Below are 54306 nucleotides of genomic sequence, written 5' to 3'. Positions count from 1 at the left end.
TGGCCAGCGGCTTGCGGGAGGCCGGACATCGCGTTGAGCTGGAGGCCTTGGAACCCGGGGCGGTGCGTTTGTCGATCTGTCGCTGTGGCTGAAGCCCTGGTGATGGCCCTTGAGGCCAACTTCTGCCGGGTGCAACTGGATCGGCCTGGCCCTGGAGGGGTGGACCAACTGCTCTGTGTCCGCCGCACGCGGCTGGGCAAGACCGGACAGCAGATCTGCGTTGGAGATCGGGTCGAGGTGGAGGGCATCGATTGGCCGGAAGCCCGGGCGGCGATCGCGGCGGTGGCCCCCCGCAGCAGCCTGCTGGAGCGTCCTGCTGTGGCGAACTGCAGCCGGGTGGTGGTGGCGGCGGCGTTGGCTCAGCCGGAGTTGGATCCATTGCAACTCACCCGTTTTTTGCTGACGGCGGAGCGGACGGGTGTGGCGGTGGAGCTGGTGCTCACCAAGGCGGACCTGCTGAGCGCATTGGAACTAGAGCAGTGGCGTGAACGGCTCACGGCTTGGGGGTATGTCCCCCAGCTGGTCTCCTCCCAGAGTGGGCTTGGTCTGGCTGCGCTGCGGGAGCGTCTGGCGCAACCGGGGGTCTCAGTGCTGTGTGGCCCATCGGGGGTGGGCAAGAGCAGCTTGATCAACGCCCTGTTGCCGCAGCTGCGTTTGCGGGTGAGTGCCGTCTCCGGCCGCCTGCAGCGGGGACGGCACACCACGCGGCATGTGGAACTGTTCCCGGTGGAGCCCGGTGCACTGCTGGCGGATTCACCGGGCTTTAACCGACCGTCCTTGCCGGCGGAGCCCACGGAGCTGGGGAGCCTCTTTCCGGAAATTCGGCAGCGGCTCGAGAGCTCGGCCTGTCAGTTCAAAAATTGCTTGCATCAGGGCGATCCCGGCTGCGCCGTCGGCAGCGATTGGGATCGCCATGGTCTGTATCTCAACTGCCTGGAGTCCGTCCAGCAGCAGGTGGCGCGCCAACCCCGCCCCCGCAGTGGCGGCCTGAAGCAGCGGGGAGGAAAGCAGGAGCCCCTGCTCGATCAGCGCCTGCGTCAGAGCTCAAGGCGCCGCTTGCGGCAGGAGGAGCCCGATGAGGAGGGCTAGGCCTAGCCCATGCCGGGCAGGTTCAGGTTGAGCCCGCCGGTGAGCTCTTCCATCCGCTCTTTCATGGTCCCGGTGGAGTTGTCGTAGGCCGAGCGCAGGGCCTCGAGGGTGGCGTTTTCTGTTGTGGAGGCGCCCTCGGCGAGCAGGGCAGGGTCGAGGCGGACCTTCAGGGGTTGCTGGTTACCCGAGAGCCAAACGCTGGCCCGGCCGCAGCTGCTTTGCCCCTCGATTTCCATCGCATCGAGCTCCTCCTGGAGCTTCGCGGCGTCCTGTTGGATCTGCTGGGCCTTCTTGAAGGCTTCGGTGAGCTGGCCGAAATTGGGGAGACCGAAACCGGCCATGCCTGCACTATTGAAGTGGGCGCAGGCTACGCCGCCAGGGCGAGGTCTTCGAAACGTCCGAGCCGTTTCACCTCGGTGTGGAGGGTGATGCTGTGCTGCTCCATCACCCGCTCTTGGACGAGGGCAATGAGTTGATCGATCTCCCCGGCGCTGGCGCTGCCGGTATTGACGATGAAGTTGGCGTGGATCGGGGAGATCTGGGCGCCCCCCAGGCTGAATCCCTTGAGGCCGAGGGCTTCGATCAGTTGTCCGGCTTTCTGCGGTTCGGGGTTGCGAAAGACGCTGCCGCAGCTGGGTTGCTGGTAGGGCTGACTGCTGGTTCTGCTGTGCAGGTTGATGCTGGTGCGCTGGCTGACGCTGCGGGGATCGTGGCCGGAGGAGAGGCGAAAGCGAGCTGAGAGGACCACCAGGGGTTCTGCTTGAAGGCGGCTATGGCGGTAGTCAAAGTCCAGTGCTGCGGCAGGGATGGTGTGGGTCTGGCTGGGCTGCTCCGGGTCCACCACCGTGACGCTCTCGAGGATGTCGGCGGTGCAGCCCCCTTGGGCGCCTGCATTCATCACCGCCGCGCCCCCCACCGTTCCTGGGATGCCAACGGCCCACTCCAGGCCCGAGAGGCCGGCCCGCGCCGCCCGCCGCGCCAGGGTGGGAATCGGTTCTCCCGCCTGGGCTTCGATCAGGCCGCTGCTGGCCTCCAGGTCAGCCCCTTGGAGGTGGCGGGTGCAGAGGGTGAGTCCCTCCAGTCCTTGATCGCTGACCAGCAGGTTGGAGCCTGCGCCAATGACCCGCTGGATGCAGCCCTGGGATACAGCCCAGCGCAGCAGGGCCAGTAGCTCGTCCGTTGACTCCGGTTCAGCGAAGTAATCCGCTGCTCCCCCCACTTTCCAGGTGGTGTAATCGGCCAGAGCAACCGCCGACCGCAGCCCCAGGGGGAGGGAGAGGGCCATCGCTAGGCCACAAGGGGAAGGACGGCGGCGGGATCGCTGCGGCCTTCCAGGCGACTCCAGAGGCTGTTGACATCACCGGCACCCATGGCCAGCACCAAGTCGCCCGCTTGGCTGGTTTGGCCGATGGCATCCGCCAGGGTCTCCAGGTCATCGAAGGCGCTGACGGGTAGCCCGGGGGCAATCCGCTGGATTTCAGCGGCGAGGGCCGCGCTGGAGATTCCTGGAATCGGCGCTTCGCCAGCCGTATAGAGGGGGGCGATCAGCACCGCATCGGCCTGACTCAGGGCCTGGGCAAAGTCGCTGAGGAACTCCGCCGTCCGGCTGTAGCGGTGCGGCTGAAAGACGACCAGGAGCCGTTGGGGCGCCTCTGGCAAGGGGCTGCGCCCACTGCTGACCATGAGGCGGGCCATCGCCAAGGTGGCCTGCACCTCGCTGGGGTGATGGGCGTAGTCGTCGACCACCTGGCGGCCGCACCAATTACCCCGGTAGTCGAAACGGCGTCCAGGGGCCTGGAGGCCCTCCACGGCCCGTTGCAGCTCGGCAAAGGAGACGCCATGGAGACGGCAGGCGGCCATGGCGGCCGCGGCGTTGCTCAGGTTGTGGAGCCCGGGCAAGGGCAGCCGGAATTGCCCGAGGGCCTCTCCCTGCTCATAGAAGGTGGCCAGGGTGCGGTCGCCATCGAGCTCATCGGCGATAGCCGCGAAGTCAACCCCTTCGCTGCTCTGGATAGACCACCAGTGGTGGGCTTGAAAGTGTTCCCGCAGCACCGGACAGTCGCGGTTGGCCAGTAGCTGTTCGCTGCCTTTGGCGAAGCGCTGCAGGGTTGTGATCAGGGAGGCCAGATCGCTGTAGTGGTCGGTGTGATCCAGCTCGAGGTTGGTGATCACACCAAGCCAGGACTGGAACTTCACCAGGGAGCCATCCGACTCATCCGCTTCCGCCACCAACAAGGGGCCATCGCCATTGCGGCCGTTGCTGGCGAAGGCCGGCACCACCCCACCAATGACGGCCGTGGGGTCGTGGTTGGTGGCGTGCAGCAGGCTGGCCACCAGGGTGCTGGTGGTGGTCTTGCCGTGGCTGCCAGCCACGGAGATCGAGGGCTGGGCGGCAATCAAAGCCGCCAGGACATCTGAGCGGTGCCAGACCTTCAGCCCGGCGCGCTCGGCTTCTAATAATTCGGGGTTGTTCGCCGGCACAGCAGAGCTGACGACGACGGCAGGTGGGCAGGAGGTGCCGCTGCGAATGGCGTCGATGGTGGCGGGGCTTTGCTCGCGAAACACCCGGACACCGCGGCTGCGCAGGTTCTGCAGCACGGCGTTGTCCCTGGGGTCGGAGCCGCTGACGCTGTGGCCGCGGTCCGCCAGGATCCCGGCGATGGCAGACATGCCGATGCCGCCAACTCCAATGAAATGGAGAGGTTGGTGGCGATCAAGCGTCAGGACCAATGGCGTATCCAAGCCTGGCCAGAAATTAAGACCGAACGGGTTGCTTGTCCTCTCCTCAAGCACGATTTGAGTGCTTTTGACAGGTGATGTCCTTTTGTCCCCAGATGGGGAGGGTCAGGCAATTTCGGTATGATCGGCGGCCAAATCCTCCTTGCTAGCGGGTTCGCCCGCAATACGCCATGACCCTGAAGGTTGCGATCAACGGATTCGGCCGCATCGGTCGCAACTTCATGCGTTGCTGGCTGAGCCGCGGAAGCAATACCGGTATCGAGATTGTCGGCATCAACGGCTCCGGTGACACCAACACCAATGCCCACCTGCTGAAGTACGACTCGATGCTTGGCCCTCTGCGTAACGCAGAGGTGACCACCACCGAGAACACGATCGTCATCAACGGCAAGACGATCAAGACCTTCTATGACCGCAACCCCGCCAACCTCCCCTGGAAGGAGTGGGGCGTGGATCTGGTGATCGAATCCACCGGTGTCTTCAACGACGACGTCGGCGCCAGCAAGCACTTCGAAGCTGGTGCCAAGAAGGTGATCCTGACCGCCCCTGGTAAGGGCGACAAGGTCGGCACCTTTGTGGTGGGCGTGAACGCCGATCAGTACCGCCACGAGGATTACGACATCCTCAGCAACGCCAGCTGCACCACCAACTGCATGGCGCCTGTGGTCAAGGTCCTGGATCAGGCCTTCGGCATCGTCAAAGGCACGATGACCACCACCCACAGCTACACCGGTGACCAGCGCATCCTCGATGCCTCCCACCGTGACCTGCGCCGCGCCCGCGCCGCTGCTGTGAACATCGTTCCCACCAGCACCGGTGCAGCCAAGGCCGTGGCTCTGGTCTACCCCGAGGTGAAGGGCAAGCTCAGCGGCATCGCCCTGCGCGTCCCCACCCCCAACGTGTCCGTCGTGGACATGGTGCTCGAGATGAGCCGCGAGACCACCAAAGAGGAGGTCAACGCAGTGCTCAAGGCCGCCTCTGAAAACGGCATGAAGGGCATCATCAAGTACACCGACCTGCCCCTGGTCTCCAGCGACCACGCCGGTACCGACGAGAGCACCATCGTTGACTCCGACCTCACCCTGGTTATGGGCGGCAACATGGTCAAAGTCATCTGCTGGTACGACAACGAGTGGGGCTACAGCCAGCGCGTCGTTGACCTGGCCGAGATCGTTGCCAAGAACTGGAAGTGATCTGAGCGCCCGCTCAACCTCTTTCCATCAGCCGCCCTTCGGGGCGGCTTTTTGATGGTTGTGCGATCAGCTGAAGTGCCGGTAGCCCGGATCGGTCTCCAGAAGGGGCAGCCCGGTCTCGCTCCAGGTCAGGGTTGGGGAGGAGTGCTCCACCAGTTCGCCAATCACCTGGCAGCCCGGTAGTGCAGCGCAGAGCCGCTCAGCCCAGGTCGGCTCCAGGGCGAGGACCAGCTCAAAGTCTTCGCCCCCATTCAGGCACCAGCGCTCTGCATCGGCGAGCGGCGCCATGGCGGGGTCAAGGGGCAGGCCTGTGTGCCGTAGATGTGCCCCACAGCCACTGGCCTTGGCCAGGTTCAGCAGCGCGCGCTGCAGGCCATCGCTGCTGTCGGTGCCAGCGACTCGCCATGGGCTCCCCTGGGGCTGGCTTGCTTCGAGGGCTGGGATGGCATCGAGCCGGGGGAGCGGCCTTTGGTGGGCTCGAATGGCGCGCTCCCGCAGGGCCTCAGGAATCGCTGCACTGCGCTCGCCTTGCAGCAGCGCTAGCCCCAAGCGGCTGAGGCCATGGGGGCCAGTGCTCACGAGCCAGTCGCCCGGTTGGCCGTCGCCGCGGCGGATGGCGCCAGGCCCCAGCTGGCCAATGGCTGTGATGGCGAGGAGGCGCTGGTTGCCGCTGCTGCAGTCGCCCCCGAGCAAGGTGCCGCCAAAACGAGCCAGGGCTTCGGAGAGTCCCTCGTAAACCCCATCGACCCAGCTCCAGGGGGTCGCTCCTGGTGCCACGAGGCCAACTGTGAGGCCGATCACGTCGCTGCAGCCCATGGCAGCGAGGTCGGAGAGGTTGGCCGCTGCCGCCCGCCAGCCCAAGTCCTGGGCCGACATGGTGGCGTCACTGAAGTGGACCGTGTCCACCAGGACGTCGGTGTTGACCACCACGGCTCCCGGCAAGATCGCCGCGTCGTCAGCCAGCTGGCCGGGGGGCGCGTAGGCCGAGAGCCGGTCGATCAGCTCCCATTCGCCGAGCTGATCGAGTCGCATCTAGGCGTGGGCTTTGAGGTTCTCGGCTCCGTCGAGCACCCGGGCGCGGACGATGCCGTCATCGATGCCCAGTTCCTCGAGCACCTCAAACCCATCCACCACGTAACCAAAGGCGCTGTAGCGGCCATCGACGAGGTTCAGGCCTGCGGGGGTCAGCTCGGCCTCGTAGAGGAAGAAGAAGAACTGGGAGGAACCATCGGCAAGGGATTCATCCGAGTGGGCCCAACCCATGGTCCCGAGGGTCGCGAAGGGAAGGACCGGGGTGGCTTCGAAACGGCCCAGGTCTTCAAAGGTGGCGTTGTAGAAGGGCTCGGCTTCACCGGGCACCTTGATCTCCAGCGGCACCTGGCGCTCGCCCTTGGTCTTGGGATCGATGTAGCCGGTCTCAGGACCCTTGGGGTCTCCGGTCTGGAGAACGTAGAAGTCCTCGGCTCGGGTGAAGGGCAGTCCGTCATAGAAGCCTTGCTTCACCAGGTCCACAAAGGCTCCAGCAGTCAGTGGTGCGTTGTAGCCGTCCACCACAGCGGTAAGCATCCCTTTGGTGGTCTCGATCTCAACGGTGGCGCGGCCCAGCAGCCTGGGCAGGGCGTCGAACTCGCTGGGGATTTGGAAGGGGAAGTCACCCACGAGCAGTGCTTCCAGGTCCCCGACGGTGCTGAGGGCAGCGCGCCGGTCGTCGAGGAATCGATCGCGGTCAGAGCTCTCGCTGCTCTCCACGAGGGTCTCCATCTGGCTTTGCAGGGCGGCCATCAAGGTCTTCCCCTCGGCTTGCTTGGCTTCCGGCAGGCTCGCCACGATGGAGTCGGCGCGGGTCTTGAGCAGCGCCTGACTCCGATTGACCGTATTGACCAGGGCGCTCCAGCGCTTGGCTCTGAGGTCGTCGCTGGTGCTCTCCAGCCTGTGCTGCAGCGTCTGCAGATCCGACTGGTCGATCGGCAGAGCGTTACGAAGGATGGCAGCGGGATCCTTTACGGCATTGCCAGGCGGCAGCGCAGCCTGGGCCGGTGGCACCAGCGGGAAGGCAGCGAAAGCAATTGCGATCAGCAGGGCGGGCACCCAGCGATCCAGCCAGCGCTTCAGATCCATGCTGCAGCCTTGTCTCTGCCGGGACTCTGCCACAGCCGTACAATCCCGCCTGAACCGTTATGCCGGAATGATCTCGAGCAACGACTTTCGTACCGGTACGACGATCGAGATCGACGGTCAGGTCTGGCGCGTTGTTGAGTTCCTGCACGTGAAGCCCGGCAAGGGCTCCGCCTTTGTCCGCACGAAGCTCAAGGCCGTGCAGTCCGGCAACGTCGTTGAGAAAACCTTCCGCGCTGGTGAAACCGTTCCCCAGGCGGTTCTCGAGAAGGCTGTGCTTCAGCACACCTACATGGAGGCTGATGACTTTGTCTTCATGGACATGTCCACCTATGAGGAGACCCGTCTGACCGCCAAGCAGATCGGCGATCAGCGCAAGTACCTCAAGGAAGGCATGGAGGTGAATGTCGTCTATTGGAACGGGAAGCCTTTGGAAGTGGAACTCCCGAATTCCGTTGTTCTGGAAATCACCCAAACTGACCCCGGTGTGAAGGGCGATACCGCCACGGGCGGCACAAAACCCGCCATCGTCGAGACCGGCGCTCAGGTGATGGTTCCCTTGTTCCTCTCGATCGGCGAAAAGATCAAGATCGACACCCGCACCGACAGCTACCTGGGCCGCGAGAACTGATCCCATGCAACTTGACCACAACCAGCTGCGTGAGCTGATTGCCCTGCTTGGGGACAGCGACATCCAAGAGCTCAAGCTCGAAGGTGATGACTTCCGCTTGGAATTGCGTCGCAATCTTCCGGGGGTCCAGCCCCAGGTTGTGATGCAAGCTGCCGCTCCGGTTGCGGCTCCCGCTGCAGCAGCACCTGCCGCTGCACCCTCCGCGGCTCCCCCGGCCGCCGCTGCGGCCCGCAGTGATCTGATTGAGATCACCGCTCCGATGGTGGCGACCTTCTACCGCTCCCCTGCTCCCGGCGAGTCGGCATTCGTGGAGCTCGGCGCCAAGATCAATGTCGGCCAGACCGTCTGCATCCTCGAGGCGATGAAGCTCATGAACGAGCTCGAGTCCGAGGTGAGCGGTGAGGTGGTGGAGATCTTGGTCGAGAACGGCACCCCGGTTGAATTTGGCCAGGTGCTGATGCGGGTGAAACCCGCCTAGCCCAATTCCTCAGCGGCCTCCAAGGCCGCCACCATGCTGGCTGCGCGGGCAATGCCAAGGCCGGCGATGTCGAACCCGGTTCCGTGATCCGGTGAGGTCCTCAGAAAGGGCAGGCCCAGGCTGGTGTTGACCGCCTGGTCAAAGGCCAGCAGCTTGACGGGGATCAGGCCCTGATCGTGGTAGAGCGCGAGGAAGCCATCGGGAGCTCGTCCGCCCTGCTGCCAGGCCATGCCCGCGCTCAGCCAGCAGGTGTCAGGCGGAAGTGGCCCCAGCACGGTGACCTCAGGGTGCCGCGCGCTCCACTCCTCAAGCGTGGCCTCAAGCCAGTCCCGCTCCTCTCGTCCAAGACGTCCGGCCTCGCCCGCATGGGGGTTGAGTCCTGCGACGGCCAGGGTCGGCTCGTGGCGAAAGCGACGGCAAAACGCCAGTAAGACGTCGAGCTTGGCCCGCACCCGCTCAGGGTTCAGGGCTTGGGGAACCTGCTGAAGCGGAATGTGGGTGGTGGCGAGCAGGGTGTTGAGCCGCCAGCCGCTCTGGGGGGAGCGGGCGGTGAAGAGCATCGAGGCTTCCTTGGCTCCAGCCAGCTCAGCCAAGCGTTCGGTTTGACCGGGGTAGTCATGGCCCGCTGCATGCCAGTGCTGTTTGGCGATCGGGGCGGTGACAAGGGCTTGGCCGGAGCCCCGTTGCACCAGCTCAACGGCCTGGGTGAGCCAGCGGAAACTGGCTTCACCACTGATGGCGCTGGGGGTCCCTGGTTTGACGGGTTGCTCGAGCGGGCAATCCACCACCTCGAGCTGGGCGGGGTCCGCCAGGGGGGCGTCTGTCTGCCCCTTGAGTTGCGTGTAGGTCTCCTCCAGCCAGCGGCGGCAACCCACCAGCAGCGGCGGTTGGCCAGCGGGGGTCCAGCGGGCCAGGGCTTTGAGCGTGACCTCGCCTCCGATGCCGGCGGGATCGCCAAGGGAGACGATCAAGCGGGGGCGCTTAGCGTTGCTGTCGCTTGGCGGATCACCCATGTTGCGTTGGCTGTTGCTGATCGGGATGGGCTTTGCCCTGGTGAAGGGTGTGCAGAACGGCTGGGTGGAGTTGCACTGGAATCGTCTCTTCCACGATGCCGGGGTGCCGTTCGTTCCGGACCCGGATCAAGGTCCGGCGGGTTCAGGCGCAAACCGCATCTAAGGGTTATTCCATCACTTGGGACGGTTCTGCTCCTCCTCCCAGCTGGCGGCAAATCCTTCCCGATAGCTGGGGTAACGCAGTTGGTAGCCCAGGTCCTGGCACAGCCGCGCATTGCTGACGCGGCGGTTGTCGGCCCAGAAGCTCAGAGCCATCGCACTCATCTCCGCCTGGGCGTCGCGGAAGTTGCGTACGGCTGGCAATTTGCAACCCAGCAGGTGGGCGGCATAGCCGAGCGTTTCACTCGAGGGGCAGGGCAGATCGTCGCTGACGTTGAGCACCGCTGGCCTGGCCTCCGGGGGTAGGCCGCAGCAGTGCAGCAAAACGCCAACGATGTCATCGACATGGATCCGGCAGAACACCTGCTTGGGCTTGTGGATCAAGCGGGCCTGGCCCTGTTGCAGCTGCTGGAAGGGGCAACGACCCGGTCCGTAGATCGCGGGCAGCCGAAAACTCTGTAGGGGGAGAGCGCTGGCCAGCCAGCGTTGCTCGCACTGCAGGCGGGATTGGCTGCGGCGAAGGCCTGGCTCTGTCGGGCTCTGTTCATCGGCCCAGCGTCCTTGGGTGTCGCCGTAGACCCCCGTGGTCGATAGGTAACCCACCCACTGGAGGGGCTGGTGCCGGAGGGACTCCCCCAGAAGGTTGTAGGCGTCGTCCTCGCCGTTCTTGTTGGGTGGCAGGGTGATCAGCACATGGCTGAGGCCTTCAGGAAGCTGCGGGACGGCCCCCTCGCCCGCATTGAAGTGCAGCCACTGCGATCCCTCTTTGATCGAGCGCGAGGTCAGCCAGACCTGGGCCCCGCGCGCTCTGGCTGCATCGGCAAAGCGCTGGCCTGTGTATCCCCCGCCGAGGACCAGCACGCGGGAGGAGGGGTTGACACCACGAGCCGTCATGAGTACACCTGTATTACTCGCCCGCTGATTAATGACTGCATCCTGCTTCCCCGCCCCTCTTGCGTCCTCCTTCGTGGGCCAGGTCCCTGGGCGTGTGCGTCCTCGGCGGCGTTCGCAGGTTGGCGCCCCGCGTCGCCTGATTGGCCTGACGGCTTTGGCGCTGACGCTGTTCTCGGCCCTGCTGCTGGCTCCCGACCAGCCCCAGGCTCAGGCGGAGATTTGCCAGCGCCATAACGGCGCTGCGGCCTGCCGGATCTGGTGACTTAGGCGGCCTGCAGGTACGGCTGCATGGGATTGAAGCCGGAGTCAGGCGCTGCGGGCGCGGGAATGGCGCCTGGGCTCGCCCACTGCAGCAGGCGCAGGGCCAGGCGTAGGTCACCGTCGGTCCAGGCGCGGATGGCCATTGCTCGGCGGGGGTCGTAGAAGCGCTGCTGCCGGTACCACTCGAAAGCGTCAGCGTCGCTCTTGCGGCCATTGCAGGCCAGGCAGGCGGGAACGCAGTTTTCGGTCACGCTTAAGCCGCCGCGACTTTGCGGAAAAACGTGATCAATAGACTCAGAAGGTTTGCCGCAGTAGATGCACGTTTTTCCGGTGTAAGTGTGGAGGGATTGTCTCCACCGGCGGACACGAAGTTTGGGGCACAAGTCTTCAAGGAAAACGGCATCCCTGCTGTGCATCCGAATAATTCGGTTATAGGGATTCTGACCTGAGTGGCTGGGATGTCAATGTGTCGAACGATGCATTTTGCAAGGCTTATTGCAGCTGTTGCGCCCGCCCTGAGCTTCGCTAAATTATGAGTTGCTGCCCCAGCTCAGACGGCCCAGCAACGCACCTCTCGCTGCCTGATGCGATTGGGAGCATCAGGGGCCATCGAGTTGGTTCTGCCCTTTGATGCGGTCACTCAGGCCCAGCTCAGGGCGGTGCGCCCCCGAGGCTTTTGGCGCTCAAAGCAGGCCTGCTGGGAGTTCCCGCTGGAAGCGGCCTTGATCTTGCGTCAGCACTTCGGCAAGCGCTTCGCGATGGAGCCGCCGTTGCCCCAGTGGTGCAGCTGGCTCGAGCAGCCTCTGCCCCCCTTGCCGCCCCATCGCGAGCTGATTGCCAGCGCCGGATTAGCGGAACCCTTGCCGGACGGCCGGGAGCTGTTTGCCCATCAGCGGGCGGCGGTGCGCTGGTTGCTGGCGCGGCGTGGTGCGGTGCTGGCCGATGCCATGGGCCTGGGAAAAACCCTGACGGCGCTTGTGGCCGCGCGCGCGATGGTCCGGGCGGCGGATTGCTGCGTGGTGGTGATCTCTCCCACGGGGCTCCATCGCCATTGGCGTCAGGAGGCGGCGGCTTTGCAACTGCAGATCACCCTGCTCAGTTGGGCGGCGCTCCCGCAGGAGCTGCCGGAGGCCGGCACGGTTCTGATCGCGGATGAGGCCCACTACGCCCAGAACTTGTCTGCTGCGCGTACCCAGGCCTTCCTGCGCCTGGCGCGCCATCCTCGGCTGCGGGTGGCGTGGTTACTCAGCGGCACACCGATGAAAAACGGCCGCCCAGCGCAGCTGTTCCCTTTGCTGGCGGCCATCGGCCACCCCCTGGCGAAGGACCAACGCGCGTTCGAGGAGCGCTACTGCCTTGGCCATTGGCATGAACGCTCGGGCACCCGGCAGTGGAGTGCGACCGGGGCCACCCACCTGCCGGAGCTGCAGCGCCTGGTCAGGCCCCTGCTGCTGCATCGCCGCAAACAGGACTGTCTGGATCTCCCCCCGAAACGCCGGCAGATGCTTCCCGTCAGCCTGTCGGAGGCGGAGGGTCAGGGCTTTCAGCACCGCCTGCAACTGAAGGTGGATGACTATCGCCGCCGCGCCGCTGTGGGTTTGGTGCGCCGCGATGCCGAGGCCTTAGCCGTACTGACCGCCCTGCGTCAGATCGGCTCGGAGTACAAGCTCCCCGCCGCCGCCGCGCTGCTGGCCAGGCTGCAGGCCGAGGGGCAAGCCGTTGTGGTCTTCACAGCCTTTGTGGCGGCGGCCCAGTTGTTGCAGCAGCGACTAGGGGGTGCCCTGCTGACCGGACGCCTGGCCGCCGCAGATCGCCAAGGTGTGGTGGATCGCTTTCAGGCTGGCCACGAGCAGCTGCTGATCAGCACCTTCGGCGTTGGAGGCCTGGGCTTCACCTTGCATCGGGCCAAGCATGTGGTCCTGCTGGAGAGGCCCTGGACCCCCGGCGACGCTGAGCAGGCCGAGGACCGTTGCCACCGCATTGGTATGCAGGGGACCCTGGAGTGCCATTGGCTTCAGCTTGGCGTCGCGGATCAGCTGGTGGACGGGCTGATTGCCGACAAGGCCGAGCGCATTGCCCTGTTGCTCAGTCGCGGCCAGGCTCAGCTGGAGCGTCAGCCGCTACCGCGGATGGTGCAGCAGCTGCTCGATCAGTGGTGAGGCGGATGCAGTTGCGCCGCCGCAAGTCGATCTCGTCGCGCATCAGTGCGTCGACGGGGTGTTTGCCTTCTTTCACCAGGGCCGCGGCTTTGAGGCTGTCGCGGCAGGCCTCCTGTGGCTTGCCCGCCAATTTCAGCAGCAGGGCCCGCTCGTTGCGGGGTTGCGGGTGTTCAGGGAAGGCCTCCACTACGGCATCACAGTGCTTGAGCAAGGCAGGCAACCGATCGAGATTGACGTTGCGCAGGCAGTCGTCAAACTTGGTTTGACTCTGGCCGGGCTCGGGTGGAGCGCTGCAGCTGCTGAGGACGAGCCAGAGTAGACCCGCCCCCAGGGATGGCGGTAGCCAAGCGCGGCCCTGGGTGGTGCGGGGTGCCATCAGCCTCAGTAGGCGTAGCGGTTCGAGCTGCCGCTGGCGCCGGTGCCACTGGTGATGCCGGAGCTGGTGCTGTCGGGGTGGGTGGACTGGTTCTTCTCTTCGTTGGTGTCCACCGCCTTGACGTAGAGATCGCCCAGGTAGCGACCGCAGTCGTTGTATTTGCCGGGATCGGCGACGACGGCTTCGGTGATCATCACCGCGGCGTGTTCAGGCGAGGTCTTGAAGACCGAGGCGCTCTGACGCTTGATGACCGCGTAGGCCGCTTTCCAGCTCACTTCGTGGTTGTTGCCGCTGCTGCGCATGAAGCAATAGATCTGTGCTCCTTTGGCACCGGCTTCATTGCCGGCCAGAGCGGCGGTCGGCAGCGCAGACCAGCCCAGGGCAGCAAGCGGAAGGGCTGCAGCCAGCCGAAGCAGCCGGCCGTTGAGGGACAGGGAAAGACGCATGCCGAAGCAGGGGAATGGGTCCCACCGTATCGATCGTTTCCCCCTGGATCCAGGTGCCGATCAATCAGCTGGCAGGCGGCGGCAGGTCCCCGTGGCCCAGGAGCAGCCTGACCGCCAGCGGCAGCACCAGCAGCACCGTGATCAAGCGGACGGCGTGGAGCGCAGCAACGGCCGCACCGACTCCGAATTCGGCGCCCACCAGACTCATGCCGCTGATTCCCCCTGGTGCGGCTCCCAAGAGGGCGATGAGCGGGTCCATTCCCAGCAGACGGCTGCACCAGAGCCCCACCACCAGGCCGGTCATCACCAGGGTGAGCGTGATCAAGAGGGCCGGCCGCCAGAGCTGCCTGAGCTCGCTGAAGGCCGTCGCTGTTAATCCGGTGCCGATGACGGTTCCGATGCCAATTTCCAGGGCAGTCCGGGTGCCTGCGGGCCAGTTGGCGGCCTCGAGCTTGCCGCTCATGCTCAGCAGTCCCGCTCCCAGCAGCGCGCCAGCGAGGGGTGCGGCGGGGATCCCCGTGCGCAGCGCCAGCAAACCGCCGCCAATGCCCGCCAGGACATAGGCCAGCAGGTGGAGGCTTGATGGCATCGCGGGGCTGCCCTGGAATGCCTTCAGTCTGCTTGGCCGCTTGGGCTTGAGAACTGCCCAGGGCTGTGGTGTTATCGGGCGAGTTGAACCCTGTCCATGGCTGGCGAATCGGTCTCGTTTCGCATCACGCGCACCACAGAGGACCTCGCCCAGACTGTCGCGGCCCTCTCGCAGCGGCTGGTGAAGTTGGAGCAGCGCCTCAATGCGATGGAGCTGCAACTGGAGCAGGTCTCCTTTGTTGAGACGCCTGATCCTGAGGAGCTGAGCCGTCTCGACCATGTGGAGACGCTGTTGGCCGACTGCCGCAGCCTCCTGCAGGACGGCGTGAGCGAGGAGGAGGTCCCTGCGTCGGTGAATCCTCACGAGGATGAATTCATGGCTGCATGACCCCTTGCGCCGGGGGCACAATGGAAAGAAAGCGAACCATGGCCTTCTCCAACAGCCATCGCTCTGTTCCCGTTGCCCCTGCCGCCTCGGGTACACCTGCCTGCGCCAGCCGTTCTTTTGCTGAGGGTGGCCATCAGCTCGAGAAACTCGAGTTCGCCCTCGCCGTTGCCATCACCCGTGGTGATGCTTCAAGAGTGAGGCAACTGCGTGATCAGATCGCAGCACTGGGCGGCAATCGCGAGGAACCGGGCACCTAAAACCACTCGGCCGATCCGTTTCAGTTGTGTCAGGGCAGCCCCACCGTTCGGGGTCGCTTCAACGTGGCGACTAATATTTATTCAGGCAAGATCAAATAAATGCAAGCCAGCCAGCAGGCACCTGTTGCCGAGCGACGAGACGATTTGATGCGTGCAGCTGCCGCTTTTTCGGCTTCGGCTGAGCAGGCCGCGTCCAGCGGTGAAATCGAACAGTCAGCGCGCGATATTCTCCGTTCCCTCGATTGCGAGCGCCGCGCAGGAAGCGTGGGGCCGCAGGTGATGCAGCTGATTAAGCCCAGAAACTAATTCTCAAGCGGATGACCGGGCTCGAACCGGCGACGTTCAGCTTGGGAAGCTGACATTCTACCACTGAATTACATCCGCAATTTGATAGTCAAAAGCCGTGATCAAGGCTTTTCTCTATCCCAATCAACCTAGCAAGGGAGCCCTGCTGAAGGGGCTCCCCTGTGGTCGCCTGCTTCAGCTGGCCAGTGCGGCTGCGCAGGCTGCCACGCCAGAACCAGGGGTCCCCTTGTGCAGTCCGAGTTCCTGCAGGGTGGCTTCAATCGCTGCGACGGCGGTCAGCACATCGCGATCGCAAACGAAGCCCAGGTGTCCGATGCGGAAGACCTGGCCCTTGAGGTGGTCTTGGCCACCGGCCAGAAGGATGTCAAAGCGATCCTTGACCTTCTTGCGAAGGGTCTCGGCATCGATGCCCTCGGGAGCCACGGCGGTGATGGCCGGGCTGCCGCAGCCTTCGGCGGCATAGAGGGGCAGGCCGATGGCCTTCATCCCCGCTTGGGCGGCAGCGCGATGACGAGCATGGCGGGCAAAGATGCCCTCGAGCCCTTCGGCCTGCATCATCTCGAGCGCCGCTTCCAGGGCGAAGTAGAGGTTGATCGCCGGGGTGAAGGGGTTGCTGTTGGCTTGCGCCGATTTCCGGTACTTGCCCAGATCCAGATAGAACTTCGGCAGGTCGGAGCGGCCGTAGGCCTCCCAGGCCTTGTCGCTCATGGCCACGAAGGCCAGACCCGGGGGCATCATGTAGCCCTTCTGGGACCCGGATCCGATGATGTCGATCCCCCAGGCGTCCATGGGCACGTTGCAGGCGCCGAGGCTTGTGACGCAGTCAGCGATCGTCAGCGCTGTGCCATGGGCTTTGACGTGCTTGGCGATGGTCTCGAGGTCATTGATGACCCCGGTGGAGGTTTCCGAGTGGGTCAGGATCACGGCCTTGATCGCCTTGCTGGAGTCGGCCTCCAGGGCGGCACGGAATGCCTCGGGATCTAGCGGGGAGCCCCACTCCGCCTTGATCACCTCCACCTGCAGGCCGTAGGCCTGAGCCACCTTCACCCAGCGCTCGCCAAATTTGCCGTTATCGCCGCAGAGGACCTTGTCCCCTTTGCTCAGCACATTGATGATTCCGGCTTCCATGGCGGCGGTGCCGCTGCCGGTGATCACCAGAACGTCATTGCTGGTTTGATGTAGCCACTTGAGTTGGGCGGTGGTGCGCTCAACGATTTTCTGGAAGTCCGCGCTGCGGTGTCCAATGGGGTGACGCCCCATGGATTGCAGGACGCTTTCCGGCACCGGTGTGGGGCCGGGGATCATCAGAGTCAGCTTGTCCTGCATGGTGGGTGAGCCGGGGCGATCGCTGCCCGTTGGATCAGCAGCGCAATCGACCAACATAAAAAACGGACCTCACCCTTCCCTTGCCCATGGCTGAGTGCGGCTACACCCTGCCGGTCTGGGTTGCGGCTGCAGCGGTCGCGGCGGTTCGAGAGTTGCTTGGCCAGCCTTTTCAAGCGCAGGTTCAGCTCCTGCTGGATCCAGAAGCGGGCCTTGAAGCCACGGTGATTCCGGTCCAGGCCGCCGCACGGTTGGGGCCGGGGCGGGCCTTGGCCACCAGTTGCTGTGACCCCGGAGAGGTGCTGGACCTCACCCGCGGCCTGCAGGTTTGGGTGGAGGCCAGTTGGACGGAGGCTGAGGGGGAACAGCCTTGGCTGGAGTTGCTGGCTGGGGAGGGCGTGGGTGTGCACGCAGCTTCCGGCGAGGCCTGCCTCTCGGCCTATGCCAGGCAATTGCTCGAGAGCAACCTTCGCCCGCTCCTGCCAGATCGCCGGGGTTTGCGGCTGACGCTCACCTTCCCGGAGGGGCGCCAACGGGCGGCGCGCACCAGCAATGCGGCCTTTGGTGTGGTGGATGGTTTGGCCCTGATTGGGACCCAGGCCCTGGTCCAGCGCAGTGCCGCGCCTGATCAACTGGACCAGGCCCGTCAGGAGTTGGCGCGTCGCAGTCAGGAGCCGGGCTGGAGCGGCGATCTGGTGCTCGTCTTGGGGGAAAACGGGCTGGATCTGGCCCCGCAGCATGGGCTGCCCCATGGCCTGTTGCTCAAGGCTGGCAACTGGATTGGGCCATTGCTGGTGGCTGCCGCTGAGGCAGGGGTCAGGCGCCTGCTCTTGTTTGGCTACCAGGGCAAGTTGATCAAGCTGGCGGGGGGCATCTTTCACACCCATCACCATTTGGCCGATGGACGGTTGGAGATCCTGGCGGCCCAGGCGGCCCAGCACGGGTGTTCCCTGGAGCAGATCCGGCTGCTTCTAGAGGCGGCCAGCGTTGATCAGGCCATCGCTGCGTTGGCCGAGCGTGATTCCGCCCTGGCCACTGGCTTGCAGCAGCGCTTGGCCGCCGTGATTGAGCAGCGGGCCGGGGCCTACCTGGCCAAGCACCATGACGCGGCTCCCCAGCTTGGGGCTGTCCTGTTTGATCGCAGCCGCAGCATCTGTGCCTGCGGCCCGGTCGGGGCTGCGCTGCTGGAGGGCTTTCGGGCCTGAGATCTAGGGTGATCTGAATGCCTGGGCCACAGCTGCTGGCCGCTCCATGTCAGACGTGACTCCAACCTCAATCGGTGAAACCAATCGTCATCCGGCGATTGTGATCCTTGATTTTGGTTCTCAATATTCCGAGCTGATCGCCCGTCGGGTCAGGGAAACCGAGGTGTATTCCCTGGTGATGGGGTACTCCACCAGCGCGGCTGAATTGAAGGCCCTGAATCCCAAGGGGATCATCCTGAGTGGCGGTCCCAGCTCGGTGTATGCCGAGCACGCCCCGAAGTGCGATCCAGAGATTTGGGATCTGGGCATTCCGGTTCTGGGGGTTTGCTACGGCATGCAGCTGATGGTGCAGCAGCTGGGCGGCTCTGTGGTGGCTGCCGGCCGCGCCGAGTACGGCAAGGCACCTTTATTTGTCGACGACCCCACCGACCTGCTCACCAACGTCGACGAGGGCTCGACGATGTGGATGAGCCATGGCGACTCCGTCGAGCGCTTGCCCGAAGGCTTCGTCCGTCTGGCCCACACCGAGAACACGCCTGAGGCCGCCGTTGCGGATCACCAGCGGCGTCTCTACGGCGTTCAGTTCCACCCCGAAGTGGTCCATTCCGAATGCGGAATGGCTCTGATTCGCAATTTCGTCTATCACGTTTGCGGCTGCCTGCCGGATTGGACGACGGCTGCCTTCATCGATGAGGCGGTTGCGGATGTGCGCCGTCAGGTTGGCGATAAGCGTGTCTTGCTCGCTCTCTCCGGTGGTGTCGACTCCTCCACCCTCGCCTTCCTCTTGCACAAGGCGATTGGAGATCAATTGACCTGCATGTTCATTGATCAGGGCTTCATGCGTAAAGGGGAGCCTGAATTCCTCATGGACTTCTTTGACAAGAAGTTCCACATCCGGGTCGAATACATCAACGCCCGTGAGCGCTTCATCAACAAACTCGCTGGGGTCACCGATCCCGAGGAGAAGCGCAAGCTGATTGGCACCGAATTCATTCGGGTTTTCGAGGAGGAGAGCAAGCGCCTTGGGCCCTTTGACTACCTCGCCCAGGGAACTCTGTATCCCGATGTGATCGAGAGCGCTGGCACCAACGTCGATCCCAAAACGGGCGAGCGGGTGGCGGTGAAGATCAAGAGCCACCACAACGTGGGTGGCCTGCCCAAGGATCTCCAGTTCAAGTTGGTGGAGCCCCTCCGGCGTCTGTTTAAAGACGAGGTCCGCAAGGTGGGCCGCACCCTGGGACTTCCCGAGGAGATCGTCGGCCGCCACCCCTTCCCCGGTCCTGGCCTGGCGATCCGCATCCTCGGTGAGGTGACGGACGACAAGCTCGACATCCTGCGCGATGCCGATCTGGTGGTGCGCGAAGAGATCAAAAACGCTGGTCTTTATCACGACATCTGGCAGGCCTTTGCGGTGCTGCTGCCGGTGCGCAGTGTTGGCGTGATGGGAGACAAGCGCACCTATGCCTTCCCGGTGGTGCTGCGTTGCGTCTCCTCTGAAGACGGCATGACGGCGGATTGGTCCCGCTTGCCCTATGACCTGCTGGAGAAGATCTCCAATCGGATCGTGAATGAGGTGAAGGGCGTGAACCGGGTGGTGCTCGACATCACCAGTAAGCCCCCCGGTACCATTGAGTGGGAATAATTCCCATCGCCTGAGCCATGGCCTAGGCCGGGTGACTCCGTTACCCTCGGGTCCCCCGGCCTAGGAGCCTTGACTGCCGCCCCACAGCAGGACATCCAGCTGCAGCGCCGCCTTCAGCAGGACAGCATTCAGCTGGCAGGCAAGGTGGTGTATCTGAATCCCTTCCTTTATTGGCGCCGTTTTGACGCCAATACCGATCGCTGGCTGCGGGAACCGGGGCAGCTGGCCGAGGATCAGATCACGACCAACCGGGTGCGCTTCTATCCCGAGTTGGATTGGGAGCTGCTCAACGAGACCGACCGTGCCGTGAAGGACGGGGCTGTAGAGATGTTCCTCAAGAGCCTGGAGCTGATCAGCACCTTTAACCCTGAGCTCACCCCCGGCCAGCTGCTGGAGGTGGAGCGCAAGATGGCCGTCACCAAGAAGAAGGCCTTTGAGCGTTGGGTCTCCAAGTCGCTCAAGCGTCGTCTGCAGCAGGAGGCCAGCGAGCGCCGTCGCTTCGATCGCGAACGCCTGATCCGTGACTGGAGCGAGTGGATGGTGCTGCCGGTGACGCGGCAGGCCCTGCTCCCCCTCTCGGCCTTAATGGTGATCGCGGTGGGTGCGGGCTGGTGGCTTGGCTCCCAGCAGTTCTGCCGTCAGCAGATCGTCCAGCCAGCCATCTCGCGCAGCGCGGGCTAGGCCAGCCAAATCGGGGATCAGGCGCCAGACTGGGCGCACTCAATGCCTCACTTCATGGGTTCCGACCCCCTCGACAGCCTGCGTTTGACCCTGATGCAGGAGGTCCTGCCGGTCGGGATGGCTGCGGTCGAGCGGGCCAAGCGCGGTGGCGCCCGTGATCTGGCTGATGCACTCTCCAAGGGTCCGGAGGGCCTCACGGAGCTCCGGGAGGAAGGGGCAGAGGCGGCCCGTCAGGTTCGTGAGCGTCTCGATCGGATCCAGCCTGGTTTGGGGAATCCGGTGATGAAGGTGCAGGTCACGGACGTGCCGGTGGAGCCGGCCCTGGCGAAGGATGCCGGAGAGGAGGAGTTGCAGCTGGCCCTGGCACGCATCTCCGAGCGGTTGACGTTGCTGGAGCAACGGCTCACGGAAGGGAGCTGAACCATTGGCCATCGCCTCCAACCCTCACCGCAGTGCCGGGCTCCAGCGTCAGCCCGCGATTCTGCTGGGTTTGGTGCTGTTCTTCGCTTCGGCGATGGTCGTGCGTCTGGGTTGGTTGCAGCTGCTCCATGGCAGCGAAAACCGGGAGCGCGCTGACGAGAACCGCATCCGCTTGCTGGCGCGTAACCCCGTCCGTGGGCGGATCTTGGACCGCCATGGACAGGTCCTGGTCTCGAGCCGCCTGATCTACAGCCTGTATCTGCAGCCCAAGGATCTGCCGAAGGGTTCTTGGCCCGCTCTGCGGGAGCGGCTGAGCGCTCTGATGAACATCCCCCAGAAGCAACTGGAGCAGCGCAAGCGTCGCGGTCCCGGCAAGCAGGAATACCGCATTGAGCTCGCCAGTGAACTGACGCCGGAGCAGGTCCTGCGCTTCCGGGAGCAGGCCAGCGACCTGCGGGGAGCCCAGGTGGATCTGGATGTCGTGCGCAGCTACCCCCACGGCTCACTTGGCGCCCACACCTTGGGCTACACCCAGCCCATCACTGAGCAGGAATACAAGGTTCTGGCCAAGCGGGGCTACAAGATCCGCGATCGCATTGGCCGCATTGGTGTGGAGGCCGCCTATGAGCAACACCTGCGGGGCACCTGGGGCGGCCAGATGGTCGAGGTCAACGCCATGGGTGAGATCCAGCGCGTCCTTGGCGATCGCCCCTCCAAGGCCGGCAAGGACTTGGTGGTCACGCTTGATCTCCCGCTCCAGCGGGCGGCTGAGGCGGCCCTGAAGGGCAAGCCCGGCGGCGCCATCGTTGCCCTGAATCCCAGGAGCGGGGCGATCTTGGCCTTGGCCAGTCGCCCCAATTTCGATCCCAACTTCTTCTCCAAGACCGTCACGACCCAGCGGGAGTACGACGCCCTCTTTGCCTCTCCCTCTAAGCCTCTCTTCAGCCGGGCGATGAATGCTTATGACCCTGGCAGCACCTGGAAGCCGGTGACCGCCTTCGCCGGGATGGCCTCGGGCAAGTTTCCGGCGAACACCAAGCTGATGACCCGCGGCTGCATCACCTACGGCGGGCACTGTTTCCCCGACCACAACGGTGCCGGCTTTGGCCTGATCGGCTACGAGGATGCCCTGCGCTTCTCGAGCAACACCTTCTATTACCAAGTCGGTGTTGGGGTGGGCTCGATGCCCCTCTATGACGCCGCGGTGAAGTTGGGATTCACGAAGCCCACGGGCATTGAGATCGGCTACGAGGAAAGCACCGGTCTGGTGGGCAATGAGCAGTGGGCCGCCAAGGGACGCACCTGGGGTAAGCCCGGCACCACCCCTTGGATCCCCGAGGACATGGCGAGCATGTCCATTGGCCAGTCCGTGGTCCAGGTCACCCCTTTGCAGTTGGCTCGGGCCTACGCCGTCTTTGCCAATGGTGGTTATCTGATCACCCCCCACTTGGTTGATCGCGGCTTGGATTGGACCGCTCCGCCTCGCCGCACCAAGGTGGACATCAAGCCCTCGACCCTGGCCACGATCAACCGCGGCTTGCGCAAGGTGGTTCAGGAGGGCACGGGCTATGCCATGAACCAGGCGGCGGAGTTGCCGCCCGTGGCGGGCAAGACCGGAACCGCCGAGGACAGCACAGGTGGCCCTGACCACGCCTGGTTTGCCTGTTTTGCCCCGTATCCCAACGGCGAGATTGTCGTGGTCGCCTTCGCCCAGAACACCCCTGGCGGTGGTTCAGTGCATGCCTTGCCCATGGCCCGCCAGGTGCTGCAGGTCTGGGCCCAGCAACGCAGCCGCTAGGCGAGGCTTGGTGCTGGTGCGTTGAGCACCTGGCGGTAGTAGCCACGCAGCTGCTCGGTGGCACCGGCCCAACCCCAGCGCTCGGCCTCGTCTCGGGCGTTGCGCCGCAGCTGTTCCCGCTGTCCTGGATCTCCGAGGAGCCGTTGGGTGGCGGCGCTCAGGCTTCCGGCGCCGCCATCGGCTCCATCGGGTTCATAGAGGCAGCCATTGACTCCATCGCTGACGATGTCCGGGATCCCGCCGCGGTTCGCTCCGACCACGGGGCAGCCTGCCGCCATTGCTTCGAGCAGCACCAAGCCCAGGGTCTCGGTGCTGCTGGGGAAGAGGAAGGCATCGGCGCTGGCGTAGGCGCTGGCCAGCTCTTCACCGGCGAGATAGCCCACGAAGTGGGTGGCACTGCCGGCGAACAAGGTCTCGAGTTGTTGGCGATAGGGGCCATCTCCCACCAGCGCCAGGCGTGCATCGGGCATCGCGTCGAGGACGGGGCGAATGCGCTCGATCTGCTTTTCGGCCGACAGGCGTCCGATGTAGAGCAGCAGCTTGCCGGTGTCGCTGCGGCCCGCCAGGAGACGATCGCGCATGGCCTGGCTGCGCAGCTCGGGCCGGAAGAGATCGGTGTCGACCCCCCGTTGCCAAAGATCCGTGTGCTGGATGCCCTTCTCACTCAGCTCGGCCACCATCGCGGTGGAGGTGCAGAGGTTCAGCTGAGCCTGGTTGTGGGCCATTTTCAGCAGCTCCCAGAGCACCGGCTCGAGCATGCCCAGGCCGTAGTGCTCCAGGTATTTGGGTAGGTGCGTGTGATAACTCGCCACCAGGGGATACCCCTTGGTCTTGGCGAGCCAGATTCCCCCCAGGCCGAGCACGGCAGGGTTGACGACGTGCACCAGATCAGGGGCAAAGGCCTCAAGCGCGTCGGAGACCGACGGCCTTGGCAACGCCAACTTCAGTTCTGGGTAGAGCGGGAGGGGCATGGCCGGAACCCCCACCACCTGGGCCCCCATGTAGGACTCAGGCGCCCCCTCAGGGCAGAAGATCATGACCTCGTCACCGGCCGCAACAAGGTGCTGCACCGTTTTGGTGAGCCGGGTCACGATCCCATCAACCTTCGGCAGGAAGGTCTCGGTGAAGAGGGCGATTTTCAAGGCAATCAGGTGGCCTTAATGGCTTGCTCCTGGGTCTTGGTCCAGGCAGAAGTGCAGAGGATGCGGTTGCGGTCGCAGCGATCGGCGTAGCGGGTGGCGATCTCCACCACTTCCTTCAGCAGGCCGTCATCCAGGGTGGTGGGGTTGAGGCCCAGCTCGATGAAGCAGCGGTTATCAACGATCAGGTCGTTTTCCACCGCCTCGTTGCGCGGGTTGGGGAGGTTGTTGACCTGGGCTCCGGTGAGGGCGGCGACTTTCTTGGCGAGCTCACCCACCTGATGGCTTTCGGTCATCTGGTTGAAGATCTTCACCCGCTCACCCTTGCTGGGGGGGTTCTCCAGGGCCAGCTGGACGCACTTCACCGAGTCACGGATGTGGATGAAGGCGCGGGTCTGGCCGCCGGTGCCGTGCACGGTTAGGGGATAGCCGATGGCCGCCTGCATCAAGAAGCGGTTGAGCACCGTGCCGTAATCACCGTCGTAGTCGAAGCGGTTGGTCAGGCGCGGGTCGCGGTCGGTTGCTTCGGTGTTGGTGCCCCAGACGATGCCCTGGTGCAGGTCGGTGATGCGGACCTGGTCGTTTTTGTTGTAGTAGAGGAAGAGCAGCTGATCCAGCGTCTTGGTCATGTGATAGACGCTGCCCGGGCTGGCCGGGTGGAGGATTTCCTCCTCGAAGCGGCTGCCATCGGGCTGGGGCACCTCCACCTTCAGGTAGCCCTCGGGGATGGTGGCGCCGCGGTGGGAGCCATAGCCATAGACGCCCATGGTGCCAAGGTGCACCACATGGCAATCGAGGCCGGTCTCAACGATGGCGGCCAGCAAGTTGTGGGTGCCGTTGACGTTGTTGTCAACGGTGTAGCGCTTGGTGGCGCTGCTCTTCATCGAGTAGGGCGCAGCCCGCTGCTCGGCGAAGTGCACCACGGAGTCGGGTCGCTCAGCCAGCAGCAGATCCACCAACCGCTGGTACTCATGGGCGATGTCCATGTGCACGAAGCGCATGGGCTTGCCGCCGATCTCCTCCCAGGCCTTCAGGCGTTCGCCAATGCTGGTGATGGGAGTCAGGGACTCCACTTCCAGGTCAATATCGATCTTGCGGCGGCTCAGGTTGTCGACGATGACCACATCGTGGCCCTGGTCGGCCAGGTTCACGGCACAAGGCCAGCCACAGAAGCCGTCACCGCCGAGAACGAAAACCTTCACCGCTGGACTCCTGCTGAACGAGCATTTGCTCCGTCAGGGCAAGCTACTACAGGGATTCAGCTGATTCCTACCGCAACGGCCATCATCAGGATCACCAACAGAGCGCCGCCGATCAGGAGCACTTTGCTGTTGGCGCCACGGGCCTCACCGGCCTCCATCACCTCCATCCGGGGCTCCCGGGCGAAGGCATTGAGCCTGCCGCCGTCCTCTTCTGTGACCTGCATCGCATGGGCAAGTGGTTGAGGCGACAGTACGGACGAAGTCGGGACTTGACTCGCACCTGTGCGGAAGCTTTATGTGCCGACCCGTCCGCCCGTCGGGGAACTGGGGTTGGCCTCGCCGCGGATGGGCAGACGGCCGGCATGAAAGGCGGTGCGTCCTGCTTCGCAGGCCATGGCCATCGCCCGGGCCATGGCCGCTGGATTCCCGGCTAGGGCGATGGCGCTGTTGATGAGCAGCGCATCGGCTCCCATTTCCATCGCTTGGGCGGCTTCGCTTGGGACCCCCAGGCCGGCATCGACGACGACCGGAACCGAAGCGTTCTCGATGATCAGGGCGATGTTGGCGGCATTGCGGATGCCTTGACCGGAACCAATCGGTGAGCCCAGGGGCATGACCGTCGCGCAGCCGGCCTCCTCCAGCCGTTTGGCCAAGAGGGGATCGGCATTGATATAGGGAAGAACGGTGAAGCCCTCCTTCACCAGCTGTTCCGCGGCCTCCAGGGTCCCGATTGGATCGGGCAGCAGGTGTTTGGAGTCGGGGATCACCTCCAGCTTGACGAAGGTGTTGTCCTCTTGTCCGGCCAACTTCGCGAGTTCTCGCCCCAGTCGGGCCACGCGAATGGCTTCCTCGGCGGTGGCACAGCCGGCGGTGTTGGGGAGCATCCAGATTCGACTCCAATCCACCGCTTCCATCAGGCCCTCATGGCCGGCGGCTTGGGACTGCACCCGTCGCACGGCCACGGTGACGATCTCGCAGGCGCTTGATTCGAGGCTGGCCTGCATGGCCTGCAGGCTGGGGTACTTACCCGTGCCCGTCATCAAACGGCTGCGGAAGCGTCGCCCGCCGATGATCAGGTCGTCAGCGTGCAGCGGCTCTGCAGACACAGGGATGTGATCAGCTGTGTTGAGACCGTACCGCGCAGCCCTGTCGTCCTTAGCGTGGGCCCACTTGATGGCGACACCGTGATCCCTTTGCTGTTGGCTGCAGTCCCGCTGACCACCGAGGCCATTGCTCCCAGTCAGAGCACCCCATACGAGGAAAACTTCGGCATGGCGGCCACCGTCCGCCAATTTGATCCGGTCGCGCGCGCGGCCCAGTTAGTACAGGAGCTGCCTCGGATTTGGTCGGGTAGCTACACGCCTTTTGGCCCCGCTCAAGCGGCCAGCGCACGCTTGACCCTTTCGTCGCTGAGGGCCTTAGGGCAAATGGTGGATGTCCGCGGCGAGATCACCCTTGGCTCCTCCACCATTCCTGTGCAAGGGAACTTGAATGCGGCGTCGGATCAACTGGATTTGCTGCTGCTTGGGGAATACCCCAGCGCAGATCTCCAGGACGGCGGCTCGTTTGCGGGTCTGCAGGGCTTCACCTTGTCCGGATGGTCGGCCCCTCGGCTCACGAACCCGGGCGGACAACTCGTGATGACTCCGGAGACCAGCGCCGCTCCTGCGATTCGCGGCCTGTGGTGATTTAGGCGGCCGTGCGCTCCAGGCGCTTGAGCCGACGCTTCGCTGTTTTGTTGGCGGCGTCGAGCTCGAGCACCTTGGCGTAGGTCTCTTTGGCCTCGTCGCTTTTCTGTTGCTTTTCCAGCGCGAAGGCCAGGTTGTTGAGGGCGACGGGGTAGTCCGACTTGGCCCGCAGGGCTGCGCGGTAGTGCTTGATCGCGCCGCTGTAATTGCTTTGGGCCGCCAGGGCAAAGCCCAGGGCGTTTTCGATCAGGGCCTGTGCCTCGCTGGGTTCGCCGCTGGCTCGCTTGGCGGCAAGCTTCAGGTTTTCCGTGGCTTGCCCGTAGAGGCGTTTGCGCAGCTGGACTGAGGCCAATTCGTAGAGGTCGCCGGCACTCTTGTCGCCGGCCTTGGCCTGGGCTTCGAGGCGTGCCAGGGCGGACTCGTCGCGGCGGACCCGCAGGATCTGCCGTGCGACGAGCACCGCAGCGGTGCCGAGCAACAACAAAAGCCCAATCAGGTAGGCCTGTGGGAGTGAAACATCCATGGACCGACCGGACTGGGCTTAGTTGTGATTGAAGGGGGCGTTCAGCTCTTGGCGGCGCCCACGACAGTGGCGAAGCTGGTGGGATCCAGCACGGCCAGCTGGGCCAGCATCTTGCGGTTCAGCTGTACGTCAGCCTTCTTCAGGCCACCGATCAGACGGCTGTAGCTCAGGCCATTCAGGCGAGCAGCAGCGTTGATACGTGCGATCCAAAGACGACGGAAGTCGCGCTTGCGGCGGCGACGGTCGCGGTAGGCGTTGCAGAGCGCCTTCATCACCCGCTGGTTGGCGGTCCGGAACAGGGTCCCGTTGCCACCACGGAAGCCACGCGCAAGGCGAAGGATCTTGTTGCGGCGTTTACGGGCGACGTTGCCCCTCTTAACGCGGGCCATGAATAGTTCTCAGTGAATGTTGAAACTGCTGTGAGGTGAAGCGATCAGCTGTAAGGGAGCATGGCCTTCACGTTGTCCGCATCACGCTCGTCAACCACGGCCATGGTGCCGAGGAAGCGCTTGCGCTTAGGGCTCTTGTGATCGAGCAGGTGATTGCGGAAAGCGTGCCGGCGCATGAACTTCCCGGTGCCGGTCGCTTTGAACCGCTTGGCGGCTGCTTTGCGGGTCTTTAGCTTCGGCATTGTCTACGCGCTCGTGCACAAACGATGAGAGTAAGACTTCAGAGTGCCTTCCGCCAACTCCCCCTAGGGTTTGGCCTGGATCCAGTCAGGCGATGCAGCGTTCCTTGATGGCGGTCCTCGCCGCGTCCTGTCTCCTGGCGGGCTGCCAAGGAATGGATGCCCAGGCCCAGGCCCTGACCCACCGGCCAGTGCCCGCCCCGCCAAGGGTGGATGGTGCCCAGCCCGTGCTCTGGGTGGCTCTAGCGGACCATCTGGCGGCCGCGCCGCTGCAGCTGGTGGCGGCTGCTTCAGTGGTGAGGTTCAGCGATGCCTCCGGCTTTCAAGCCAGTGGCCAGCGCCTGTCCTTGCGCTGGAGACCCAAGCCGCTGAGCGAGCCGCTCACGATTCGCCGGCGGGTGCTGGGGCCGTTCTCCAGCTTTGAGACCGCTGAGCAGGCCGCCCTGGCTTGGCGTCGTCTCGGAGCAAAGGCTGTGGTCGCCCACCCCGGGGAGTGGGAGGTCTGGGCTGCCCCGGACCAGCCTGTTCCGCCGGCCTACGGCTCCAAGGTTGAAGAGAAGGTTGTCAGTGAGGTCCTGACCCTGCAGCTGGAACGGCCCGATGGCTGGAGGGATCTCCAGGGGCCTGTTCGGATTGAAGCCTCCGGTGGCCTGCGCTGGAAGGGCGGTGTCTTCCAGGGGCCCTTCCGCCTGCAGCCCGACGCCTATGGCAGTTGGACCCTGGTGGAGCAGGTGCCCTTAGAGCGCTATCTCCACGGTGTCGTGCCCCATGAGATCGGTGCTGGAGCGCCGCCTGCGGCTTTGGCTGCCCAGGCGGTGTTGGCGCGCACTTGGGCCCTGGGCAATCAGCATCGTTTTGCCCTGGATGGCTACCACCTTTGCTCGGATACCCAGTGCCAGGTCTATAGCGATCCACGCCTGGCCCGCGCGGGGGTGAAGCAGGCCATTCGATCGACCCAGGGCCAGGTGCTGACCTGGCAAGGGCAACCGATCCATGCCGTCTATCACGCCAGTAACGGAGGAGTCAGTGCCGACGAGGACGAGGCCTGGACCTTGCCCGAACTCGCCTATCTGGAGCCCGCTTTTGATCGGGCCGGAGGCCCTCCCCAGGGATTGGCTTTGCCCCTCACCCAGCGTCAGCAGGTTCGATCGGTCTTGGCGGCGACAGCGGGTGTCTATGGCCAGAACCACCCCTACTTCCGCTGGCAGCGCGTCCTCGGGCAGGACGCCTTTGCCCGTGCCCTGGGTACGGGAGCGGCCGCCGTTGGATCGCCGGTGAAGCCGGTTGTTCTGGAGCGGGGCCCGAGTGGTCGCGTGGTGCGGTTGGCCCTCAGGGGGCCCCTGGGAGAAAAGGTGCTGGTGCGGGATGCCATCCGCCGCACCCTGCGTCGCTTACCCAGCACCCTCTTTGTGATTGAACCCGCCGGGGCAGGTCTTTGGCGCTTCGAGGGAGGTGGTTTTGGCCATGGCGCTGGTTTGTCTCAGGCCGGCGCCATCGATTTGGGAGGACGGGGTTGGAGCGTGAAGCAGATCCTTCGTCACTACTACCCGGGAACGGAGTTGGTTCCTCTGCCATCCATCAAGGCTGCGAAGGGGGGCTCTTAGAGTCCGCACATCCTTGGGATCGCCATGGCCGCTGGGGGCACAGCCACAGGAGCGCGCCGACTGCAGGCCTCCCTCTTTCTCCTCTGCTGTTGCGGTGCGGCAGCGGCTCCCCATCGTCTGCCTGCCTCCCAGGCCCTCTGGCCTGCCACGGCCCTGACGCTGCTGCTGGGTCTGTACGTCCTGCGCGCCGTCTTTCTTCCAGCACTGAGAGGTGCGAAGGCGGAAGGCCCAGCCGTTTTGGAGGCGTTGCCCGCCGTTGATCTGGTGGTGGCAGCCCGCGATGAAGAAGCTGTGATTGGTCGCTTGGTGGAGCGACTGGCCGCTCTGAGTTACCCGGCCGATCGCCTCAAGATCTGGATCGTCGATGACGGCAGCGAAGACCGCACCCCAGAGGTCCTGAGCGAGTACCAGGCCCGTTTCCCTCAGCTCCAGGTCCTGCGCCGTCCCCGCGATGCGGGCGGCGGCAAGTCGGGCGCTCTGAACGCGGTGCTGCCGAACCTCCAGGGGCGTTGGCTCTTGGTCCTGGATGCCGATGCCCAGTTGCAGCCGGATCTGCTGGAGCGTTTGGTTCGCTTTGCCGAGCAGGGCGGTTGGTCCGCCGTGCAGCTGCGGAAGTCCGTGGTCAATCCCGACCTCAATTGGCTGACCCGCGCCCAGGCCATGGAGATGGCCCTCGATGCCGTCATCCAGCAGGGCCGACTGTTCTCCGGCGGTGTTGTTGAGCTTCGGGGCAATGGTCAACTGCTCCAGCGGGAGGCGGTGCTCAGCTGCGAAGGCTTCAACGAAGCCACCGTCACCGATGACCTCGACTTGAGTTTCCGTCTGCTGGTGCAGCAGCAACCGGTTGCCCTGCTCTGGGATCCCCCGGTGCAAGAGGAGGCGGTGACCGCTTGGAGTGCCCTCTGGCGCCAGCGGCAACGTTGGGCCGAGGGGGGACTGCAGCGTTTCTTCGATTACTGGCCTCAGCTGACCGGAAGCGAGGTCTCTGCGGCGCGCAAGCTCGATCTGAGTTGCTTTTTTCTGCTGCAATACGCCCTGCCCGTGATGGCCGCAGCCGATGCCCTCACGGCCCTGATCACGCGCACGCCACCGCTGAGTTGGCCCCTGTCCTTTGTGGCCTTTGGCCTCTCGGGCGGAGCGATTTTGGCGGGCTGCTCCCGCCGCTCCGAAGGACCGGACCTCCCCGCGATGGGCCCGATCAACCTGGCCTGGGGCATTGCCTATCTGGGCCACTGGTTCGTGGTGATTCCCTTCACCACCCTCCGGATGGCGCTGCTACCCAAGCGGCTGGTCTGGGCCAAGACCCTGCATGTAGGGGCTGAGCCTGATCAGGCCGCGGCTTGATCGTCGCTTAGTTCCGGCAGGGGATCCTGCAGGTTCACCACTTCGCCGTTGAAGAATTCGGCTAGCCGCTTGGCCTGGTCATCGATCAGCCCATGGGGTTTCCGTTCAGGCGGCGCTGCTGGTGTTGCTGCCGGTGCTGCTGAAGTGGGTGCCGGAGTCGGAGCCTCAGCAGGCTCTGGAGCCGGAGTCTGGGGTTGGGGAGGGGTAGCAGCGGCTGGAGGGTCCTGCGGAGGCTCCGGTGGTGGCGGTGGTGTCTGCGCTTGAGGCGCGGGCTGTGGCGCAGGCGCGGGAACGGGTGGGGCCGGCGCTACGGGTGCTGCGGGTGCGGCCCCGGCCTCGAGAACCACCTGCCTTGGGCTGCCCAGGGCGGAGGCGACGGCTTTCTCCAGCAGGGGTAGGCGGCTCTGGACCATGGCGGTCCAGTTGCCGGCGACCTGAACGACGGCGCGCTGGCTGTCGAGGCGGGCCAGGGAGGCCTGCTGGGAGAGGAGCATGCGGGTCGAGGGCAGCTCCAGCCCCGCCAGGATCTGCTGCCAGAGGGCGGCCAGATCTGGGGTCTCCGTGCTGGTTGCCGTGACCGGTTCAGGGGCAGGAGCGGCAGCCGGCGGAGCTATGGGCTCAACGACGACGTCTGGGGCAGGCGGTGCGGGAGCCGGGGCTGCTGGTGTGGGGGCTGCCGCCTGCGGGGTCGGGCGGGGGCTGGTCGTGGGGACACTGGTGGCGACGGCGACGGCGGGTTCAGCCAAGAGACCCAGGAGAAGCACCTCAAGCCAGAGCCGGGGCTGCACGCTTTGGCGCAGTTGCTGTTCGCTGCCTTTGAGTTGCGCCTGCCAGCGCAGCAGGGTCGCTTTGCCGATGCTGCGGGCGAGGTCCGGCAGCTCCCCTCGGATTTGCGGAGAGAAGCTCGTGAGCTCCAGGCGATTGGGGGCAACCCCCGCGAGCACTAGATCCCGCAGCAGGCCGGCCATTCCCTGCAGCACGGCACCGGGTTCACGGCCGCGCTCGAGCAGGTTGCGGATCGCTTCGATCACCCCCAGCGGCTCGGCCCCGGCGAGGGCCTGGGCCAGTTGCAGCAGTTCCTGCTCGGGCACGGCCCCCAGCAACTCCCAGACCGCCGTCGGTTCGACCGGCCCGGGTAGCAAGCTCAGCTGATCCAGCAGGCTTTCGGCATCCCGCAGGCCCCCCTGGGCCCGCTGGGCCACCACATGCAGGGCTTCTGGCGTGATTTGGATGTTCTCTTCCTTGGCAATCCAGCCCAGGTGTTGCTCGAGGGCATCGAGGGGAATGCGCCGGTAGTCGAAGCGTTGACAGCGGCTGAGGATCGTGGGGAGGACCCGCTGCGGTTCGGTGGTCGCCAGGACGAAGACCACCCGCGGGGGCGGCTCCTCCAGGGTCTTCAGCAGGGCGTTGAAGGCCGCGGTCGAGAGCATGTGGCACTCGTCGACCACATAGACCTTCCAGCGGGCTTGAACCGGGGCAAATCGAGAGCGTTCAATCAGCTCGCGGATGTTGTCGACACCGGTGTTGGAGGCGGCGTCGATCTCGATGACATCGAGGGCATTGCCGTTGGCAATGGAGGTGCAGAGCTCACAGCTGCCGCAGGGCTCTGGGGTCGGATGATCCGAGCTGAGGCAGTTGAGAGAGCGCGCCAGGATGCGGGCGCTGGAGGTTTTCCCTGTCCCTCGGGGCCCACTGAAGAGGTAAGCCGGCGCAATGCGACCGGAGCGCAGGGCATTGCCCAAGGTCGCGGCGATCGCCTCTTGCCCCACAAGCTGGTCAAACCGCTGCGGGCGGTACTTGTGGTGGAGCGGTTGGTAGGCGGCCGGCATCGCTGGAGGCTACTGGCCCTCGACGCCTCTGTTCGGGTTTGAATCCTGCTCCTGATCTGTCAGGAGGCGCTCGAGCTTGGCTTCCATCTCCTCCACCTCGCTGAGCTGATCCGCCAGGGTCTGAGCAGCCAGGCGCAGTCGCTGGAATTGGGGTTGCTCAGCTCCGGCCCCCCAGCGCTCTTCGGCGCGGGACAGCTCGGACTCCAGTTTGGTTTGCAGCTTCAGCCGCAGGGCATCAAGTTGCTCCAGGCTGCGTCTGATGAGTTCGCGTCCCTTCTCCAGCTGGCTCGCCTCCAGGCGTCGCCCCTGACGCAGGAGCAGCTTGGCGCCGCTCAGGACCGCAGCAGGCATGAACTGGCCCAGGGCGAGGGCCCCCCAGCTGCCGGCCTGGAGGACCTCCTCCACCTGGGCGCTGCGATGGCGTCCGGTTTTGCACCAGTGGGCGAAGTGTTCGCAGTTGTTGAAGAGCAGGTTGTAGTTCTGCTCCCCCAGTCGCCCCATGGCTCGGCGCAGGGTTTGCCCTGCCGGCAAACAGGCCCCCTCGGGGTAGGACACCACCGTTAAGGGTTGGCCGCGGCTGAATGCGTCGAGGGGGCTGCGCAGAATCTCACGCCCCTCGAGGTAGTGGGCGACGCTGCCGTCCCCGAGGTCGATGCCGTGGTGATTGAAGAGGCCGTGCTGCCGCGGCACCTCAAGGTGATCAGCGGCAGCCACGGAGCCCTAGGCCGATTCCTGTTGCGCGGACTCGCTGCCCGGAAGAGGGAGGATCTTGGCCTGGGTGCGTTCCTCCACCAGGGCCCGGGTGACCGTGAAGGCCTTGGTGCTCTTGTCGGACGGCAGTTCGTACATCAGGTCGAGCATCAGTTCCTCGACGATCCCGCGCAACGCCCGGGCGCCGGTCTTGCGGCGGTGGGCCTCGGCGGCGATGGCTTCAACGGCCCCGGGCTCAAACTCCAGCCGCACGTCGTCCATGCTCAGCAGCGTCTGGAACTGCTTCACCAGGGCGTCGCGGGGCTCGGTGAGAATCGCCTCGAGTGCGTGGTTGTCGAGGGGCTCGAGCACTGCGTTCACCGGCATGCGGCCAATGAACTCGGGGATCAGGCCGTACTTGACCAGGTCGTCGGGCTGGAGGTGGCGCAGGACCTGGGCGGCCTGTTGGTCCTTGCTCTGGCGGCCGCGGCGGCCGCCTTCGGGGATGAAGCCGATGGCGTTCCGGCCCATCCGGCGCTGGACCACGTCATCGAGGCCGACGAAGGCACCACCGCAGATGAACAGGATCTGGCTGGTGTCGATCTGAATGCAGTCTTGGTAGGGATGCTTGCGGCCCCCTTGGGGGGGGACGTTGGCCACGGTGCCCTCCAGCAGTTTCAGCAACGCCTGCTGAACGCCCTCCCCGGAGACATCGCGGGTAATCGAAGGGTTCTCGCTCTTGCGGGCGATCTTGTCGATCTCGTCGATGTAGATGATTCCGCGCTGGGCCTGGTCAACGTCCAGGTCAGCTTTCTGCAGCAACCGCAGCAGGATGTTCTCGACGTCCTCCCCGACGTAGCCGGCTTCGGTCAAGGTCGTGGCATCGGCCACGGCGAAGGGCACATCCAGTAACTCGGCCAGGGTCTGCGCCAGCAGGGTTTTGCCGCAGCCCGTGGGGCCGATCAGGAGGATGTTGCTCTTGTGCAGCTTGGTGGCGGTTTCGTTGCTCTCGCCCTTGCCGTCGCCCTGCCAGGCCAAGCGCTTGTAGTGGTTGTAGACCGCAACGGAGAGGACCTTCTTGGCTTCCTCCTGCCCCACGACCTGGGCGTCGAGGTGGGCCTTGATGTCTTGGGGTTTGGGGATTTCGGCCAGCGTCGGAGCAGGCTTACTCGCTTTTTTGGCGGGAGCTTTGCCCTTGGCTTCCTGGGCTTGGCGGCCAGCGCCGGCGCCACCATGGCCCTCAACCAGCTCTTCGTCGAGGATCTCGTTGCAGAGATCGATGCACTCGTCGCAGATGTAGACGCCAGGGCCGGCGATCAGTTTGCGCACCTGGTCTTGCGACTTCCCGCAGAAAGAGCACTTCAGGTGGGCGTCGAACTTGGCCATCGGGCAAGGGCTGTGGCGGCGTTGAGCGGGAGGGCTTCGGGGCGGTGTCCCGAAACTTCAGGATCGGTGTGATCCAGCGCTTCGTCAGCCGTCCTTAAGGATCAAACCGGGGTCGTATCGGTGACGACACGATCGATCAGGCCGTATTGAACCGCTTCTGCCGGGGAAAGGAAGTAGTCGCGGTCGGTGTCTTCAGCGATTTTCTCCAGGGGTTGGCCGGTGTGTTCGGACATCAGGCCGTTGAGGGTCTCCTTCAAATAGAGAATTTCCTTGGCCTGGATTTCGATGTCGACAGCCTGTCCCTGGGCTCCGCCAAGGGGTTGGTGGATCATGATCCGCGCATTCGGGAGCGCCAGGCGCTTGCCCTTGGTGCCGCCGGAGAGCAGAAAAGCTCCCATGGAGGCGGCCAGGCCATAGCAAATGGTGACGACGTCGGGCGCGACCTGCTGCATGGTGTCGTAGATCGCCAGACCCGCTGTCACTGATCCCCCAGGGGAGTTGACGTAGATCTGAATGTCTTTCTCGGGGTCCTCTGCCTCGAGAAACAGAAGCTGGGCAACCATGGCGTCGGCCACCTGGTCATCAATGCCGCTGCCCAGAAAGATGATGCGTTCCCGCAGCAGACGGGAATAGATGTCAAAGGCCCGATCGCCTCGGCCGGATTGCTCAACCACGGTGGGGAGCACACCCGGTGCAGCGGTCGGACCAGTGACGATCGAGGATTGGGGCCCTTGGCCCAGCCAGCGGTTCTGGATTGGGTGAGGAGTGCTGGCGTTGATCACTCGGCCGGACTGGAGTCAGTCCGGCCAATCTATGGGGATCAGGCCTCGGTGGTGGCCGCCTCGGCGTCGTCGGCCTTGGCTTTTTTCTTCGCAGCCGGCTTGGCTTTGGCCTTGGGCTTCTCCTCGGAGGCCTCAGCCGCCTTCTCCGTGACGGTGGAGTTGCTCTCGAGCCAGCCCAGGAGCTTCTCGCGCATCAGATCCTCCTGAACCGCCTGGCGCAGACGGTTGGGATCAATCCGGGAGCTGTCGCTGAAGCCCCGGCTCAGTTCCTTGACCTTGGCGTCGATCTCGCTGGCTTCCAGTTCCAATTTCTCGGCCGCGGCGAGGGCCTTGAGGGCCAGGCTGCGCTTGAGGCGCTCCTCGGCTTCAGGGCGGGAGCTTTCGCGCAGGCTTTGGATCAGCTGAGGGGTGAAGAGCTTTTTGACGTCCATCCCTTGCTGGGCCAGTTGGCCAGCGGTTTGCTCCAGGAGGGTGACGATTTCCTCTTGGACGAGGGTCTCGGGCAGTTCCACCTCCAGTTGCTCCACCAGGGCGGCGAGCAGGGCGTCGTGGCGGTTGGACTGGTGGCGGCGCTCGGCGTCTTCCTTCAGCCGGGTCTCCAGATCGCTGCGCAGTTCGGCCAGGGTTTCTTTGTCGCTGGCCTGCTGGGCGAAGGCGTCATCGAGGGCCGGCAGCTCACGGCTCTTCAGCTCGCTCAGGGTGATGTCGAAGCTGGCTTTGCGGCCGGCTGCATCCTCCTGGGCGTAATCCTCGGGGAACTCGCACTTAATGGTTTTGCTGTCGCCAGCCTTCATGCCGATCACCCCTTCCACGAAGCCGGGGATCATGCGGCCCTCTTCCAGTTCCACCTCCATGGCGTCGCCGCTTCCGCCTTCGATGGCTTCGCCGTTGTCGCTGTAGGTGCCCTTGAAGCTCAGGACCGCCACATCACCGGCGGCCGCGGCGCGGCCTTCGACTGGCACCAGGGTGGCCATCTGACGGCGGGACTGCTCGATCAGCTCATCGACGCGAGCTGGATCGAAGCTCACGGATTCAGCTTCAGCCTTCAGGCCTTTGGTGCTCTTGAGCTTCGGAGTGGGCTCCACATCCATCTCAAGGGTCAAGGTCAGTTCTTGACCGGGCTCAAAGCGCTCGAGCAGGGACTCGAAGCCACCGTCCAGGGCGGGTTGGCCGATGGCGGGGATCTCGGCTTGCTTCAGGGCGTCCTTGAAAACGCTGTCGACCAGAGACTCCAGGGCAGTGGCCCGAATCTGCAGGGGGCCGATTTGCTGCATCAGCACAGCGCGGGGCACCTTGCCCTTGCGGAAGCCGGGGAGTTTCACGCTGCGGCTCAGCTTCTCGACAGCCGCGTTGTGGCTCCCTTGGGTGCGTTCACCAGGAACGGCGATCTCGATGGCCATCCGGCTGCCGGGACGGGCGCTGGTGCTCAGCTTCAGGTCTGCCTGTTTGGCAGTGGCTTTACTGGCGGTGCTAGCGGCAGGGCTCATGGATGTGATCGAGACGGCGGGCCGATGGGTCGGCTGGGGCAGCCCACGATCCTAATTAGTCACCTGTGACGAGCTCCAACAGGGCTGTACGCCCTCGGCCTTGGCCACGTATTGTCTTGAGCAAGAACCAGTGACCTGAAGAGTTTTGTGGCGGTGTCCCTCGGGACTCCGAACAGCTTCTGCAGGTTGTGCATCCGCCTTTACCGGGATGCTCCACCGTTCGTCTTTCTCGGTCTTGGGTTCGTTGATCGCGCTCACCGTTGATTTTTCGCTCCACCTCTTCTCTCCTTCCACCCCCCTCTGCTGATCGACGCTTCTGATTCAGCCTTTCCCCGTTTCAGCCCTTCTCTCTGTTTGACGGATTCCGCCTCCGAGTGAGGCCCTGTTCAGATCCCAAGGCATAGAGCTCTCCATCTTCCTTGCACCTCCGTTGACTTCCACCGACGTCCGTTCGCTACCCAGCCGTCCCCTGCATGTCGCCGTTCTTGGGGCGACGGGTGCCGTCGGCCAAGAGTTGTTGACCCTGCTCCAAGAGCGGGCGTTCCCCGTCGGTCAACTCACCCTGCTGGCCTCGCCGCGTTCGGCCGGACAAACCCTGGAATGGAACGGCCAGGTCCTGACGATTCAGCCCGTGAGTGCTGAGGCCTTCGCGGGCGTTGATGTGGTCCTGGCTTCGGCCGGTGGCTCCGTGTCCAAGCAGTGGGCGCCTGTGGCGGCTGCGGCTGGTGCAGTGGTCATCGACAACTCCAGCGCCTTTCGCATGGATGCTGGCGTTCCTCTGGTGGTGCCAGAGGTGAATCCCCATGAGGCTTTCCGCCATCAAGGGGTGATCGCGAATCCCAACTGCACCACGATTTTGATGACGCTGGCCTTGGCGCCTTTGGCCGCCCGCCGGGCCATGCGCCGTGTTGTGGTCAGCACCTACCAATCCGCCAGTGGTGCAGGAGCCCGTGCCATGGAGGAGCTCAGTGAGCTCAGTCGCACTGTCCTCGACGGTGGCACGCCCATGAGCAGTGTTCTGCCCTACTCCCTGGCGTTCAATCTCTTCCTGCACAACTCTCCTCTTCAGGACAACGGCTACTGCGAAGAGGAGCTCAAGATGGTCAATGAAACCCGCAAGATCATGGGTCTGCCGGATCTGCGTATTTCGGCCACCTGCGTTCGCGTTCCGGTTCTGCGGGCCCACTCCGAGGCGATCAACATCGAGTTCTGCGAGCCCTTCCCCGTCGAGGAGGCGCGGACGTTGCTCAAGGACGCCCCCGGCGTTGAGTTGATTGAAGACTTCAGCTCGAATCGCTTCCCCATGCCCACGGACGTCACCGGGCGTGATCCGGTGGCCGTTGGACGTATCCGCCAGGACCTCAGCGAACCCAACGCCCTCGAGGTCTGGCTGTGCGGTGACCAGATCCGCAAGGGGGCGGCCCTCAACGCGATTCAGATCGCTGAGCTTCTTCTCGATCCGGCGGCCGCGGCGGCTGCGGCTCAGGCCACGGCTGGAGCCTCCGCATGATCCGCCCCTTGACCCCCGGCGCGAACTCCCCTGCTCCGTTCGGTCGTGTGATCACCGCGATGATCACTCCCTTCGCGGTCGATGGCTCGGTGGACCTGCCGATGGCGGCCAAGCTGGCGAGTCATCTGGTGGAGCACGGTTCCGATGGTCTGGTGATTTGTGGCACCACCGGCGAGTCCCCCACCCTGAGTTGGGATGAACAGCACCAACTGTTCTCCGCCGTGAAGGAGGCCGTCGGTGTTCGCGCCAAGGTGTTGGCGGGAACGGGCAGTAATTGCACGGCCGAGGCCGTGGAGGCCATCGGTGAAGCGGCAGCCCTCGGTGCCGATGGCGCCCTGGTCGTCGTGCCCTACTACAACAAGCCTCCCCAGGAAGGCCTTGAGGCCCATTTCCGGGCCGTGGCCCAGGCGGCGCCCCAGACGCCACTGATGCTGTACAACATTCCTGGCCGCACCGGTTGCAGCCTCAATCCAGAGACCGCCGCACGGTTGATGGATTGTCCGAACGTGGTCAGCTTCAAGGCCGCGAGCGGCACGACTGAGGAGGTCAGCGCCCTGCGTGCGGTCTGCGGCGAGCGTCTGGCGATCTACAGCGGTGACGATGCGCTGACGCTGCCGATGATGGCCGTCGGCGCCGTTGGCGTGGTCAGCGTGGCTAGCCACATTGCAGGCGATCAGATCCAGCGCATGGTTCAGGCCTTCCTGGCCGGAGAACTCAGTGCCGCCCTGGCCGTGCATGAGCAACTGCTTCCGCTCTGCAAGGCCCTCTTCTGCACCACCAATCCCATTCCCGTGAAGGCGGCTTTGGAACTGAGCGGTTGGCCCGTTGGTGCCCCACGTCTTCCTTTGGTTTCTGCATCGAGCGATGTGCGCGAACAACTCACCTCCGTCCTGGCAGCCCTGCGTCCCACTTGACGCCAAGGCCGACCTGACCTGTTGCTGAGCAACCCCTTTCTCAACGTTTGTTCCCCGTGCGGCTGAGCCGCCTCCCCTTTTCTGAATGACTTCTCAAACCCCTGGCCGTAACGGCGCCGCCAAGCAGCCCCACCTGCGGGTGATCCCCCTTGGTGGCCTGCACGAGATCGGCAAGAACACCTGTGTGTTCGAGTACGGCGACGACATCATGCTCGTGGATGCCGGCCTGGCCTTCCCCAGTGATGGCATGCACGGCGTGAACGTCGTGATGCCAGACACCAGCTATCTCAAGGAGAACCAGAAGCGCATCCGCGGAATGATCGTGACCCACGGTCACGAGGACCACATCGGTGGTATTTCCCACCACCTCAAGAACTTCAACATCCCGGTGATCTATGGCCCCCGGCTGGCCATGTCGATGCTCCAGGGAAAGATGGAAGAGGCCGGCGTCACCGACCGCACCACCATTCAGACCGTGGGTCCGCGGGATGTGGTGAAGGTGGGCCAGCACTTCTCGGTGGAGTTCATCCGCAACACCCACTCGATGGCGGACAGCTTCTCGCTGGCCATCACCACCCCGGTGGGGACGATCATCTTCACGGGTGACTTCAAGTTCGACCACACCCCGGTCGACGGTGAGTATTTCGATATGGCCCGCCTCGCCCACCATGGCGAGCAGGGTGTCCTCTGCCTGTTCAGTGACTCCACCAACGCTGAGGTCCCTGGCTTCTGTCCTCCTGAGCGCTCGGTCTTCCCGGCCCTCGATCGCCATATCGCCCAGGCCGAAGGTCGGGTGATCATCACTACCTTTGCGAGCTCCATCCATCGCGTCGCGATGATCCTGGAGCTGGCCATGAAGAACGGCCGCAAGGTCGGCCTCCTGGGCCGCTCCATGCTCAACGTGATCGCCAAGGCCCGTGAATTGGGCTACATGCGCGCTCCGGATGATCTGTTTGTCCCGATCAAGCAAATCCGTGATCTGCCCGATCGCGAGACCCTGTTGCTGATGACCGGTAGCCAGGGTGAGCCCTTGGCTGCCCTCAGCCGCATCTCCCGTGGCGAGCACCCCCAGGTGCAGGTCAAGAGCAGCGACACGATCATCTTCTCCGCCAGCCCGATCCCGGGGAACACCATCTCCGTGGTGAACACCATCGACCGGCTGATGATGCTGGGCGCCAAGGTCGTCTACGGCAAGGGCGAGGGCATCCACGTCTCTGGCCACGGCTTCCAGGAGGACCAGAAGCTGATGCTGGCCCTCACCCGTCCCAAATTCTTCGTGCCGGTGCACGGCGAGCACCGCATGCTCGTCTGCCACAGCAAGACCGCCCAGTCCATGGGCGTTCCGGCCGACAACATGCTGATCATCGACAACGGAGATGTTGTTGAACTGACGGCCGATTCGATCAAGAAGGGCGAGCCCGTTAAGGCGGGCATCGAACTGCTCGACGCCTCCCGTAATGGCATCGTCGACGCCCGTGTTCTCAAAGAGCGTCAGCAGCTCGCCGACGACGGCGTCATCACAATGCTCGCCGTGATCAGCACCGACGGTGTGATGGCGGCGCCTCCGCGGGTCAACCTGCGGGGCGTGGTCACCGCCGCGGATCCCCGCAAGCTCAGCCTCTGGACCGAGCGGGAAATCACCTGGGTGCTCGAGAACCGCTGGCAGCAACTGTCCCGGAACACCGGTGGCAAGGCTCCGGAAGTGGACTGGATGGGCGTCCAGCGCGAAATCGAAGTGGGTCTGCAGCGTCGCCTGCGCCGCGAACTGCAAGTCGAGCCGCTGATCATCTGCCTGGTGCAGCCCGCCCCTGGTGGCACCCCGGCTTACAAGGGCCGTGCGGATGCAGAGCCCGACACCCGTCCGGCCCCCCGCGGTCGCCGCGACGGCAACCGCGACCGGGATCGGGATCGCACGCCCCGCCGTGAACTTGCTCCTGTCGGTGCTGCCGCCTCCGTCGCTTCGGCTGCCCCTGCGCCTGAGCCGGTGAAGGCTGCTCCTGTTGCGGCTGCTCCCAAGGTCGAGGAACCTGAAATCGCCGGCCGCACCCGTCGTCGCCGCTCCGCCGCGAGCTGACTGCTGCTGCGGCCCTAGGGCCGTTTCAGCCTGAAGAACCGTCTCCAGTTGCTCCCCTCATGGAGGGGCTCCTGGGGGCGGTTTTCGCTGAAGGGCAGCTCCACCACCAGGTTTCCTTGGCTGTAGTCGGGCCACTCACGCTCGGCTGGCGCCGCGTCGTCCGTTGGCTGAGGCTCAAGCTCAGGTTCATCGGCGAGGACCTCGACGTTGGGTGCGGCATCGCCCCAGGGCGTTGCAGGCGAGCCGTCAATCACCGTCGGCGTTGCGATGACGGGTGGTGGTCCACTGGCGGGCACCTCAGTCCAGGCCGCCTGCAGGGCGGTGAGGGCCTCCTGGGGTTCGCTGAGTTGGTTGAGCCAGGGGGTGGCAGGAAGTTCGGGCAGATCCCCAATGGCTTGCTGGGAGCTGGGCTCCTCCTGGGCTGCTGGTTGCAGTTGACAGCGCTGGAGCCCGGCCTGGGCGAGGTCCACCAGGGTGGAGGGGGCCGTGCCGCCTGCCACCGCTTGGTAGTAGGCCTGGGCGTCCTGGGGCTGGCCCAGTCCGTAGAGGTGAATGTGACCCGTTAGCAGCTGGAGCCGGCTGAGGGCGGTCTCTGACTCAGGCCCGGAGGCGCTGGCTTGCAGCTCGTGCAGCAAGGCCTCAGCCCCCTGGAGCGCATCGCTGAAGCGCCCTTCTCCGTAGGCCCGTTCAATGGCTGCGTAGCGATCACTGCTTGCGCTGCTCATGGCGTTGCGCCGTTCCCGCTCCGGTTTAGGTCGTTTTGCCAGACCTGGCCGCGCTTCTTCAGGGCTCCAGCCAGATCAGCTCGCGGTTCCAGCGCAGGGAGCGCCCCCGGCTGAGATCCCACTGGCCAGGACCGCAGTGGGGCGGCAGGCGATGGAGAAGCTGCTCCAACTGTTCGGCGTTGCCCAGGCTGAGGCCCTGGCGAGTCAGCCAGTGGTGCAGCAGCAGCCGTTGATTGCTGAGGGTCAGGCTGCTGAGGGGGCGTCGCTTTAACGCCGGCTGAGCCTGGGCCGTTTCGGTTTGCAGGCTGCCCAGGGCGAGATCCACCAACTGCTCGCTGCCGTCCTGTTCTTGGGCCAGCCGTTCGCTCAGTTGGCTGATGCGTTCGCTGGCTCCCGGGTGGAGGGCCTCAAGGACAGGCAGCACCTCGTGGCGGATCCGATTGCGACTGAAGCGCGGGTCGCTGTTGCTGGGGTCCAGCCAAATCGGCAGGCCCAGCTGCTCGCAGAGCTGGACGGTGTCACTGCGGGAGAACCCCAGCAGTGGGCGGACCAGTTCAATCGTGCCGCTGAGCGTGCGCCGTTGCCGGAGGCTGGAGAGGCCGCGGCGATGGCTGCCGCGGGCGAGTTGGAGCAGGACCGTCTCGCTGCGGTCGCTGGCGGTGTGTCCGGTGACGACCCTGCGGCAGCCCAGGCGCTGGGCGTGGGTCTGGAGCTGCCCATAGCGCCAGTCGCGGGCTGAGGCTTCATCCCTCTTTGGACTCTCCCAGTCGTCGACCTGGATCGGCAGGCCCTGGTCCTGGGCCCAGGCCTGGAGTTCGCGGGCCTGCTGCTCGGCTTCAGGGCGCCAACCATGGTTGCCGTGCCAGAGCTGCAGCGGCCAGTGGTGGAGGCGTTTTAGGTCGTTCAAGAGCCCCACCAGGGCCATGGAGTCTTGGCCACCGGAGACGGCCAGCAGCAGGGGCTCCCCATCGGGCAGCAGATCCTGCTGCTGGAGCAGCTGCTGATGCAGGCGCCGATGCAGATCACTCCAGCGTTCAGCCATGCCCCCAGCCTGATTCGCCCTGGCCCAGCGTGTGAGAATCGCAAAACTCCATCTGTACTGGCATGTCCCGCCTCGATCGGCTGCCCGCTTCCCTGCGCATGGCCCTGGCCGAGAAGCGCGCTCTCAAGGTGATTGCTGGCCTCACCAACTTTGACGCCGCCAGCGTCGAGCGCATCAGCCGTGCGGCTGGCCTCGGTGGTGCGGATCTGATCGACGTGGCCTGTGATGCTGAGCTGGTGCAGCTGGCTGCCTCGGTCTCGGGCCTGCCCATCTGCGTGAGCGCTGTCGATCCTGAGCTGTTCCCCGCCGCCGTGGCCGCCGGTGCCGCCATGGTCGAGATCGGCAACTACGACGCCTTCTATCCCCTCGGCCGCATCTTTGATGCCGCTGAGGTGCTCTCCATCACCCGTCGCACCCGCGAGCTGCTGCCCGAGGTGGCGCTGAGCGTGACCGTCCCCCACGTGCTGCCCATCGACCAACAGGAGCAGCTCGCCGCTGATCTGGTGGCCGCCGGCGCCGACATCATCCAGACCGAAGGTGGCACCAGTGCCAAGCCTTTTAGTGCCGGCAGCCTCGGCCTGATTGAGAAGGCCGCTCCCACCCTGGCCGCTGCCCACAGCATCAGCCGCGCCGTCTCGGTGCCGGTGTTCTGCGCTTCTGGCCTGTCTTCCGTCACCGTGCCGATGGCGATTGCCTCCGGTGCCGCTGGCGTGGGCGTGGGCTCCGCCGTCAACAAGCTCAACGATGAGTTGGCCATGATCGCCGTGGTTCGTGGCCTGCGCGAGGCCCTGGGCAGCGCCGTCAAGGCAGCCGTCTGATCCTCAAGGCATCACCGCTTTGGACGTCACCCATGCCCTTCGGGGCATGGGTTTTTTGTTGGTTCGGCAGCCACGCCGCCTGGGCGGTTGTCCGAGAATGCCCCGATGCCTAACCCGTTTGAAATCCACGCTCCCTACGAGCCCAAGGGGGATCAGCCCGAGGCGATCAAGGCGCTGGTGGCTGGCGTGGAATCAGGCGAGCGCTATCAGACCCTGTTGGGTGCGACGGGAACCGGCAAGACCTTCACCATCGCCAATGTGATTGCCAAGACCGGCCGGCCGGCCTTGGTCTTGGCCCATAACAAAACCCTGGCGGCCCAGCTCTGCAATGAGCTCAGGGAGTTCTTCCCGAAGAACGCCGTTGAGTACTTCATCTCCTACTACGACTATTACCAGCCGGAGGCCTATGTGCCGGTCTCCGATACCTACATCGCCAAAACAGCCTCGATCAACGAAGAGATCGACATGCTGCGGCACTCCGCGACCCGCTCTCTCTTTGAGCGCCGTGATGTGATCGTGGTGGCCTCCATTAGCTGTATCTACGGCCTGGGAATCCCCAGTGAGTACCTCAAGGCCGCCGTCAAATTTGAGGTGGGCGAGACCCTCAATCTCAGGAGTTCCCTGCGGGACTTGGTCAACAACCAGTACTCCCGCAACGACCTGGAGATCTCCCGTGGACGCTTCAGGGTGCGGGGGGACGTGCTGGAGATCGGCCCCGCCTACGAGGACCGCCTGGTGCGGATTGAACTCTTTGGTGACGAGGTCGAGGCCATTCGCTATGTGGACCCCACAACCGGGGAAATCCTGCAGAGCCTGGAATCGATCAGCATCTATCCGGCCAAGCACTTCGTGACCCCCAAGGAGCGCCTGGAGGATGCGATCAAGGCCATTCGCTCGGAGCTGCGGGAGCGCCTGGACGTGCTCAACGAGCAGGGGAAATTGTTGGAGGCACAGCGCCTGGAGCAGCGCACCACCTACGACCTGGAGATGCTCGAGCAGGTCGGCTACTGCAATGGCGTTGAGAACTATGCGCGCCATCTGGCGGGCCGCGAGGCGGGCACACCGCCGGAGTGCCTGATCGACTATTTCCCTGAGGACTGGTTGCTGGTGGTGGATGAGTCCCACGTCACCTGCTCCCAGCTGCAGGCGATGTACAACGGCGACCAAGCGCGCAAGGGCGTGCTGATTGAGCACGGCTTCCGGCTCCCCAGTGCTGCAGACAACCGTCCGCTCAAGGGGGATGAGTTCTGGGAGAAGGCCCGGCAGAGCATTTTTGTCAGCGCCACACCCGGGGATTGGGAGCTCAAGCAGAGCGATTCCGAGGTCGTCCAACAGGTGATCCGTCCGACCGGGGTGCTGGATCCCATCGTTGAGGTGCGTCCCACCGATGGCCAGGTGGATGACCTCTTGGGTGAAATTCGCACCCGTGCCGAGAAGAAGGAGCGGGTCTTGGTCACGACTTTGACCAAGCGGATGGCGGAAGACCTCACGGACTACCTCGCTGAGAACGGCGTCCGTGTTCGCTATCTCCACTCGGAGATCCACTCGATCGAGCGGATCGAGATCATCCAGGACCTGCGCAATGGCGAGTACGACGTGCTGGTGGGTGTGAACCTCCTGCGGGAGGGCCTGGACCTGCCCGAGGTGTCCCTGGTGGCGATCCTGGATGCCGACAAGGAGGGGTTCCTGCGGGCTGAGCGCTCCTTGATTCAGACCATCGGCCGGGCCGCTCGTCACGTGGAGGGGGTGGCCCTGCTCTACGCCGACAACCTGACGGATTCGATGGCAAAGGCCATCTCAGAAACCGAGCGCAGACGTGCGATTCAGCAGGCCTACAACGAGAAGCACGGAATCACGCCGACGCCCGCTGGTAAGCGGGGCGGCAATTCGATCCTGGCCTTCTTGGAGGTCTCCAGGCGCCTGAACGACGAGCAGTTGGAGCAGGCCACCGAGCAGGCCGAGCACAACGATGTGCCGCTCGACGCCCTGCCGGAGCTGATTCAACAGCTCGAGGACAAGATGAAATCAGCGGCAAAAAATCTTGACTTTGAGGAAGCGGCCAACCTGCGCGATCGCATCAAAAGCCTGCGCCAAAAGCTTGTAGGGAAGCCCTAAGTCAGCGAAAACTGTGATGTGATCTCAGCTTGATCTTTCCCTTTTCTTCCGACTTCGCCCCTGGAATCGCGGCTAAAGGTGAGCTAATCGCCGAGGAGGCGAATTGGGTTACTACTTGCTCCATCTCCATCTGCATGGCCTGTTCCGAGGCCATGACCTGGAGCTGGGACGTGATGCAGATACCGGTGGTCAGACCACCTATGTGCTCGAGCTGGCCAAAGGATTAGCGGCTCGCCCGGAGGTCGACCGCGTCGATGTGGTCACCCGTTTGATCCAGGACAAGCGGGTTTCCGCTGATTACGCCCAGGCCCATGAACCGCTGGCTGACGGCGCCAACATCGTTCGCTTCCCCTGTGGACCGCGGCGCTACCTCCGCAAGGAACTGCTCTGGCCCTATCTCGATGAGATGGCCGATGCGGTCACGGCCCACATTGCGGCCCAGCCGCAGCGTCCGAATTGGATCCACGCCCACTACGCCGATGCCGGCTATGTGGGGGCCTTGGTGTCCCAAAGACTTGGGATCCCCTTGGTTTTCACCGGGCACTCCCTGGGCCGCGAGAAGCAGCGGCGCCTGCTCGAAGGCGGTCTGACCCATGAGCAGATCGAGCAGACCTATGCCATCGGCCGTCGCATCGACGCCGAAGAGCGTGCCTTGGCCCAGGCCTCCCTGGTGATCACCAGCACCCAGCAGGAAGCCCAGCAGCAGTACGCCCGCTACAACCGCTTTGAGGCGGAGCAGGCCTGCGTCGTGCCCCCTGGGGTGGATGCCCAGCGCTTCCACCCGGTGGCAATGCCTGGCGAGGCATCCGATGTGGAGGCCCTGATGGAGCCATTCCTGAGGGAGCCCAATAAGTCACCCCTACTCACGATCTGCCGCGCGGTTCGGCGCAAGAACGTCCCTGCTCTGGTGGAGGCCTATGGCCGCTCCGCCCTACTGCAGGAGCGCCACAACCTCGTCCTGGTGCTGGGCTGCCGTGAGGATCCCCGCTCGCTCGAGAAGCAGCAGCGGGATCAGTTCCAGCAGATTTTTGAGCTGGTGGATCGCTTTGATCTCTACGGCAAGGTCGCCTATCCCAAGCACCATCGCGGTGAGCAGATCCCTGCGATCTACCGCTGGGCAGCACAGCGCTGCGGAATCTTCGTCAACCCGGCCCTGACGGAGCCCTTTGGTTTGACCTTGCTGGAGGCGGCGGCCTGCGGGCTGCCCTTGGTCAGCACCGATGACGGGGGGCCGCGGGACATCCTTCAGCGCTGCTCCAATGGCCAGCTGGCGGATGTGACCGATCTGGATGTGCTGCAGCAAGCCCTGGAAGAGGCGGGTGCGGATCTCGATCGCTGGCGCTCCTGGCGCGACAACGGCATCGAGGCCATCAGCCGCAATTTCAGTTGGGATGCCCATGTCTGCAGCTACCTGGGGGAGGGCGACCGTCGTTGCACCCTCGGGGTGGTGGCTGCGTCCCCGGCCCAACCGGAGAAGGTCGAGGCTCCACCGGTGCAACGGTTGCTCTTGCTCGATCTCGATGTCTGCCTGCAGTCGGCGCAGCCGGCTGGCCTCGAGGATCTCCGCCGCCGACTGGCCGCTGATCCTCAGTGCGGCATCGGCATGTTGAGCGGTCGCCACTTCGCTTCAGCGCGGCTGCGCTTTGCCGAATTGCATCTGCCAGAACCCCAGGTCTGGATCCTGGAGGCCGGGGCGGACCTGCGCTTTGGCGCTGAGGGCCGGACAGATGTCAGTTGGCATCAGCACATCGCCCAGGGCTGGCAGCGCAAACGGGTCGAGCAGGTGCTCGAAGGACTCAGCCCCCGCCTGTCGCTGCAGCCGGAGGTGAATCAAGGCAGCTACAAGGTCAGCTACACCCTGGAGGCGCCCACCGCGGGGGTGCTCGAGATGGTGCGCCAGCGGTTGCGCCAGCACCGGCTGGAGGCCCGAGCCCATCTGTTCCATCATTGGTTCTTGGATGTGCTGCCGATGCGGGCGTCCAAGGCGGATGCCATTCGACATCTCTGCCTGAACTGGGGCCTACCCCTGGATCAGGTGCTGGTGGTGGCGGCCCAGCAGGGTGATGCGGAGCTCCTGAACGGCAGCTCGCTTGGCCTGGTGGCCTCCGAGCACGACCACTCCCTGGATCAGTTGCGCCGCCGTCCGAAGGTCTTTTTCGCCTCCAGGCCTCAGGCCTGGGGCGTGCTGGAGGGGCTAGACCACTACCGCTTCCTAAGCCGCTAGGGCAGTAGGGCGTCTGGGTCTTGGCTCAGGTAGCTCTGGCGATTGGGGTTGCTGTCGGGCATCCAGTAGCTGATCTCCTGGTGCCAGAACGGGACTCCCTCAACCCTGCTGGAGGCCAGCTGGGTGGTGGCCATGGCCGTGATCAGCTTGCCCATGTCGATTGGGGAGAGGTCCGTTCGCATGTCCTTGCCAGCGATCTCCATCAACTCGGGAAGTCGGGTCGCCATGACTGGGTTGGCCAGTTTGCGGAAGACCTCCGCCAGCACCAGCTTTTGGCGCTCCATTCGGCCGATGTCACCCAGCTGATCGTGGCGGAAGCGCAGGAATCCTTCCAGTGCCTCCCCTTTGAGCAGTTGCCGTCCGGGATAGAGGTCGATGTAGAGGCCTTGGCTGTTGTCGACGTAGGCCATCCGTTTGGGGACGTCGACCTCGACGCCGCCGATGGCATCCGCCAGTCGCTGAACGGCGTTCAGGTTCAGCACCAGATAGCGGTCGACCTTGGCGGAGAGGAGCTTGCTGAGCTCCGCCTTGACCATCTCGGGGCCGCCACTGCTGTAGAGGGCGTTGGCCTTCATCACTCCGTAGCGCTCGGAGTCGATGAAGGTGTCCCTGGGGACCTGGGTGAGCTTGGTGCGGCCGTCGTCGAGATGCATCGTCAGCATCACGTCGGTGTTGGTGCTGACGTCGTCGGTCCCCAGGACGACGATGCGTCGATCGCCCGAGGCCACCGGGGCCACCAGGGATCCGATCAGCTGTTTGGGCTGATCAAAGGCTCCCATCACCACCGCGGGCAGGCCATGCAGGGCGTAGCCCAGTCCAAGGCCGGCCACGAACAGGGGCAGGCGGGGGAGCCCCTGCCTGCGCTTGACGGGTTTGGTCGGTGCTGCGGCTGGTCGCCGGCGATCCAGCTGCGTCACGTTGTCGCGGCGGACGCGGCGCTCAGCAGGTTGGAGATCCGCTTTCCCCCGCCTGGGGTCCCGCTGCGGACTGCGCCCTTGGCGCCGGGGATTGGATTGGGCGGGGGACATAAGGCACTCAGATGAGCGCAAAGTACCTCGCGTTATCCCTTGGAGCTAGAGGGGTTTGGGCCTCTAGATCACCTGGATCTTGCCGGCGGCTTGATCGGCTTTTTGCTGTGCGTCCTTGAGGTCCGCACCGCGGGCCAGAGCTACCCCCATGCGCCGGTAGGGACGGGCGTCGGGTTTGCCAAACAGCAGCACCTGCACATCGGTTTCGGCCAGGGCCTCGTCCAGACCGCTGAAGGCCACCCTGTCGTTTTGTCGCTCAGCCAGGATCACGCGGCTGGCGGCTGCCCCCTCGGAGCGAATCTCAGGGATGGGCAGCCCCAGGACGGCCCGCAGGTGCAGTTCAAATTCGCTCAGGTTTTGTCCGGCCAGGGTCACCAGGCCTGTGTCGTGGGGTCGGGGCGAGAGCTCGGAGAAGACCACTTCTCTGCTGCCATCGGGCAGGCGGCAGACGAAAAACTCCACGCCAAAAATGCCAGCGCCTCCGAGGTTGTCGGTGACCTCCCGCGCCATGGTCTGGGCGGCGGCCAGTTGCTCCCACTCGAGCTGGGCGGGTTGCCAGCTGCACTGGTAGTCGCCCCGCTCTTGGATGTGGCCGATGGGCGGGCAGAACAGGGTGGGGCCGTTCCACTGCTTCACGGTCAGCAGGGTGATTTCCAGCTCAAAGTGGAGGAACTCCTCGACGATCACCCGGGCGCCGCTACCGCGGGCTCCGGCCATCGCGGCCTCCCAGGCGGCGGGAATGCCCTCGGGATCGTCCACCACGCTTTGGCCTTTGCCGGAGGAGCTCATCACCGGCTTCACCACCACGGGCCAACCCAGGGGTGCGGCGGCCTGCGCCAACTCCTCGGCGCTGCTGGCGTAGGCGAACCGGGCCGTGCGTAGCCCCAGTTCCGTCGCGGCGAGGTCGCGGATGCGGTCGCGGTTCATGGTCACGGCCGTGGCGCGGGCCGTGGGGATCACGGTGGTGCCATCGGCCTCCAGCTCCGCCAGGGCGTCCACGGCCAGGGCTTCGATCTCCGGGATCAGGACATCGGGTTGGTGCTGACGGACCACCGCCTTGAGCGCCTCCGGGTCCGTCATCGGTACGACCTCGGCCACATCGGCGACCTGCATCGCGGGGGCCCCGGCGTAGCGATCGACTGCGATCACACGGCAACCCAGGCGTTGCGCGGCGATGGCCACCTCTTTGCCCAATTCACCGCTGCCCAAGAGCATCAGGGTGCGGGGGAAGTTGGAGCTGGCCATGGCCGCCGCGGAGACGAGAGACTTGCGCGATCTTGCATCGCCGCGTGCCCGTGCTGTTGTTCGCCCCGTTTGCTTACGCCACTGCCGGTGATGCAGCGGATGGTCTGCTCAATGGTCTGAGCATTGAGGATCTGCAGCGTTGGACGCTGGTCTATCTCGGGATTTCGGTGCTGGCGTTTGTGCTGGTGTGGCTCATCGGTTACCTGCGCCGCGCGGGCTGACCGTTCAGTCCAGTTCGATCAGGTTCAACTGCCGCACTGGTGACTGTTCATCGATGAAGCCATAGGCGGCAAAGACCCCGGCATCCCTGTGGGTGATGTGTTGGCCATCGCTATGGCGCTCCAGCACAAATCCCTCAGAGGCCATCCGACGCATCAGGGCCGCGGCTTCTTCAAAGCGCGAGGCCATCGCCTCGAGGCTGGCGCAGTCGTCCGTCAGTCCTGTTTCCTTCCAGGTAAAGTAGGCCATTATTGAAATACTCCGTAATAAGCTTAGTTGCTGGAAGGGTTGTGAGGGTTTGAAGTTCGATGGAGCACAGTTGGTATGCCGTTGGTATGTCGGCTGTCTCTGGCCTCGATACTCACTGCTTCAAACATGGCATGGTCCGATTGCTGTGAAACAGATCGCGGCTGCCTGAAACGGTGCTGCGCTTATGCAGTACGTGCATAAATCAGGTGCCTGTCCCGCACGTGGGAACCCTTTGCAGGTGGGGGACTGCCGGGGACACGGCCGAGTCGGTAAGCGGGTTGGGAAATCCTTGGTGATGGGCGGTATGGCTCTGGGAGTGGCTGTTGGTCTATCCACTGTGCTGACGACCACACAACTGCCCTAACTCCAATGACTGCAGGTGATGTCAGCTGCGAAGGTACGCGGCAATAGTCATTGGGCAATGAAGCAGACCATCCGTAGAAGCCTGTCGCTGAGTGGTGCTGCTGCTTTGGCACTGGCATCCATCCCTCAGGTCAACGCCACGCCCGTTGAAGTCGCCCAAGGCTCAGCAGAAGACCTTGGGGTGATGAGCATCAACCTCAAGGACATCGTCAAACCGCAGGTTGGCGTCCAAGGTCAAACCCAAGCAGCAGGCACACCCAACCAGGCAGGCATTGGCGGCTTCCTGCCCCTCGTCGTTGGCAAAAACAGCGTTTTCTTTGCTGATGTCCTGGCGAATGCCAACTTCGCTGACATCAATAACTCCAGCAGCATCATCAACACCACCGTTGCTGGCACCACCATCTCCACCTCATCCCGTCTGGGCTATCGCTGGCTCAATGGCGACCGCAGCTGGATGTATGGCATCAATGCGGGCTATGACACCCGACCAATGAGCACGGGTCCTGCAGATACAGGCATCCCTGTCTATGCCTCACGCACTGCTTTCTTCCAGCAGGCTGCCGTAAATGCGGAAGCAGTCAGCGACAAGTGGGCATTCAATGCCTATGCACTCATCCCAACGAGCGAGCCTGATGAGCAACAACTCAACTCCGTCTATCAGGGCGATGCACTGACCACCATTGGTTTGGATGCTGGTTACAACCTCACCAAAGCTCTAAGAGCTTCTGTTGGTTACTACTACCAAAACGGTGATATGAATACAGCTGATGGCTCTGGTGTCCTGGGTCGCCTCGCTTACTCCATCAACAACGGACTAACGGTTGGCACCAACCTCTCTTATGACAGTGCCTTCAAGTCACGCTTCTCCGCTGACATCAAATGGCGCTTCAATACCAATAGCGGTCCTGGAAAAGAGCAACCCAAGACCAACGCCGCGATTGACGCCCTGACATCAAAACCGAGCAATAGGGACGTGCGGGTGCACGACAACGACTGCAGGCTTGGCATTACGTATGCAATAAATTGCATCTACTCGGTCACAACTGCGAGGCAGCTTTACAAAAGCGTGCCCAAACTTATGGAGTAGATGAGGTGATCAGTTGAGAGTTGTGACGCTAGATATTCGGACCGCTAGCCGACCCAAGTAACAGCAGTTGCAAGAGTTTGTATTTCTTCAGTCACCCCCATTAACCAGCAAATTAGCCTCCAATACCTGGCACCATCGCAGACTGATCAATAACTAATTGGCTCACCACTACGCCATCTCTATCGCCACCCTGAGCGTCTGCTGTTGATCTTTTGAAAACGGGGCTGGTTCCCACGTGATGCCGCCGAGCATCGCTTGGCGAACTCGGTTCTCGATGGCTGTGCACTTCGTACGGAAGTAGCCGCAGTTCAGGTGCACAGCGGCATCTGAGCGCCCGTTGGTATGGATTGCCGCGGCTGCTGGTATGTACAGGTGAGCTGGAGCCTGAGACCGGTCCACTGCGGTCTTCAGTCCCGCACAAAACGTTCACCCGGTTACAAACGGCACATCACCGCCTGAGCGATTGCCGGATCATCTGTTCACGACCTCCGGGTCGGGCGCAAGGGAACAGTTTCATGAGGCGGGGTGGCACCCGTCTCTTTTTTTGTCTGTCTTCGGGTGCTTGGTCGGAGACCCCTATGGGGGTAAGTGGCGTCCTTGCTGGTAGGTAAAGAGGGTTCGGAATTTTGCGGCATCAAACACACCAACTTCATCAGTTCAGCCACCTGAGTTATCTCGAAGTTGGCCGCAAATTCCCCTGTGAAACGCGTCGTAGTCCGTGCAACAGTCTGCCAAGTCACGATCGCACCTTCTTCTAGTGCCTCTCTGGCTCAGAACTGCTCGTCATTCAGCAACTGTGGTGAAGCTGTTGCTGCCTACTGCTCTAGAAACTCAAAGCGTGATAGAGACAAGGACGGTATTACCCGCGAGAATCTCTGTGGCAGAAATGGCGAAATGATACCAAGTCGCTGAGTTCTCACCGGATCCCTCATTCTGAAGCCACAGAAGATTATTGCCTGCGAGAGCTAAACACGATAATCTCATGATTTGATACAACACAGAAGCCGCAATAACGAACAAACCCCTGCGCTACTGCACAATGAAACCAATATCGTCGACACCACGTGCGTAGACCTTTGAATACAAGTCACCAGTCGAGACTCTGAAAGGGGACACAAAAGGTCCAAATCCACTCTTCCCAGAAGGCCCCCACGGATTATAGATATCAATCAGACCCGAGTCAGAGCTGTAGCCAACAATTGCATACTCGTGTCCCGCTATAAATCCAAGATCAACACTCGTGTCAAATTTGCTGCGCGGGTTTAACGCAGGATCCGTAGTGTAGTCGCTTCCTATAACTGCAGGTCCATTGCCAGAGTCAATTGCAGCCTGGTAGCGCCCCAAATAGGCCCGCCAGTCAAGAGCGCTTTTAAGCAGGGTAACGTCGGATCCTGCATAAAGATTCTCTACATAGTTTGTATTGGCTGACGCTGAGACCAAAGAGCCAGGTTGAAGCATCAGCAATCCCTCGGAATAACCACCAGCCAGCGAGGCATATGAATTCAAGTCTTTATTCTCCCCTCTGACGACACTGAAGATCCCAAGCTCGGAAGCCTGTGCAGCAGCTTTTTCAAGAAGAGATGGCCAAAGTTCATCGGTAATCAGCCTTTGAGGCGTTGAGCCGACACCCTCAAGTTGTTCCGGATTCTTACTATTAACTGGTAGTTGTCGATTGACAGTTACCCAATGCTCTTGAGTTGACAAAGACTGCCATCCTTCACCGAGAGCCTTGAAGCGAACTCCATAAGTACCATCACCATTATCACGGAAGAGACTTGATATTGTCTCAGGAGCGTGAGCTGCTGTTGAGGCTGTTGCCGCTAGAAACCAGCAATCTCCAAGTGTGCCTTGGTTAATGTCAGTAAATTCAATTGGACTGTCAAACAAACGTCCTGAAGCCGCAACGTAGATACCGGTCACGTCCTTCTTCCCAGCTGCCGCATCTGCTGACATAAAAGGACTTGGCAAGTCAGCACCTAAAAACCACTTGCCAATCAACTTGTCTAGCTGTTCAGAAGACGAGCCAGCATGCAGGTCTCCCAAGGGATCAGCCTTAAGACGACCACCTGTGTAGTATTCGTTGGCTACAGAGCCAAGGACGACGTTGTCAAAGATCTGCTGGTAGTAGGTGGCCGTGTCAGGTGCCAAATATGAAGAGAGGTTCCCAGATATTACACGTAGGTCATTGAATTCCTGAGCTGATACTTCGCCACCATCTCCGGCGCTATAG

Annotated in this window: 58 protein-coding genes and 1 tRNA gene (1 of these 59 only partly in view); 28 read left to right on the top strand and 31 right to left on the bottom strand. The window is 63.8% G+C overall.

What is annotated here, in order from left to right; genetic code table 11:
* Together CB0205_RS0102595 and rsgA are read left to right on the top strand one after the other, a co-directional pair.
* A protein-coding gene (locus CB0205_RS0102595) for a sulfurtransferase TusA family protein (RefSeq protein WP_010313986.1) crosses the window boundary here: on the top strand, positions 1-92 show its 3' end. Its footprint begins 130 nt before the window's first position; the window shows 92 of its 222 coding nt (coding positions 131-222); its start codon lies off the left edge, out of view; its stop codon occupies positions 90-92.
* A 10-nt stretch (positions 93-102) separates the two neighbouring features.
* On the top strand, positions 103-1089 hold the full coding sequence (rsgA, locus tag CB0205_RS0102590) for a ribosome small subunit-dependent GTPase A (RefSeq protein ID WP_232197224.1): 987 nt from the start codon (positions 103-105) through the stop codon (positions 1087-1089).
* Between the two features lie 2 nt (positions 1090-1091).
* Here the strand turns inward: rsgA and CB0205_RS0102585 are convergent, their stop codons facing one another.
* Genes CB0205_RS0102585 through murC form a run of 3 tightly spaced genes read right to left on the bottom strand, consistent with a single transcriptional unit; the run spans position 1092 to position 3759 of the window.
* Positions 1092-1430, bottom strand: coding sequence for a YbaB/EbfC family nucleoid-associated protein (locus CB0205_RS0102585; protein ID WP_010313981.1), 339 nt, complete (start codon positions 1428-1430; stop codon positions 1092-1094).
* 26 nt (positions 1431-1456) lie between these two features.
* Positions 1457-2374, bottom strand: a complete 918-nt coding sequence (murB, locus tag CB0205_RS0102580; RefSeq protein ID WP_010313980.1) for a UDP-N-acetylmuramate dehydrogenase — start codon at positions 2372-2374, stop codon at positions 1457-1459.
* Between the two features lie 2 nt (positions 2375-2376).
* Positions 2377-3759 (bottom strand): UDP-N-acetylmuramate--L-alanine ligase, encoded by a 1383-nt coding sequence (gene murC, locus CB0205_RS14155; protein ID WP_010313978.1) that lies wholly within the window; start codon positions 3757-3759, stop codon positions 2377-2379.
* A gap of 239 nt (positions 3760-3998) precedes the next feature.
* Here murC and gap point away from each other — a divergent pair, with 239 nt between their 5' ends.
* Positions 3999-5021, top strand: coding sequence for a type I glyceraldehyde-3-phosphate dehydrogenase (gap, locus tag CB0205_RS0102570; RefSeq protein WP_010313976.1), 1023 nt, complete (start codon positions 3999-4001; stop codon positions 5019-5021).
* A gap of 66 nt (positions 5022-5087) precedes the next feature.
* Here gap and thiL read toward each other — a convergent pair whose 3' ends face one another.
* Positions 5088-6053 (bottom strand): thiamine-phosphate kinase, encoded by a 966-nt coding sequence (gene thiL, locus CB0205_RS0102565; RefSeq protein WP_010313973.1) that lies wholly within the window; start codon positions 6051-6053, stop codon positions 5088-5090.
* Complete coding sequence (locus CB0205_RS0102560) at positions 6054-7139, bottom strand: peptidylprolyl isomerase (RefSeq protein WP_010313971.1); 1086 nt, start codon at positions 7137-7139, stop codon at positions 6054-6056.
* A 67-nt stretch (positions 7140-7206) separates the two neighbouring features.
* Here CB0205_RS0102560 and efp point away from each other — a divergent pair, with 67 nt between their 5' ends.
* Positions 7207-7767 (top strand): elongation factor P, encoded by a 561-nt coding sequence (gene efp, locus CB0205_RS0102555; RefSeq protein WP_010313969.1) that lies wholly within the window; start codon positions 7207-7209, stop codon positions 7765-7767.
* 4 nt (positions 7768-7771) lie between these two features.
* A complete protein-coding gene (accB, locus tag CB0205_RS0102550; RefSeq protein WP_010313967.1) occupies positions 7772-8245 on the top strand; it encodes an acetyl-CoA carboxylase biotin carboxyl carrier protein in 474 nt (157 codons plus the stop codon).
* Here accB and pdxA read toward each other — a convergent pair.
* Complete coding sequence (gene pdxA / locus CB0205_RS0102545; protein ID WP_010313965.1) at positions 8242-9258, bottom strand: 4-hydroxythreonine-4-phosphate dehydrogenase PdxA; 1017 nt, start codon at positions 9256-9258, stop codon at positions 8242-8244. The two genes, accB and pdxA, sit on opposite strands and share 4 nt — an antisense overlap.
* On the opposite strand from pdxA, the gene CB0205_RS16250 reads away from it, so the two are divergent.
* Positions 9257-9421: a hypothetical protein gene (locus tag CB0205_RS16250; protein ID WP_010313963.1), complete on the top strand. Its 165-nt coding sequence runs from the start codon at positions 9257-9259 to the stop codon at positions 9419-9421. The two genes, pdxA and CB0205_RS16250, sit on opposite strands and share 2 nt — an antisense overlap.
* An 11-nt stretch (positions 9422-9432) precedes the next feature.
* On the opposite strand, the gene CB0205_RS0102535 is transcribed toward CB0205_RS16250, so the two are convergent.
* Positions 9433-10311, bottom strand: a complete 879-nt coding sequence (locus CB0205_RS0102535) for an SDR family oxidoreductase (protein WP_010313961.1) — start codon at positions 10309-10311, stop codon at positions 9433-9435.
* A 31-nt stretch (positions 10312-10342) separates the two neighbouring features.
* Here CB0205_RS0102535 and CB0205_RS14150 point away from each other — a divergent pair, with 31 nt between their 5' ends.
* Positions 10343-10573 carry a hypothetical protein gene (locus CB0205_RS14150; RefSeq protein ID WP_156797764.1) on the top strand — a complete coding sequence of 77 codons (231 nt, stop codon included), beginning with the start codon at positions 10343-10345 and terminating at the stop codon, positions 10571-10573.
* Between the two features lies 1 nt (position 10574).
* On the opposite strand, the gene CB0205_RS15195 is transcribed toward CB0205_RS14150, so the two are convergent.
* Positions 10575-10988: an HNH endonuclease gene (locus tag CB0205_RS15195; protein WP_071777926.1), complete on the bottom strand. Its 414-nt coding sequence runs from the start codon at positions 10986-10988 to the stop codon at positions 10575-10577.
* 168 nt (positions 10989-11156) lie between these two features.
* Here CB0205_RS15195 and CB0205_RS0102520 point away from each other — a divergent pair, with 168 nt between their 5' ends.
* Entirely contained in the window at positions 11157-12731 is a 1575-nt protein-coding gene (locus CB0205_RS0102520) for a DEAD/DEAH box helicase (protein ID WP_010313956.1), read from the top strand.
* Here the strand turns inward: CB0205_RS0102520 and CB0205_RS14140 are convergent.
* The 3 genes from CB0205_RS14140 to CB0205_RS0102505 all read right to left on the bottom strand — a co-directional run bounded on the left by CB0205_RS14140 (position 12658) and on the right by CB0205_RS0102505 (position 14142).
* A complete protein-coding gene (locus tag CB0205_RS14140; protein WP_043705253.1) occupies positions 12658-13107 on the bottom strand; it encodes a hypothetical protein in 450 nt (149 codons plus the stop codon). The two genes, CB0205_RS0102520 and CB0205_RS14140, sit on opposite strands and share 74 nt — an antisense overlap.
* Before the next feature lie 5 nt (positions 13108-13112).
* Positions 13113-13553 carry a DUF6554 family protein gene (locus tag CB0205_RS0102510; protein ID WP_010313952.1) on the bottom strand — a complete coding sequence of 147 codons (441 nt, stop codon included), beginning with the start codon at positions 13551-13553 and terminating at the stop codon, positions 13113-13115.
* A 64-nt stretch (positions 13554-13617) separates the two neighbouring features.
* Positions 13618-14142 (bottom strand): AbrB family transcriptional regulator, encoded by a 525-nt coding sequence (locus CB0205_RS0102505; RefSeq protein ID WP_010313950.1) that lies wholly within the window; start codon positions 14140-14142, stop codon positions 13618-13620.
* A 96-nt stretch (positions 14143-14238) separates the two neighbouring features.
* Here CB0205_RS0102505 and CB0205_RS0102500 point away from each other — a divergent pair, with 96 nt between their 5' ends.
* The 3 genes from CB0205_RS0102500 (at position 14239) to CB0205_RS0102490 (ending at position 15092) form a co-directional block, all read left to right on the top strand.
* Positions 14239-14529, top strand: a complete 291-nt coding sequence (locus CB0205_RS0102500) for a hypothetical protein (protein ID WP_010313947.1) — start codon at positions 14239-14241, stop codon at positions 14527-14529.
* Between the two features lie 38 nt (positions 14530-14567).
* Positions 14568-14786 (top strand): hypothetical protein, encoded by a 219-nt coding sequence (locus CB0205_RS0102495; RefSeq protein ID WP_010313945.1) that lies wholly within the window; start codon positions 14568-14570, stop codon positions 14784-14786.
* Between the two features lie 99 nt (positions 14787-14885).
* The gene (locus CB0205_RS0102490) at positions 14886-15092 is read left to right on the top strand and encodes a hypothetical protein (protein WP_010313943.1); all 207 of its coding nucleotides are present in this window, start codon (positions 14886-14888) and stop codon (positions 15090-15092) included.
* Positions 15093-15098: 6 nt separating this feature from the next.
* Here the strand turns inward: CB0205_RS0102490 and CB0205_RS0102485 are convergent.
* Positions 15099-15170 (bottom strand) — tRNA-Gly (locus CB0205_RS0102485).
* 96 nt (positions 15171-15266) lie between these two features.
* Entirely contained in the window at positions 15267-16418 is a 1152-nt protein-coding gene (locus CB0205_RS0102480) for an alanine--glyoxylate aminotransferase family protein (RefSeq protein WP_029626064.1), read from the bottom strand.
* An 86-nt stretch (positions 16419-16504) separates the two neighbouring features.
* Here CB0205_RS0102480 and cbiD point away from each other — a divergent pair, with 86 nt between their 5' ends.
* The 5 genes from cbiD to mrdA all read left to right on the top strand — a co-directional run bounded on the left by cbiD (position 16505) and on the right by mrdA (position 22161).
* Positions 16505-17620 carry a cobalt-precorrin-5B (C(1))-methyltransferase CbiD gene (gene cbiD, locus CB0205_RS0102475; RefSeq protein ID WP_010313939.1) on the top strand — a complete coding sequence of 372 codons (1116 nt, stop codon included), beginning with the start codon at positions 16505-16507 and terminating at the stop codon, positions 17618-17620.
* A gap of 46 nt (positions 17621-17666) precedes the next feature.
* Positions 17667-19262 carry a glutamine-hydrolyzing GMP synthase gene (gene guaA, locus CB0205_RS0102470; RefSeq protein ID WP_010313937.1) on the top strand — a complete coding sequence of 532 codons (1596 nt, stop codon included), beginning with the start codon at positions 17667-17669 and terminating at the stop codon, positions 19260-19262.
* Between the two features lie 69 nt (positions 19263-19331).
* Positions 19332-19943, top strand: coding sequence for a hypothetical protein (locus CB0205_RS0102465; protein ID WP_010313935.1), 612 nt, complete (start codon positions 19332-19334; stop codon positions 19941-19943).
* A gap of 54 nt (positions 19944-19997) precedes the next feature.
* Entirely contained in the window at positions 19998-20363 is a 366-nt protein-coding gene (locus tag CB0205_RS0102460; RefSeq protein ID WP_043705249.1) for a hypothetical protein, read from the top strand.
* A gap of 4 nt (positions 20364-20367) precedes the next feature.
* The gene (gene mrdA / locus CB0205_RS0102455; RefSeq protein WP_010313932.1) at positions 20368-22161 is read left to right on the top strand and encodes a penicillin-binding protein 2; all 1794 of its coding nucleotides are present in this window, start codon (positions 20368-20370) and stop codon (positions 22159-22161) included.
* Here mrdA and CB0205_RS0102450 read toward each other — a convergent pair.
* From CB0205_RS0102450 to CB0205_RS0102435, 4 genes are all read right to left on the bottom strand, one after another.
* A complete protein-coding gene (locus tag CB0205_RS0102450) occupies positions 22158-23303 on the bottom strand; it encodes a glycosyltransferase family 1 protein (RefSeq protein WP_010313930.1) in 1146 nt (381 codons plus the stop codon). The two genes, mrdA and CB0205_RS0102450, sit on opposite strands and share 4 nt — an antisense overlap.
* 5 nt (positions 23304-23308) lie before the next feature.
* Entirely contained in the window at positions 23309-24502 is a 1194-nt protein-coding gene (locus tag CB0205_RS0102445) for an NAD-dependent epimerase/dehydratase family protein (protein WP_010313928.1), read from the bottom strand.
* 56 nt (positions 24503-24558) lie between these two features.
* A complete protein-coding gene (gene psb34, locus CB0205_RS0102440; RefSeq protein ID WP_010313927.1) occupies positions 24559-24726 on the bottom strand; it encodes a photosystem II assembly protein Psb34 in 168 nt (55 codons plus the stop codon).
* Positions 24727-24795: 69 nt separating this feature from the next.
* A complete protein-coding gene (locus CB0205_RS0102435) occupies positions 24796-25608 on the bottom strand; it encodes a thiazole synthase (RefSeq protein WP_010313925.1) in 813 nt (270 codons plus the stop codon).
* 54 nt (positions 25609-25662) lie between these two features.
* Between CB0205_RS0102435 and CB0205_RS0102430 the strand changes: the two genes are divergently transcribed.
* Complete coding sequence (locus CB0205_RS0102430; RefSeq protein WP_071777929.1) at positions 25663-26190, top strand: hypothetical protein; 528 nt, start codon at positions 25663-25665, stop codon at positions 26188-26190.
* Position 26191: 1 nt separating this feature from the next.
* On the opposite strand, the gene CB0205_RS0102425 is transcribed toward CB0205_RS0102430, so the two are convergent.
* The 3 genes from CB0205_RS0102425 to rpmI are packed head-to-tail and all read right to left on the bottom strand — an operon-like array spanning position 26192 to position 27344.
* Entirely contained in the window at positions 26192-26713 is a 522-nt protein-coding gene (locus CB0205_RS0102425; protein ID WP_010313921.1) for a tetratricopeptide repeat protein, read from the bottom strand.
* 41 nt (positions 26714-26754) lie between these two features.
* Positions 26755-27102 carry a 50S ribosomal protein L20 gene (gene rplT / locus CB0205_RS0102420; protein WP_010313919.1) on the bottom strand — a complete coding sequence of 116 codons (348 nt, stop codon included), beginning with the start codon at positions 27100-27102 and terminating at the stop codon, positions 26755-26757.
* A gap of 44 nt (positions 27103-27146) precedes the next feature.
* Positions 27147-27344 (bottom strand): 50S ribosomal protein L35, encoded by a 198-nt coding sequence (gene rpmI / locus CB0205_RS0102415; RefSeq protein ID WP_010313917.1) that lies wholly within the window; start codon positions 27342-27344, stop codon positions 27147-27149.
* Between the two features lie 92 nt (positions 27345-27436).
* On the opposite strand from rpmI, the gene CB0205_RS0102410 reads away from it, so the two are divergent.
* Entirely contained in the window at positions 27437-28945 is a 1509-nt protein-coding gene (locus CB0205_RS0102410; protein ID WP_010313915.1) for a SpoIID/LytB domain-containing protein, read from the top strand.
* A gap of 24 nt (positions 28946-28969) precedes the next feature.
* Entirely contained in the window at positions 28970-30289 is a 1320-nt protein-coding gene (locus CB0205_RS0102405) for a glycosyltransferase family 2 protein (RefSeq protein ID WP_010313913.1), read from the top strand.
* Here the strand turns inward: CB0205_RS0102405 and CB0205_RS0102400 are convergent.
* From CB0205_RS0102400 to tig, 5 genes are all read right to left on the bottom strand, one after another.
* A complete protein-coding gene (locus CB0205_RS0102400; RefSeq protein WP_010313912.1) occupies positions 30274-32118 on the bottom strand; it encodes a DNA polymerase III subunit gamma/tau in 1845 nt (614 codons plus the stop codon). The genes CB0205_RS0102405 and CB0205_RS0102400 overlap by 16 nt on opposite strands.
* 9 nt (positions 32119-32127) lie before the next feature.
* Entirely contained in the window at positions 32128-32832 is a 705-nt protein-coding gene (locus CB0205_RS0102395; protein ID WP_010313908.1) for a lecithin retinol acyltransferase family protein, read from the bottom strand.
* A gap of 6 nt (positions 32833-32838) precedes the next feature.
* Positions 32839-34194: an ATP-dependent protease ATP-binding subunit ClpX gene (clpX, locus tag CB0205_RS0102390; RefSeq protein ID WP_010313906.1), complete on the bottom strand. Its 1356-nt coding sequence runs from the start codon at positions 34192-34194 to the stop codon at positions 32839-32841.
* Positions 34195-34295: 101 nt separating this feature from the next.
* The gene (gene clpP, locus CB0205_RS0102385; RefSeq protein ID WP_029626062.1) at positions 34296-34976 is read right to left on the bottom strand and encodes an ATP-dependent Clp endopeptidase proteolytic subunit ClpP; all 681 of its coding nucleotides are present in this window, start codon (positions 34974-34976) and stop codon (positions 34296-34298) included.
* A gap of 38 nt (positions 34977-35014) precedes the next feature.
* A complete protein-coding gene (gene tig / locus CB0205_RS0102380) occupies positions 35015-36463 on the bottom strand; it encodes a trigger factor (protein WP_010313902.1) in 1449 nt (482 codons plus the stop codon).
* 430 nt (positions 36464-36893) lie between these two features.
* On the opposite strand from tig, the gene CB0205_RS0102375 reads away from it, so the two are divergent.
* The 3 genes from CB0205_RS0102375 to CB0205_RS0102365 all read left to right on the top strand — a co-directional run bounded on the left by CB0205_RS0102375 (position 36894) and on the right by CB0205_RS0102365 (position 40961).
* Complete coding sequence (locus tag CB0205_RS0102375) at positions 36894-37973, top strand: aspartate-semialdehyde dehydrogenase (RefSeq protein WP_010313900.1); 1080 nt, start codon at positions 36894-36896, stop codon at positions 37971-37973.
* Positions 37970-38887 (top strand): 4-hydroxy-tetrahydrodipicolinate synthase, encoded by a 918-nt coding sequence (gene dapA, locus CB0205_RS0102370; protein WP_010313896.1) that lies wholly within the window; start codon positions 37970-37972, stop codon positions 38885-38887. Before CB0205_RS0102375 ends, dapA begins: the two co-directional genes overlap by 4 nt.
* Before the next feature lie 85 nt (positions 38888-38972).
* On the top strand, positions 38973-40961 hold the full coding sequence (locus CB0205_RS0102365; protein ID WP_010313894.1) for a ribonuclease J: 1989 nt from the start codon (positions 38973-38975) through the stop codon (positions 40959-40961).
* A 14-nt stretch (positions 40962-40975) separates the two neighbouring features.
* Here the strand turns inward: CB0205_RS0102365 and CB0205_RS15005 are convergent, their stop codons facing one another.
* The gene (locus CB0205_RS15005) at positions 40976-41686 is read right to left on the bottom strand and encodes a hypothetical protein (RefSeq protein ID WP_010313891.1); all 711 of its coding nucleotides are present in this window, start codon (positions 41684-41686) and stop codon (positions 40976-40978) included.
* A gap of 58 nt (positions 41687-41744) precedes the next feature.
* Complete coding sequence (tilS, locus tag CB0205_RS0102355; RefSeq protein ID WP_010313890.1) at positions 41745-42728, bottom strand: tRNA lysidine(34) synthetase TilS; 984 nt, start codon at positions 42726-42728, stop codon at positions 41745-41747.
* A gap of 62 nt (positions 42729-42790) precedes the next feature.
* Here tilS and CB0205_RS0102350 point away from each other — a divergent pair, with 62 nt between their 5' ends.
* The 3 genes from CB0205_RS0102350 to CB0205_RS0102340 all read left to right on the top strand — a co-directional run bounded on the left by CB0205_RS0102350 (position 42791) and on the right by CB0205_RS0102340 (position 47885).
* The gene (locus tag CB0205_RS0102350) at positions 42791-43546 is read left to right on the top strand and encodes a DUF561 domain-containing protein (RefSeq protein ID WP_010313889.1); all 756 of its coding nucleotides are present in this window, start codon (positions 42791-42793) and stop codon (positions 43544-43546) included.
* Positions 43547-43651: 105 nt separating this feature from the next.
* Positions 43652-45661 (top strand): excinuclease ABC subunit UvrB, encoded by a 2010-nt coding sequence (uvrB, locus tag CB0205_RS0102345; protein ID WP_010313886.1) that lies wholly within the window; start codon positions 43652-43654, stop codon positions 45659-45661.
* Between the two features lie 103 nt (positions 45662-45764).
* The gene (locus tag CB0205_RS0102340) at positions 45765-47885 is read left to right on the top strand and encodes an HAD family hydrolase (protein ID WP_010313884.1); all 2121 of its coding nucleotides are present in this window, start codon (positions 45765-45767) and stop codon (positions 47883-47885) included.
* Here CB0205_RS0102340 and CB0205_RS0102335 read toward each other — a convergent pair.
* Both CB0205_RS0102335 and purT read right to left on the bottom strand, forming a co-directional pair.
* Positions 47882-48913: an LCP family protein gene (locus tag CB0205_RS0102335; RefSeq protein ID WP_010313882.1), complete on the bottom strand. Its 1032-nt coding sequence runs from the start codon at positions 48911-48913 to the stop codon at positions 47882-47884. The genes CB0205_RS0102340 and CB0205_RS0102335 overlap by 4 nt on opposite strands.
* A 63-nt stretch (positions 48914-48976) precedes the next feature.
* Positions 48977-50158: a formate-dependent phosphoribosylglycinamide formyltransferase gene (gene purT, locus CB0205_RS0102330; protein ID WP_010313880.1), complete on the bottom strand. Its 1182-nt coding sequence runs from the start codon at positions 50156-50158 to the stop codon at positions 48977-48979.
* Positions 50159-50202: 44 nt separating this feature from the next.
* Here purT and CB0205_RS0102325 point away from each other — a divergent pair, with 44 nt between their 5' ends.
* Entirely contained in the window at positions 50203-50379 is a 177-nt protein-coding gene (locus CB0205_RS0102325; protein ID WP_010313878.1) for a hypothetical protein, read from the top strand.
* Between the two features lie 4 nt (positions 50380-50383).
* Here CB0205_RS0102325 and CB0205_RS0102320 read toward each other — a convergent pair whose 3' ends face one another.
* Complete coding sequence (locus tag CB0205_RS0102320) at positions 50384-50626, bottom strand: hypothetical protein (RefSeq protein ID WP_010313876.1); 243 nt, start codon at positions 50624-50626, stop codon at positions 50384-50386.
* A 421-nt stretch (positions 50627-51047) separates the two neighbouring features.
* Here CB0205_RS0102320 and CB0205_RS0102315 point away from each other — a divergent pair, with 421 nt between their 5' ends.
* Complete coding sequence (locus tag CB0205_RS0102315; RefSeq protein WP_050778412.1) at positions 51048-52076, top strand: carbamoyl-phosphate synthase L chain; 1029 nt, start codon at positions 51048-51050, stop codon at positions 52074-52076.
* A gap of 699 nt (positions 52077-52775) precedes the next feature.
* Positions 52776-52988, top strand: a complete 213-nt coding sequence (locus tag CB0205_RS16705; RefSeq protein ID WP_369791649.1) for an excalibur calcium-binding domain-containing protein — start codon at positions 52776-52778, stop codon at positions 52986-52988.
* Between the two features lie 117 nt (positions 52989-53105).
* On the opposite strand, the gene CB0205_RS15185 is transcribed toward CB0205_RS16705, so the two are convergent.
* Positions 53106-54306: C2 family cysteine protease (locus CB0205_RS15185; RefSeq protein WP_232197221.1), on the bottom strand; the 1201-nt coding region annotated here is incomplete at its 5' end.

It is taken from the genome of Synechococcus sp. CB0205, assembly GCF_000179255.1.
Taxonomy (GTDB): Bacteria; Cyanobacteriota; Cyanobacteriia; order PCC-6307; family Cyanobiaceae; genus Vulcanococcus.
Note: the sequence above shows the minus strand (reverse complement) of the source record. Positions and strands in the feature narration are given on the sequence as shown.

Coding starts and splice junctions, on each gene's coding strand:
- CB0205_RS0102535 (WP_010313961.1), bottom strand. CDS start 10,311: ATGACGGCTCGTGGTGTCAACCCCTCCTCCCGCGTGCTGGTCCTCGGC.
- CB0205_RS0102460 (WP_043705249.1), top strand. CDS start 19,998: ATGGGTTCCGACCCCCTCGACAGCCTGCGTTTGACCCTGATGCAGGAG.
- CB0205_RS15005 (WP_010313891.1), bottom strand. CDS start 41,686: ATGAGCAGCGCAAGCAGTGATCGCTACGCAGCCATTGAACGGGCCTAC.
- thiL (WP_010313973.1), bottom strand. CDS start 6,053: ATGCGACTCGATCAGCTCGGCGAATGGGAGCTGATCGACCGGCTCTCG.
- CB0205_RS0102335 (WP_010313882.1), bottom strand. CDS start 48,913: ATGTCCCCCGCCCAATCCAATCCCCGGCGCCAAGGGCGCAGTCCGCAG.
- CB0205_RS0102560 (WP_010313971.1), bottom strand. CDS start 7,139: ATGGATCTGAAGCGCTGGCTGGATCGCTGGGTGCCCGCCCTGCTGATC.
- CB0205_RS0102520 (WP_010313956.1), top strand. CDS start 11,157: ATGCGATTGGGAGCATCAGGGGCCATCGAGTTGGTTCTGCCCTTTGAT.
- CB0205_RS0102410 (WP_010313915.1), top strand. CDS start 27,437: ATGCAGCGTTCCTTGATGGCGGTCCTCGCCGCGTCCTGTCTCCTGGCG.
- murB (WP_010313980.1), bottom strand. CDS start 2,374: ATGGCCCTCTCCCTCCCCCTGGGGCTGCGGTCGGCGGTTGCTCTGGCC.
- CB0205_RS16250 (WP_010313963.1), top strand. CDS start 9,257: ATGTTGCGTTGGCTGTTGCTGATCGGGATGGGCTTTGCCCTGGTGAAG.
- tilS (WP_010313890.1), bottom strand. CDS start 42,728: ATGGCTGAACGCTGGAGTGATCTGCATCGGCGCCTGCATCAGCAGCTG.
- CB0205_RS14140 (WP_043705253.1), bottom strand. CDS start 13,107: ATGGCACCCCGCACCACCCAGGGCCGCGCTTGGCTACCGCCATCCCTG.
- psb34 (WP_010313927.1), bottom strand. CDS start 24,726: ATGCAGGTCACAGAAGAGGACGGCGGCAGGCTCAATGCCTTCGCCCGG.
- murC (WP_010313978.1), bottom strand. CDS start 3,759: ATGTCTGCCATCGCCGGGATCCTGGCGGACCGCGGCCACAGCGTCAGC.
- CB0205_RS0102585 (WP_010313981.1), bottom strand. CDS start 1,430: ATGGCCGGTTTCGGTCTCCCCAATTTCGGCCAGCTCACCGAAGCCTTC.
- dapA (WP_010313896.1), top strand. CDS start 37,970: ATGATCCGCCCCTTGACCCCCGGCGCGAACTCCCCTGCTCCGTTCGGT.
- CB0205_RS0102320 (WP_010313876.1), bottom strand. CDS start 50,626: ATGGCCTACTTTACCTGGAAGGAAACAGGACTGACGGACGACTGCGCC.
- CB0205_RS0102425 (WP_010313921.1), bottom strand. CDS start 26,713: ATGGATGTTTCACTCCCACAGGCCTACCTGATTGGGCTTTTGTTGTTG.
- CB0205_RS0102505 (WP_010313950.1), bottom strand. CDS start 14,142: ATGCCATCAAGCCTCCACCTGCTGGCCTATGTCCTGGCGGGCATTGGC.
- rsgA (WP_232197224.1), top strand. CDS start 103: ATGGCCCTTGAGGCCAACTTCTGCCGGGTGCAACTGGATCGGCCTGGC.
- tig (WP_010313902.1), bottom strand. CDS start 36,463: ATGAGCCCTGCCGCTAGCACCGCCAGTAAAGCCACTGCCAAACAGGCA.
- purT (WP_010313880.1), bottom strand. CDS start 50,158: ATGGCCAGCTCCAACTTCCCCCGCACCCTGATGCTCTTGGGCAGCGGT.
- CB0205_RS0102495 (WP_010313945.1), top strand. CDS start 14,568: ATGGCCTTCTCCAACAGCCATCGCTCTGTTCCCGTTGCCCCTGCCGCC.
- CB0205_RS0102400 (WP_010313912.1), bottom strand. CDS start 32,118: ATGCCGGCCGCCTACCAACCGCTCCACCACAAGTACCGCCCGCAGCGG.
- CB0205_RS0102480 (WP_029626064.1), bottom strand. CDS start 16,418: ATGCAGGACAAGCTGACTCTGATGATCCCCGGCCCCACACCGGTGCCG.
- guaA (WP_010313937.1), top strand. CDS start 17,667: ATGTCAGACGTGACTCCAACCTCAATCGGTGAAACCAATCGTCATCCG.
- CB0205_RS0102350 (WP_010313889.1), top strand. CDS start 42,791: ATGTCCCGCCTCGATCGGCTGCCCGCTTCCCTGCGCATGGCCCTGGCC.
- CB0205_RS14150 (WP_156797764.1), top strand. CDS start 10,343: ATGACTGCATCCTGCTTCCCCGCCCCTCTTGCGTCCTCCTTCGTGGGC.
- CB0205_RS0102405 (WP_010313913.1), top strand. CDS start 28,970: ATGGCCGCTGGGGGCACAGCCACAGGAGCGCGCCGACTGCAGGCCTCC.
- pdxA (WP_010313965.1), bottom strand. CDS start 9,258: ATGGGTGATCCGCCAAGCGACAGCAACGCTAAGCGCCCCCGCTTGATC.
- rplT (WP_010313919.1), bottom strand. CDS start 27,102: ATGGCCCGCGTTAAGAGGGGCAACGTCGCCCGTAAACGCCGCAACAAG.
- uvrB (WP_010313886.1), top strand. CDS start 43,652: ATGCCTAACCCGTTTGAAATCCACGCTCCCTACGAGCCCAAGGGGGAT.
- cbiD (WP_010313939.1), top strand. CDS start 16,505: ATGGCTGAGTGCGGCTACACCCTGCCGGTCTGGGTTGCGGCTGCAGCG.
- accB (WP_010313967.1), top strand. CDS start 7,772: ATGCAACTTGACCACAACCAGCTGCGTGAGCTGATTGCCCTGCTTGGG.
- CB0205_RS0102490 (WP_010313943.1), top strand. CDS start 14,886: ATGCAAGCCAGCCAGCAGGCACCTGTTGCCGAGCGACGAGACGATTTG.
- gap (WP_010313976.1), top strand. CDS start 3,999: ATGACCCTGAAGGTTGCGATCAACGGATTCGGCCGCATCGGTCGCAAC.
- CB0205_RS0102500 (WP_010313947.1), top strand. CDS start 14,239: ATGGCTGGCGAATCGGTCTCGTTTCGCATCACGCGCACCACAGAGGAC.
- CB0205_RS0102510 (WP_010313952.1), bottom strand. CDS start 13,553: ATGCGTCTTTCCCTGTCCCTCAACGGCCGGCTGCTTCGGCTGGCTGCA.
- clpX (WP_010313906.1), bottom strand. CDS start 34,194: ATGGCCAAGTTCGACGCCCACCTGAAGTGCTCTTTCTGCGGGAAGTCG.
- CB0205_RS0102315 (WP_050778412.1), top strand. CDS start 51,048: ATGAAGCAGACCATCCGTAGAAGCCTGTCGCTGAGTGGTGCTGCTGCT.
- CB0205_RS15195 (WP_071777926.1), bottom strand. CDS start 10,988: ATGCACAGCAGGGATGCCGTTTTCCTTGAAGACTTGTGCCCCAAACTT.
- rpmI (WP_010313917.1), bottom strand. CDS start 27,344: ATGCCGAAGCTAAAGACCCGCAAAGCAGCCGCCAAGCGGTTCAAAGCG.
- CB0205_RS0102365 (WP_010313894.1), top strand. CDS start 38,973: ATGACTTCTCAAACCCCTGGCCGTAACGGCGCCGCCAAGCAGCCCCAC.
- efp (WP_010313969.1), top strand. CDS start 7,207: ATGATCTCGAGCAACGACTTTCGTACCGGTACGACGATCGAGATCGAC.